General features: G+C 65.6%; 48 protein-coding genes (2 of these 48 only partly in view). 22 read left to right on the plus strand and 26 right to left on the minus strand.

Annotation, left to right across the window (positions count from 1 at the left end):
• From I6F21_RS18395 to I6F21_RS18420, 6 genes are all read left to right on the plus strand, one after another.
• A protein-coding gene (locus tag I6F21_RS18395) for a nitrous oxide reductase family maturation protein NosD (protein ID WP_225140880.1) crosses the window boundary here: on the plus strand, window positions 1-71 show its 3' end. It extends 1291 nt beyond the left edge of the window; 71 of the gene's 1362 nt are visible here — the last part of the coding sequence; its start codon lies off the left edge, out of view; the stop codon is at window positions 69-71.
• Window positions 68-985 (plus strand): ABC transporter ATP-binding protein, encoded by a 918-nt coding sequence (locus I6F21_RS18400; RefSeq protein WP_225140878.1) that lies wholly within the window; start codon window positions 68-70, stop codon window positions 983-985. Before I6F21_RS18395 ends, I6F21_RS18400 begins: the two co-directional genes overlap by 4 nt.
• Window positions 982-1809, plus strand: a complete 828-nt coding sequence (locus I6F21_RS18405; protein WP_225140876.1) for an ABC transporter permease subunit — start codon at window positions 982-984, stop codon at window positions 1807-1809. Before I6F21_RS18400 ends, I6F21_RS18405 begins: the two co-directional genes overlap by 4 nt.
• The gene (locus I6F21_RS18410) at window positions 1806-2375 is read left to right on the plus strand and encodes a nitrous oxide reductase accessory protein NosL (protein ID WP_225140874.1); all 570 of its coding nucleotides are present in this window, start codon (window positions 1806-1808) and stop codon (window positions 2373-2375) included. Before I6F21_RS18405 ends, I6F21_RS18410 begins: the two co-directional genes overlap by 4 nt.
• Entirely contained in the window at window positions 2372-3367 is a 996-nt protein-coding gene (locus tag I6F21_RS18415; RefSeq protein ID WP_225140873.1) for an FAD:protein FMN transferase, read from the plus strand. Before I6F21_RS18410 ends, I6F21_RS18415 begins: the two co-directional genes overlap by 4 nt.
• Window positions 3368-3658: 291 nt before the next feature.
• Window positions 3659-7477, plus strand: a complete 3819-nt coding sequence (locus I6F21_RS18420; RefSeq protein ID WP_225140871.1) for a Dyp-type peroxidase — start codon at window positions 3659-3661, stop codon at window positions 7475-7477.
• Between the two features lie 27 nt (window positions 7478-7504).
• On the opposite strand, the gene I6F21_RS18425 is transcribed toward I6F21_RS18420, so the two are convergent.
• The 4 genes from I6F21_RS18425 to I6F21_RS18440 all read right to left on the minus strand — a co-directional run bounded on the left by I6F21_RS18425 (window position 7505) and on the right by I6F21_RS18440 (window position 14191).
• Window positions 7505-10546, minus strand: coding sequence for an AAA family ATPase (locus tag I6F21_RS18425; RefSeq protein ID WP_346656821.1), 3042 nt, complete (start codon window positions 10544-10546; stop codon window positions 7505-7507).
• Between the two features lie 350 nt (window positions 10547-10896).
• The gene (locus I6F21_RS18430; protein ID WP_225140870.1) at window positions 10897-11724 is read right to left on the minus strand and encodes a hypothetical protein; all 828 of its coding nucleotides are present in this window, start codon (window positions 11722-11724) and stop codon (window positions 10897-10899) included.
• Window positions 11725-11810: 86 nt separating this feature from the next.
• Window positions 11811-13103 (minus strand): siderophore utilization protein FsrB, encoded by a 1293-nt coding sequence (fsrB, locus tag I6F21_RS18435; protein ID WP_225140869.1) that lies wholly within the window; start codon window positions 13101-13103, stop codon window positions 11811-11813.
• Between the two features lie 212 nt (window positions 13104-13315).
• A complete protein-coding gene (locus tag I6F21_RS18440) occupies window positions 13316-14191 on the minus strand; it encodes a helix-turn-helix domain-containing protein (protein ID WP_225140868.1) in 876 nt (291 codons plus the stop codon).
• A gap of 255 nt (window positions 14192-14446) precedes the next feature.
• Here I6F21_RS18440 and I6F21_RS18445 point away from each other — a divergent pair, with 255 nt between their 5' ends.
• The 5 genes from I6F21_RS18445 to I6F21_RS18465 are packed head-to-tail and all read left to right on the plus strand — an operon-like array spanning window position 14447 to window position 20481.
• Window positions 14447-15667 (plus strand): amino acid ABC transporter substrate-binding protein, encoded by a 1221-nt coding sequence (locus I6F21_RS18445; protein WP_225140867.1) that lies wholly within the window; start codon window positions 14447-14449, stop codon window positions 15665-15667.
• A gap of 60 nt (window positions 15668-15727) precedes the next feature.
• A complete protein-coding gene (locus I6F21_RS18450) occupies window positions 15728-16603 on the plus strand; it encodes a branched-chain amino acid ABC transporter permease (protein ID WP_225140866.1) in 876 nt (291 codons plus the stop codon).
• A complete protein-coding gene (locus tag I6F21_RS18455) occupies window positions 16600-18270 on the plus strand; it encodes a branched-chain amino acid ABC transporter ATP-binding protein/permease (RefSeq protein ID WP_225140865.1) in 1671 nt (556 codons plus the stop codon). Before I6F21_RS18450 ends, I6F21_RS18455 begins: the two co-directional genes overlap by 4 nt.
• Window positions 18263-18994: an ABC transporter ATP-binding protein gene (locus I6F21_RS18460; protein ID WP_225140864.1), complete on the plus strand. Its 732-nt coding sequence runs from the start codon at window positions 18263-18265 to the stop codon at window positions 18992-18994. The genes I6F21_RS18455 and I6F21_RS18460 overlap by 8 nt, the downstream gene beginning before the upstream one ends.
• A gap of 35 nt (window positions 18995-19029) precedes the next feature.
• Entirely contained in the window at window positions 19030-20481 is a 1452-nt protein-coding gene (locus tag I6F21_RS18465; RefSeq protein ID WP_225140863.1) for an aldehyde dehydrogenase, read from the plus strand.
• A 52-nt stretch (window positions 20482-20533) separates the two neighbouring features.
• Here the strand turns inward: I6F21_RS18465 and I6F21_RS18470 are convergent, their stop codons facing one another.
• The 3 genes from I6F21_RS18470 to I6F21_RS18480 form a co-directional block, all read right to left on the minus strand.
• Complete coding sequence (locus I6F21_RS18470) at window positions 20534-22774, minus strand: TonB-dependent siderophore receptor (RefSeq protein ID WP_225140862.1); 2241 nt, start codon at window positions 22772-22774, stop codon at window positions 20534-20536.
• Window positions 22775-23100: 326 nt separating this feature from the next.
• Complete coding sequence (locus tag I6F21_RS18475) at window positions 23101-25089, minus strand: primary-amine oxidase (RefSeq protein ID WP_225140861.1); 1989 nt, start codon at window positions 25087-25089, stop codon at window positions 23101-23103.
• Window positions 25090-25104: 15 nt separating this feature from the next.
• Window positions 25105-26295, minus strand: coding sequence for a serine hydrolase (locus I6F21_RS18480; RefSeq protein ID WP_225140860.1), 1191 nt, complete (start codon window positions 26293-26295; stop codon window positions 25105-25107).
• Window positions 26296-26478: 183 nt separating this feature from the next.
• Here I6F21_RS18480 and I6F21_RS18485 point away from each other — a divergent pair, with 183 nt between their 5' ends.
• Window positions 26479-27468, plus strand: a complete 990-nt coding sequence (locus I6F21_RS18485) for a helix-turn-helix domain-containing protein (protein WP_225140858.1) — start codon at window positions 26479-26481, stop codon at window positions 27466-27468.
• 6 nt (window positions 27469-27474) lie between these two features.
• Here the strand turns inward: I6F21_RS18485 and I6F21_RS18490 are convergent, their stop codons facing one another.
• The 3 genes from I6F21_RS18490 to I6F21_RS18500 form a co-directional block, all read right to left on the minus strand.
• The gene (locus I6F21_RS18490) at window positions 27475-28140 is read right to left on the minus strand and encodes a methionine ABC transporter permease (RefSeq protein WP_057029183.1); all 666 of its coding nucleotides are present in this window, start codon (window positions 28138-28140) and stop codon (window positions 27475-27477) included.
• On the minus strand, window positions 28130-29269 hold the full coding sequence (locus tag I6F21_RS18495; protein ID WP_225140856.1) for a methionine ABC transporter ATP-binding protein: 1140 nt from the start codon (window positions 29267-29269) through the stop codon (window positions 28130-28132). The genes I6F21_RS18490 and I6F21_RS18495 overlap by 11 nt, the downstream gene beginning before the upstream one ends.
• Window positions 29270-29495: 226 nt before the next feature.
• Window positions 29496-30302 carry an enoyl-CoA hydratase/isomerase family protein gene (locus I6F21_RS18500; protein WP_225140911.1) on the minus strand — a complete coding sequence of 269 codons (807 nt, stop codon included), beginning with the start codon at window positions 30300-30302 and terminating at the stop codon, window positions 29496-29498.
• 118 nt (window positions 30303-30420) lie between these two features.
• On the opposite strand from I6F21_RS18500, the gene nthA reads away from it, so the two are divergent.
• The 3 genes from nthA to I6F21_RS18515 are packed head-to-tail and all read left to right on the plus strand — an operon-like array spanning window position 30421 to window position 32086.
• On the plus strand, window positions 30421-31053 hold the full coding sequence (nthA, locus tag I6F21_RS18505; RefSeq protein ID WP_225140854.1) for a nitrile hydratase subunit alpha: 633 nt from the start codon (window positions 30421-30423) through the stop codon (window positions 31051-31053).
• Window positions 31050-31709 carry a nitrile hydratase subunit beta gene (gene nthB / locus I6F21_RS18510; RefSeq protein ID WP_057029182.1) on the plus strand — a complete coding sequence of 220 codons (660 nt, stop codon included), beginning with the start codon at window positions 31050-31052 and terminating at the stop codon, window positions 31707-31709. The genes nthA and nthB overlap by 4 nt, the downstream gene beginning before the upstream one ends.
• A complete protein-coding gene (locus tag I6F21_RS18515; RefSeq protein ID WP_036028031.1) occupies window positions 31709-32086 on the plus strand; it encodes a nitrile hydratase accessory protein in 378 nt (125 codons plus the stop codon). Before nthB ends, I6F21_RS18515 begins: the two co-directional genes overlap by 1 nt.
• 109 nt (window positions 32087-32195) lie before the next feature.
• Here I6F21_RS18515 and queC read toward each other — a convergent pair whose 3' ends face one another.
• A complete protein-coding gene (gene queC / locus I6F21_RS18520) occupies window positions 32196-32909 on the minus strand; it encodes a 7-cyano-7-deazaguanine synthase QueC (RefSeq protein WP_225140852.1) in 714 nt (237 codons plus the stop codon).
• Window positions 32910-33036: 127 nt separating this feature from the next.
• On the opposite strand from queC, the gene mazG reads away from it, so the two are divergent.
• Window positions 33037-33882: a nucleoside triphosphate pyrophosphohydrolase gene (mazG, locus tag I6F21_RS18525; protein ID WP_225125412.1), complete on the plus strand. Its 846-nt coding sequence runs from the start codon at window positions 33037-33039 to the stop codon at window positions 33880-33882.
• 18 nt (window positions 33883-33900) lie between these two features.
• Here mazG and hflX read toward each other — a convergent pair whose 3' ends face one another.
• The 4 genes from hflX to I6F21_RS18545 all read right to left on the minus strand — a co-directional run bounded on the left by hflX (window position 33901) and on the right by I6F21_RS18545 (window position 39589).
• Window positions 33901-35283, minus strand: a complete 1383-nt coding sequence (hflX, locus tag I6F21_RS18530; protein ID WP_225140850.1) for a GTPase HflX — start codon at window positions 35281-35283, stop codon at window positions 33901-33903.
• Window positions 35284-35294: 11 nt separating this feature from the next.
• A complete protein-coding gene (gene hfq / locus I6F21_RS18535; protein WP_007591126.1) occupies window positions 35295-35543 on the minus strand; it encodes an RNA chaperone Hfq in 249 nt (82 codons plus the stop codon).
• Between the two features lie 249 nt (window positions 35544-35792).
• Entirely contained in the window at window positions 35793-37163 is a 1371-nt protein-coding gene (locus tag I6F21_RS18540; protein ID WP_035999365.1) for a sigma-54 dependent transcriptional regulator, read from the minus strand.
• A gap of 17 nt (window positions 37164-37180) precedes the next feature.
• Complete coding sequence (locus tag I6F21_RS18545; protein ID WP_225140848.1) at window positions 37181-39589, minus strand: PAS domain-containing sensor histidine kinase; 2409 nt, start codon at window positions 39587-39589, stop codon at window positions 37181-37183.
• A 173-nt stretch (window positions 39590-39762) separates the two neighbouring features.
• Between I6F21_RS18545 and I6F21_RS18550 the strand changes: the two genes are divergently transcribed.
• A complete protein-coding gene (locus I6F21_RS18550) occupies window positions 39763-39909 on the plus strand; it encodes a hypothetical protein (RefSeq protein WP_167361662.1) in 147 nt (48 codons plus the stop codon).
• A 189-nt stretch (window positions 39910-40098) separates the two neighbouring features.
• Here I6F21_RS18550 and ntrC read toward each other — a convergent pair whose 3' ends face one another.
• The 3 genes from ntrC to dusB are packed head-to-tail and all read right to left on the minus strand — an operon-like array spanning window position 40099 to window position 43724.
• The gene (gene ntrC / locus I6F21_RS18555) at window positions 40099-41541 is read right to left on the minus strand and encodes a nitrogen regulation protein NR(I) (protein ID WP_035999368.1); all 1443 of its coding nucleotides are present in this window, start codon (window positions 41539-41541) and stop codon (window positions 40099-40101) included.
• A gap of 9 nt (window positions 41542-41550) precedes the next feature.
• A complete protein-coding gene (locus I6F21_RS18560; RefSeq protein ID WP_035999469.1) occupies window positions 41551-42726 on the minus strand; it encodes a nitrogen regulation protein NR(II) in 1176 nt (391 codons plus the stop codon).
• Complete coding sequence (gene dusB, locus I6F21_RS18565) at window positions 42723-43724, minus strand: tRNA dihydrouridine synthase DusB (protein ID WP_225140846.1); 1002 nt, start codon at window positions 43722-43724, stop codon at window positions 42723-42725. The genes I6F21_RS18560 and dusB overlap by 4 nt, the downstream gene beginning before the upstream one ends.
• Window positions 43725-44000: 276 nt before the next feature.
• Here dusB and I6F21_RS18570 point away from each other — a divergent pair, with 276 nt between their 5' ends.
• Both I6F21_RS18570 and I6F21_RS18575 read left to right on the plus strand, forming a co-directional pair.
• Window positions 44001-45182 (plus strand): bifunctional 2-C-methyl-D-erythritol 4-phosphate cytidylyltransferase/2-C-methyl-D-erythritol 2,4-cyclodiphosphate synthase, encoded by a 1182-nt coding sequence (locus I6F21_RS18570; RefSeq protein ID WP_225140844.1) that lies wholly within the window; start codon window positions 44001-44003, stop codon window positions 45180-45182.
• A 3-nt stretch (window positions 45183-45185) separates the two neighbouring features.
• Window positions 45186-45794: a CinA family protein gene (locus I6F21_RS18575; protein ID WP_035999375.1), complete on the plus strand. Its 609-nt coding sequence runs from the start codon at window positions 45186-45188 to the stop codon at window positions 45792-45794.
• A 6-nt stretch (window positions 45795-45800) separates the two neighbouring features.
• Here I6F21_RS18575 and I6F21_RS18580 read toward each other — a convergent pair whose 3' ends face one another.
• The 3 genes from I6F21_RS18580 to lipA form a co-directional block, all read right to left on the minus strand.
• Window positions 45801-46583 (minus strand): mechanosensitive ion channel domain-containing protein, encoded by a 783-nt coding sequence (locus I6F21_RS18580; RefSeq protein ID WP_050996038.1) that lies wholly within the window; start codon window positions 46581-46583, stop codon window positions 45801-45803.
• A gap of 222 nt (window positions 46584-46805) precedes the next feature.
• Complete coding sequence (locus I6F21_RS18585; protein ID WP_027542754.1) at window positions 46806-47276, minus strand: type II toxin-antitoxin system RatA family toxin; 471 nt, start codon at window positions 47274-47276, stop codon at window positions 46806-46808.
• Between the two features lie 6 nt (window positions 47277-47282).
• Window positions 47283-48239 carry a lipoyl synthase gene (lipA, locus tag I6F21_RS18590; protein ID WP_225140842.1) on the minus strand — a complete coding sequence of 319 codons (957 nt, stop codon included), beginning with the start codon at window positions 48237-48239 and terminating at the stop codon, window positions 47283-47285.
• 130 nt (window positions 48240-48369) lie between these two features.
• Here lipA and I6F21_RS18595 point away from each other — a divergent pair, with 130 nt between their 5' ends.
• Window positions 48370-48972: a DNA-3-methyladenine glycosylase gene (locus I6F21_RS18595; RefSeq protein ID WP_036028025.1), complete on the plus strand. Its 603-nt coding sequence runs from the start codon at window positions 48370-48372 to the stop codon at window positions 48970-48972.
• Between the two features lie 92 nt (window positions 48973-49064).
• On the opposite strand, the gene I6F21_RS18600 is transcribed toward I6F21_RS18595, so the two are convergent.
• The 5 genes from I6F21_RS18600 to I6F21_RS18620 all read right to left on the minus strand — a co-directional run bounded on the left by I6F21_RS18600 (window position 49065) and on the right by I6F21_RS18620 (window position 55728).
• Window positions 49065-51941 carry a valine--tRNA ligase gene (locus I6F21_RS18600; RefSeq protein WP_225140839.1) on the minus strand — a complete coding sequence of 959 codons (2877 nt, stop codon included), beginning with the start codon at window positions 51939-51941 and terminating at the stop codon, window positions 49065-49067.
• A gap of 151 nt (window positions 51942-52092) precedes the next feature.
• Window positions 52093-52851: a DUF2497 domain-containing protein gene (locus I6F21_RS18605; RefSeq protein WP_074447953.1), complete on the minus strand. Its 759-nt coding sequence runs from the start codon at window positions 52849-52851 to the stop codon at window positions 52093-52095.
• Window positions 52852-53154: 303 nt separating this feature from the next.
• The gene (locus I6F21_RS18610) at window positions 53155-54540 is read right to left on the minus strand and encodes a TolC family outer membrane protein (RefSeq protein ID WP_035999388.1); all 1386 of its coding nucleotides are present in this window, start codon (window positions 54538-54540) and stop codon (window positions 53155-53157) included.
• A 204-nt stretch (window positions 54541-54744) separates the two neighbouring features.
• A complete protein-coding gene (locus I6F21_RS18615; protein ID WP_036028010.1) occupies window positions 54745-55407 on the minus strand; it encodes a protein-L-isoaspartate O-methyltransferase in 663 nt (220 codons plus the stop codon).
• A 141-nt stretch (window positions 55408-55548) separates the two neighbouring features.
• Window positions 55549-55728, minus strand: a complete 180-nt coding sequence (locus I6F21_RS18620) for a hypothetical protein (RefSeq protein WP_035999393.1) — start codon at window positions 55726-55728, stop codon at window positions 55549-55551.
• Between the two features lie 458 nt (window positions 55729-56186).
• On the opposite strand from I6F21_RS18620, the gene I6F21_RS18625 reads away from it, so the two are divergent.
• Complete coding sequence (locus I6F21_RS18625) at window positions 56187-56834, plus strand: CoA transferase subunit A (protein WP_035999395.1); 648 nt, start codon at window positions 56187-56189, stop codon at window positions 56832-56834.
• 4 nt (window positions 56835-56838) lie between these two features.
• On the plus strand, window positions 56839-57169 hold the 5' portion of the coding sequence (locus I6F21_RS18630) for a 3-oxoacid CoA-transferase subunit B (RefSeq protein ID WP_036028009.1). Its footprint extends 320 nt past the window's final position; the window shows 331 of its 651 coding nt (coding positions 1-331); it begins with the start codon at window positions 56839-56841; the stop codon falls past the right edge of the window.

A 57169-nucleotide genomic window follows, 5' to 3' on the forward strand; every position in this document is an offset into this window, starting at 1 on the left:
GCGGCGTCGTCGACAGTCATCCCCTGATATCTCCGCCCGGGCGTCGCGTCGCCGAGGAGGCGCGACGATGAAGACGGTGCGGCTCTGCGACGTCACCAAAGACTACGGCAGCGTCAAAGCCGTCCGCGGCGCCTCATTCGAGCTCGGCGACGGCGAGCTCGTGGCGCTGATCGGCCACAACGGCGCCGGCAAGACCACGCTCATGAAGCTCATGCTCGGGCTGATCCGGCCGACCAGCGGCTCCATCGAGGTTCTCGGGGACAATCCCGCGGCTGGCGAGTTCGCCGGACGTCAGCAGCTCGGCTATCTGCCTGAAAATGTCTCCTTCGACGCCGCCCTCACCGGCCGCGAGATGCAGGCTTTCTACGCACGGCTGAAGCGGGCGCCGGTCGCAAGGGCTATGGAGCTGCTCGATGTCGTCGGCCTGGGCGCCGCCAGCTGCCGGCGGGTCGGCACCTATTCGAAGGGCATGCGCCAGCGGCTCGGGCTCGCGCAGGCGCTGCTGGGTCGACCGCGCGTGCTGCTGCTGGACGAGCCGACCACCGGCCTTGATCCGGAACTGCGCCAGACCTTCTACGATGTCATCGCGCGGCTCGCAGCCGAGGGCGCGACCGTGCTGCTGTCGTCACACGCGCTCACCGAGCTCGAGGAGCGCGCCGGGCGGGTCATCATCATGAACCGCGGTCTCAAGGTCGCGGACGGCACCATCGACGAGCTGCGCCGCCTCGCCCGGCTGCCGACCCGGATCCGTCTCAAGGTTTCCGGGCTGGCCCCGCACGAGATGCCGGCCTGGGCGCCGACCGACACGACCTGCCGCCGCTTGAACGGCCACCTCGTCGAGATCGACGCCGCACCGGAGCGGAAGATCGAGCTGCTGCATCGCGCCACCGCCTCCGGCAATTCGGTCGAGGACGTCGACGTGGTCCCGCCGAGCCTCGACGAGCTCTATGCTCACTTTCTCCGACGATCGGAGCAGGCCTCATGAATATCCTGATCATCGCAGCCAAGGAGATCCATCAGGCGATCCGCAATCGCTGGGTGCTTGCGGCAACGCTGCTGCTGGCCGGGCTTGCCCTGTCGCTGACGTTTCTCGGCAGCGCGCCGACCGGCAATGTCGGCGTGCGCACGCTCGACGTTGTCATCGTTAGCCTGTCGAGCCTGACCATCTTTCTCGTTCCGCTGATCGCGCTGCTGATGTCCCACGACGCCATCGTCGGCGAGATGGAGCGGGGGACGATGCTGTTGTTGCTCAGCTACCCGGTGGCGAGGTCGCAGGTGCTGTTCGGCAAGTTCCTGGGCCATCTCGCCGTTCTCGCCTTCGCGACCTGCCTTGGCTACGGACTTGCCGTGGCGGCGCTGGCGGCGACGGGCGGCCGTATCGATGGCGACAGTCTCGTGGCCTTCGTGGCCATGATCGGCTCCTCGGTGCTGCTCGGAGCTGCGTTTGTGGCGATCGGCTATCTGGTCAGCGCGCTCGTGCGTGATCGCGGAACGGCTGCCGGCATTTGCATCGGATTGTGGCTGCTGCTGGTGCTCATCTACGACATGGCGCTGCTGGGCGTACTTGCGCTCGACCAGGGTCGCAGCATCTCTGCGGCCGCGCTCAACGTCATGTTGCTGGCGAACCCGACCGACGCCTACCGGCTGATCAATCTGACCGGCTTCGCCAATGTCAGCACGTTCGCCGGCATGGCCGGCCTCGCCCAAACCACGTCGCTGACGGTGCCGGTCCTGCTGACCTCCCTGCTCGGCTGGACGCTGCTGCCGCTGGGCCTGGCCGCGCTCGCCTTCTCGCGGAGGGAGCTATGAGGCGCCGAACGCTGCTGCTCGCCCTGCTGCTGCCGCTCGCGCTCGCGGGCTGCAACGACAAGCAGGCTGCCAATATCCCGCCGCCGCATCGGATGACCGCGGAGGACATCGGCCACTACTGCGGCATGAACGTGCTCGAGCATCCCGGACCCAAGGGTCACATCTTCGCCGCGAGCTTGATCCAGCCCGTCTGGTTCTCGTCGGTGCGCGATGCGATCGCCTTCACCATGCTGCCGGACGAGCCCAAAGACATTTTGGCGATCTACGTGTCCGACATGGGCAAAGCGCGCGAGTGGGACAAGCCTAGCGCCGACAATTGGATCGAGGCGCGCAAGGCGCTGTTCGTGATCGAGAGCCGAGTCAAGAGCGGCATGGGCGGCGACGAGGCCGTGCCGTTCTCGGACCGGGCCGCCGCCGAGAGATTCGCAAGTGAGAACGGCGGCAGGATCGTCGGCTTCGACGAGGTGCCGCGGGACTACGTCCTCGCTTCCGCGAATGCCGGCGGCGCGGCGCCGGACGAAGCGTCCGAAGGGGCGCCGGGTGACGGAGCGAGGAGGACGCCATGACGCCAATGCTGTCCCGCCGACGCTTCATCCGGATCAGCGCCGCTGCCGCGGGGCTCGGCGCGCTGTCCGTCGGACGTCCCGTTTGTGCAGAGGCCGCGCCGGTCACCTGGCGCGGCACGATGCTGGGCGCGGTCGCAGCGCTAGAGATTCACGACGAAGACCGCCGCCGGGCCGAGCGGCTGATCGCGCTGGCCTGCGCCGAGGCGCGCCGGCTCGAACGGCTGTTCAGCCTCTATCTCGACGATTCCGCCCTGGTCGCGCTGAACCGGACGGGTGTCCTGGTTGATCCGGCCGCCGAAATGGTCGATCTGCTTTCAACCTCGCAGCGCTACGCCACGCTGACGGGCGGTTTGTTCGACGTCACGGTGCAGCCGCTGTGGGAGCTCTATGCCCGCCATTTCGCGCGAGCTGACGCCGATCCGGCCGGCCCTCGCCTAGCCGAGATCGAGGCTGCGCTGGCGCGCGTCGACAGCAGCCGGCTGTCGGTCAGCCGCGACCGGATCGTGATGCCCAAGGGCATGGCCGTCACCCTGAACGGGATCGCGCAGGGCTACGTTACGGACAAGGTGGTCGACCTGCTGCGGGCGCACGGCATCTCGCACAGCCTGGTCGACATGGGCGAGGCCCGGGCGATCGGCTCGCGTCCGGACGGACGCCCCTTTGACGTCGGTATCGCCGATCCGGACAGCGCGGGCCACACCAAAACGGTGCTGCCGATCGTCGACCGCGCCGTCTCCACCTCAGGCGGTTACGGTTGCCAGTTCGATTCCGGGGCGCGCTTCAACCATTTGTTCGATCCCCGATCGGGCGGCTGCGCCCACCGCTATCGCAGCGTGACCACTGTTTCCCGCAGCGCGACTGCAGCGGACGCCTTATCGACGGCGTTCAGCCTGATGCCGGACGACCAGATTCGATCGCTGTTGCGGCGTGTCGATATCGACCGCGTGCACTTGATCGACGCGGCCGGCAAGTTGGTCGAATTATTGGCATAATACCCAACGACGACGCTCGTTTCCTTCCGGCGACTTCCCGGTTTGCGACCGCGAAGAAAGTTCGGAATTGTGGGCCAGTTCATAAAAGCTGGAGAGCCGCAGCCGCAGAGTTGATCCGCTCTGGCTCGAGCTGCCGCAACGACCAACTTCGCGACCGAAAGGCCTGCATTAAGTCCATGAGCGCATTGGAAACATTGCGAGCCAGATTGCACGTTTGAGGAAGTGAAGCCGTAATTTTCACATTTTGGGAGCGCGCAGCGAAGAGACGCTCGCAGCAGGGGAGCCAAAAACATGCGTCGTGATTTGACCATCAAGACCGGCAGCATGGCCGGCACGTCCGATTTCAGGGTGATGGCTCCGATCAAGAAGGGATTCGTGCCGTCCCTGGATGCGACCACGTACAAGACCCGCGTCAAATACGTGCTGCGGGCGCTGAATGGCGGACGCGCCAACGCGTATGAATACGAGCTCGCCCGCGTGCTGACCGATTCCGTTGACCGCGTCGGGCGGATCCACTCGGTGGGCATCGCCGTGCTCGAACCCGAGGACGAATCCGTGGACGGCGTGGACTATGTGCTGCTGACCGCCACGTTCGACGGCTCCTGGGAAGCCTATGTCCGCGTCATCTGGCAGAAGGCCGCCCGGCTGCTCGACCTCATCTTCTGCAATACCGATGGTTATGTGCTCGGATACGAGAACACGTACGAAAACTGGGGTATCTGGCTCAAGAGCAAGCAGACCGAAGCCTATTTCCTCTATGCCACCCCCGACCTGACCGTGGATGACACGCGCTTCCTGCGGATGGAGGAGCGGGTCTATCGGCGCGCCTCTGGCGCCGGCGCCGACAAGATCGTCACGCGGATCAGGATTCCCTCGCCGGAAGACATCGCGCGACACTCGATATTCGAGGTCGACGGCCAGGTCGGCGTCGATCCGACCAATGCCGGCTTCAGCAAACCGCTCAGCATCGAAGCTGCCGCCCGGCCTCCGTTTCGCCACGGCATCCGCGCACTGGCGGGACTCTACCGTCTGGCCGACTTCTATCCGCCGGGGACGCATGACGGGGTGCTTCTGCATCGGGCCGGCCACGAGCTGCTGCCGGAATTCGTCACCATGATCAACGACCCCACCTACGCGGAAGGCGTCAAGCGCGCCCGCCGGCGCTATGATGAGGCCCTGCGCTGGTTGATGGCCCCGCCCGATGTGGCGCCGGTACGGCGCAACCTGCCCCTCGCCCCGCCGGCCGAACTGCCGTTGCAGGATCGCGGTAACGTGCAAGGCGGAATTCTGACCGCCTACAATTCAGATCACGGCTGCCTGCTGCTGCTGCAGTTCGCCAATCCGGCCGCACTGGCCGCGTTTCTCGACGTCCTCGAGGTGACTTCCGAAGCCGACGTTCTGACGCCGGGGCAGATCGTCACCAACATCGCATTCACGGTCGAGGGACTGCGTCAGGCCGGCCTGTCGGACGAAGAGGTGCGCACTCTGCCGGAAGAGTTCGTGCAGGGCATGGAAAGACGCGCCGGCCTGCTCGGCGACGTGCGCTGGAATCATCCGCAGCGATGGCGCCTTCCCGCCAGCAATTGGGCGCTCGGGATCGACGCGCCCGACCTGCCCGAAGGCGACCCGGCGCCGCGCATCAGCATGAGCTCGGTCCATGCCGTCCTTCAACTCCGCCTGTTGCTACCCAAGGACGCGCAGACGACGGCGGATGCGAGACATGCGTTGATGGCCGAAATGAAGCGCCTGGTCGAGGTCGATGCGGGTATCAGGCCCCTTTCGATCCAATGGATGCAGCGGCAGCGCGACAAGAGATCCCGCGACATGCAGGACCATTTCGGGTTCGCCGACGGCAGTTCGAACCCGGTGCTGCGTGAGTGCGAGGCCGGCACGTACTATTCCAATCGGGTGCATCTCGGCGAAATCTTGTGCGGCTATCCGAACATCGCCGACGAGGCGGCGCCGTTCGGCAACGCGACCAATCGTGCTCACGCGATGCTCCGCGACGGCAGCTTCATGGCGCTGCGCAAGCTGCGACAGGACGTCGAGCAGCTCGAGGATGTGCTCGCCCGCGCGACGCGACAGGCAGCCGAGATGGCCGGACCGGACGCACCTGCCCTGACACGCGAGACGCTAATGGCTAAGATGATGGGACGCTGGCCGACCGGCCATCCCCAGGCCGGGCAACCCCTGACCCCTACTCCGCCCCCTGACAAAGGCCACAACGACTTCAACTACGACGCCGACCCGCAGGCCCAATCGTGTCCGTTTCACGCGCACATACGGCGCGCCAATCCGCGCGTGTCGATCACCAAGGCGGATGCCGGCGCGCGGCCCCCACGTATCGTCAGGCGCGGCATGTCCTACGGGCCGCCCGTCGACCCGCAAGCCGCCAAATCCGGCCAGCAAGCAGAGCGGGGCCTGGTTTTCATGGCCTACAATGCCAGCCTCGGCGAGCAATTCGAGGTGGTGCAGAGCTGGCTCTCTGGCGGCAACAGCGCGGGTTCGTCCTCGGGGGTAAGCGATCCTTTCCTCGGCCTCGCCGAGCCTGGCCGGCTCCGGCATTTCCGTTTCGAGCATGAAGGCCAAACCATTCGCGTCGCGCTCGACGGCTCGGACCGGCTCCACGACGAACCTCGTCCGTTCGTTCGTCTGGAATGGGGAGCATATTTCTTTGCGCCATCGAAGAAGGCGCTTGCCGATCTAAAGCAATGGGCGGCGAGCCAGGGGTACAAACCGGCCGTGACGTGGTCCGCGGATCAGGGGGAAAAAGAGATCGCGCGTCTGCGCCTGATCGAGCGCCAGCAGGGCGAAGCCGCGGCGATGGCCGCGTGGAAGACAGCGCTCGAAGATCCGGATTCAGCCTCGCATTTCGTCAACGCCTCGATCTGGGCTGCGATCCGCGAGCGCCACGGCGGCGCACTTCGCACGCCCTTCGGGGTCTTGGTGGCCGACCGCGACATGGTCTACAAGGTGTTCGCCGATTCCGACACCAAGCTGACCATCACCGGCTATCTTCCCCGCATGCTGCGGTCGTTCGGCATCCTCTATCTTGGCCGCGACGCCGGGCAGCCAGACCAAGTCTACGAGCAGGAATCCGCGGCCTGCAACGCCGCGATCATGGCCCTCGACCAACCCGCCGCATTCGAGCTGGCGCGCGCGGTCACACAGAAGGTGCTGGGCTTCATGGTCAAGCAGACGATCGACTATGCCGCCAGCGACGGCGAAGCGAGCTGGGAGCTGACCGTCGACGTGCACGAATTGGTGGATCCGCTGCTCGCCGCCTTCTGCGAAGCGTGGTTCGGGTTGAGCGAGGACGGGGGTCATTTCCGCCGCGTCGGCTATCGCTGGGATTGGACGCCGGGCGAGCCGCCTGGCTATCCCGGCCTTTTCCTGTCGCCTTCGCGCTACATCTTCCAGCCGCACCCGAACGCGACAGTGGAGGCGATCGGCGCGGCACATGGCGACGCTGCGCGCCGTGCGATGGAAGGTTTCCTGACGCAGTTCGGGCCGACAAACGGGCCAGTGACCAAGGCGGTCTATAACTCGCCACGGGGCAACGGCGACATTCCGTTCGTGGCCCGCACGGTCGCCGGCGCCATGATGGGATTCATTCCGACCGTCGACGGCAACCTGCGGCGGATACTGAACGAATGGCTGCGCGAAGGAACGCTATGGGCGTTGCGCGCTCGCTATGCCGGCACGAAGGCAAAGAACTACATGGACGCCCTCAACCGGCTAAGAGACGACTTCATCCCCGCGATGCAACTTCGCGCGGTGCCCGAATTGATCTGGCGGACAGCCGTCGTTTCGCAAAGCATCGGAGGGGTCGAGGTGAGGCCTGGCGACGTCATCGTCGCCGGCGCAGTCTCCGCCACCCAGCAAAGTCTCGCCGAAGGTCGCCAGGACATCTACCACGCCTTCGGCGGCAACCGCAGGGTCCCGGGGCATCCCACGCATTCATGTCCCGGAGCAGACCCGGCACTGGCGGTGATGCTGGGTTTCTTCAGCGCACTGGTGGAGACGGAGCTACCCTTGCGGACCGGCCCCATTCCAATGAGCCTGACGATGGACGGAAGAGTTCCCGCACCGAGCCCACCTCCACCCTAGAGCCGTGTAAGGAAAGGTGCGCAGGGGTTAGACGGCACAATGCCGAGCGAGCTGATCGTTGGCGTAGCCGACGGGTATGCCAATGACGAGCCTGATCGTCTCCTCCGCATGCCAGTGCATGCCGAGCGCGCGCAGCTTCTCGGCGGCTTCCATCATGGTCTGGCGGGCCGCCTCGCCCCGGCCCTGCCCTGCGAGAAGCTCGCCGCGCAGGGAGAGGTTCAGCGCCGCATCGCGCAGCGAACCACGCCAGCCTGCGGAAGTTTCAGCCCGTCCCAACCAGCGCTCGCTAAGGCCGAGATCCTGGCGCAGGGCTGCGAGCTTCGCCAGCGAGCGACATGCCGCCGCCTCGCCCAGTCGCTCGCCTTCGCGTGCGCGGCGCAGGACATGGGCGGCATACCGCCGCGCCGTCTCGACATCGCCTTCGGCGGTCGCCGCCTCGACGAGCCAGCTATATTGAACCGACGTGTAGAATTGAAAATTGCGCCGCTCCATCCATTCGGCGGCGTTCCGCAACTGCAGCAGGCCATCGGCGTCGCCGGTCGCCGACCAGCGGGCAAATCCCGAGGCTGCCCGGCAATCCGCCAGAAGCAGCAGGCTGCGCGTGTTCTCGGCGATGCGCGCCCCTTCCACGGCGAGTTGCTCCGCCTCCTGCCAGCGGCCCTGCCAGATCAGCGCGACCGCAATCCAGTTGCGGACGGAATTGACGACCGGGTGAGTCGAGCCTTCGACCAGAGCCATGCCTTCACTGAAACAGGCGTGGGCGCCCTCGAAATCGCCGCGATCCGCCAAGACACCGCCCTTGCACGACAGCGCATAGGCCGCCCCGAAGGATATCGCACCATGACGCCGGCTGCGTTGCTGCTTGGTCGAAATGGCAGCGTCGATCAAGGCGATGGCTTCGTCGTACTGACAGCTTGCAGCCAGAATCTGCCCGAGCGTCGCTTCGATCTGCGCGATCAGGCGGCGGTCTTCGAGCTTGCGCGCCAATTCCAGCGCCGTCCGCGTGTGGGTCACGGCCTCCCGGAAGCGGCCGAACCCGTAGCACATCCAGCCGAGCCATTCATAGGCGCTGGCCATCGCGGCGGTGTCGCCGAGGGAGGACGCGACCGCAACCGCGCGTTCGAACACGGAGGTGTCGTCGGTCAGCGACAGCGGGTCGAAGATATTGGCCATCGCCAGCTTGTTGGCCAGCAGGCACCAGCGCAGCGATTGCTCGCGCGAGCGATCGGGCACGCGATCCAGCGCCTGCATCGCGACCTGGTACTGCGCACTGGCACGATCGAGCGCAAATGCAGCCATGGCCTTGTCGCCGGCACGTTCAGCATAATGGGCTGCGCTTTCCCAATGACCTGCGCCTTGCGAATGGTAGGCCAGAGCTTCCATCGCATCCTCGCGATCAGCCTGCTCGGACCGCGCCAGCAGGGTGGCTTCGATCCGCTTGTGCAATGCCTGACGCTCGTGCAGGCCAATGGTGTCGTAGACCGCATCGCGCGTGATGCCGTGCTTGAAGCGAAGGACGCCGCCCGCTGGATCCGCAAAGAGAAAGTCCGCATCCGCCAATGCCCGCACGATGGCCGGGTCGGGTTCGCTGCCGCAGGCCGAAACCAGCAACCCGTGCGGCACGGTGTTGCCGATAACGGCCGCGGCGCGCACCACCTTCGCCTCATCGGGCGGCAGGCGTGCCAGGCGCGAAGCGACCAGGGTTGCGATCCAGCCCTGTTTGCTGCGCGCTTCGAACGAGGCAGGATCGTTGGCGGCGATGGAATGGCAGAGCTCTTCGATGAACAACGGCACCCCGCCCGCATAGGCATGGATGCGGGCTACGAGGAAGGGATCGGCCTGCGGGACCCAGCGTCGTACGGCAAAGTCGGTTTCCGGCCCCTGAAACGGTTCGAGAAATAGGTGCGGTGCGCCGGAAATCCATTCGCTGCCGTCCTCGCGCGGCCGGCTGGCGAGGATGACGCGAGGTCCGTTGGGCAATTCCAGCAAAGCCTGCAGCAATTGGCGGCTCGCGTCATCAGACCATTGCCAGTCGTCGATCACCAGCACCAGCGGGCCATGTGCCGACAGTCCGGTGAAGAACCCGAGCAGATCGCCGACGACGCCGTCGACGGTGATGCGGCCGCCACGCGCATCGGCGCCGGCCGACGCCAGTGCCAGGATCGATTCTGCATTCGGACCGAGCTGGGCCGCCCATGGCTCCAGAGCCGCGCGCGCCGTCTCCTTTGCCTCGACGAGGGAGGCGTCCGCTCGAATTCCCAGCGCAGCGCGCAGCATTTGCAGGAATGGTTGCAGAACCTCGGCACCGACGTAACTCTCGCAACTGCCTCGCAGCAGCCTGATGCGCTCGGTGCCGACGTGCCCCAGCACCTCTTCCAGAAGGCGCGTCTTGCCGAGTCCGGGCCCGCCGACGACCACCGCGCAGCGTTGCGCCTGCGCAGGTGCTCCGCTCAGAAAGCGTGTCAGGAAGCCGAATATCTCGTTGCGGCCGATGAAGGGTGTCAGGCCGCGGCGCGAGGTTGCTTCGAAGCGTCGGGTCGCCGTGCTTCGACCCAACACCAGCCTCGCCTGCGGCATTCCCGAAGCCGCCGGGAGGTGGGCGGCGAGCTCGAAGAAGTTGGCATGCGGCCCAAGGGCATCGAGGCTGGCCAGGATCTGATCCGGACCGGCGTGGCGCGACAGGTGCGCTGCCGTGTTCACGACATCGCCGATCAGGTCATACCGGCCGGACTCGATGTCGCCTTGGGTCAGGAGGACGGTGCCGGCATGGATACCCGAATGCATTCGAAGCGGCATCAGCGCCGGCGATACGCCATCGTGGCGCAGCTCTCCGACCCATTCGTGAATATCGAGTGCTGCTTCCGCAGCACGACGACCGTCATCTTCGCCGGATTGGGGATAGCCGAAAATGGCGAGCGCACCGTCTCCCTGCGTTCGGATGATGCGACCACCGTGCTTCGCCACCGCGCGATGCCAGATCTGCCGCAACTGGCTGAGGAGTTCGGAAAGGTGCTCGGACTCGACATCCCGGCCCAGGGCGGTTGATCCGACAAGGTCGGAGAACAGCACCGTCAATCGATGACGTTCACCTTTTGGGTCGCGGGTCTGCGTAATCATCGTCAATCGCAGCCAACTCGTTGACGAACCGCAAGAACGGTCTGCAGCGGGTGCCAGACCGGATGCAGCAAGTATCGCAAAAGGCCATAGTAACTCGCCCAACCCGCAAGTGGAAGCTCGCGGGGATTGCATCCGGCGAATATGACGATCAGGACGACCGCATTGGCCTAACCTATTCAAAAACCTCATGTCTTCCGTTTGCCGACGGCGCGGCGCCGCCTCGCCTGCGCAGGCCAAGGCGTGGTTCAAAGCCGGTGGTTCACAGCCGGAGGATCACGGCGGAGAATATCGAGCTGGCATTCCTAGGGAAGCGGCAGCCGGTCCAGCTGGCTCTGCGCCTTCTTGACGGCGGCCGCATACCAGCTCTGGCTCGGGGCTTCCTTGGCGAAGCACGCCGTGAAGGCGGTCATTGCCTTGTCCTCGCGGGCCATCTCGCCGCGCGGGTCTTTCTTGTCGACGGGCTTTGCCATCATCTGCTTCCAGACCTCCTCGCAGGTCGGGATCGGGGCGGTCTTCACGGCCTCCCTTGCCGCGAGGAAATAGACCTTGTCGCCCTGGATCGCGACGACGTCGATTTCGTCCGGCGGGCCCTTGAGGCCGCCATTGCCGCGCACGCCGAGCACAGCGACTGCGACGCTCGCCCTTGCCGGCTTGTTGATCGGCAGCTCCGCGTAGATCGCGAAGGCGGCGTCCTGGATGGCGTAATAATAGAAGCGGTCGGATTTCAACGCGGCGCCACTGTCCTGAGGCATGCCGTCGGCGCGATGCTCGCCAAGCCAGTGCTTGAGCAGCCCGGTCGTGGTCACCACAGCCTGCATCTTGTCGCCTTCGGATGCGAAGCTCAGCCCGTCGAGATGGCCGAAGCCGATGTCGTCCTTGAACAGCGTATCGACGTTCGACTTGCCCTCGGCCGGGAGTCCCTTGATCGCGACCGGACCGATCAGACCGCGCAGCACGCCGGCCAGCTCCTTCAGGGCCGCATCGTGCTGCTTGTAGATCTCGTCGCTCTCCTTGGCATTCGAGAATTTTGCGATGTAGCGGTCACGCAGGTCGAGATAATGCTGCTCGGGCGCGGCCGCCCCGGCGGGCGCGGCCAGGACGAGCGCGCAGAGCAAGGCAAGCAATCTCATTGCAATTCCGGAAGACTGGAAAGCGATCTCCATCTTTGTGCCGAGGCCGCGTGCCAAGGTTCATCCCTTGGCGGAACGCGGGTGCCCTACTCTGCCGGCGTCAGTTGCTCCCGGTTCAGCCGCACGGCCGCCGTCTCCCGCACGCGAACGCGGGCGCGGCGCTTGCGCCACCAGATCACGACGCCGGTGACAGAGAGCGCGGCGACCACGAGGCCCATCACCGAGATCAGGATACGCCCGAACAGTCCGACGATGCGCCCCGAATGCAGCGGAAACTGCGCCTGCACGAAGATGTTGGCGGCGGTGCCGACCCAGGGCAGCCGCTCGCCAATGGGGCGGCCGTCCTCGCTGTCGTAATAGAGCTGCGCCGGGCCGACGCCGCCGGCGCCGTGATCGTCGCCGGGATGGAAGAACGCGGCGGCGTAGACGCCATGGGCCGGGCCGTAGCTGAGCGCGCCGACCGGGGTGGTCCAGCCTCGCGCCTTGCCGTCGGCGGCCGCGCGGGCAGCAATCTCGGCAAACGTCATCTTGGGCTCGATCGGATTATCGAGATCGCGATAGGGCCGCTGCTCATAGGGTGTCGGGGTGTAATTCGACACCATCTTCATCAGCGGCGAGAACACCTCGAAATAGAGGTTCAGCGAAAACGCGGTGAAGGCGATGATGAACAGCACGCCCCAGGTCCACAGGCTGAAGGCACGGTGGATGTCGAAATTGATCCGGTAGGCGCTGCCCGAGGTCTTGATGGTCCAGGCCGGCGCCCAGCGCGCCCAGAAGCCGCGCTCGAGCTGGCGCGCGACCTCAGGCGCCCGCGCGGCCTTGGCGCGCCGGCGCGAGGGCAGCGTCAGATAGAACCCGACGAAGCAATCGATGGTCCAGATGATGGCGATGATGCCGAGCACGCGCATGCCCCAGCGGTCGCTGCCCCAGAATTCCGGGATGTGCATCGTGTAGTGCAGCTTGTAGAGAAACGAGACGAAGTTTTCCCGCGTGACGGGCCAGACCGCGCCCCAATAACGCCGGCCAAGCTCCGCGCCGGTGTTGGGATCGAGGAAGACCTGATTGTAGTCGAGCGGGTAACGCTTGCCGGTCGCGGGATCGATCCGCGGCATGACGAAGAACCACAGCGAGTGCCCCTGCTCCGGCGTCATGAAGAGGTAGACGACGCGCGCGCGGGGATCGCGCTGCTCGATCATCTTGGCAAGCTCGAGCGAGGGAATGGCCGGGCCCTTCGTCGAGACATCGAACAGATGGCTGTTCAGGACGTCGTCGAGCTCGTGATCCCAGGAGATGATCGCGCCGGTGATGCCGGAAAAGAACAGGAAGGCGGCCGTCAGCAGTCCCGCCCAGCGATGCAGTTTGCCGAATATCGCTCTCATCGCTCAGATCTCATTCCCACTGGGCCCGGCCCCTCATTTGCCGGACCGCTTTTCGATTGGACTCGCCGCCGGCAGTTCAGCCGGTGGGCCTTCGGCCTAACGCAGGGACAGTTGCAGTGCGAGAGGTCCGACATTAGAATTTATCGAGACTGGCCAATAAGCTGCGCGACAAAGCGTCCATGCGTGATCGGGTGTCGACGCAGCCGCGTGCGTTACGGCCAATCGGCAAAATTCAGCGTCGGTCTCGATCGCCCCGCTCTCGCGCGTGCCGCAACGCGCCGACGCCATACGCCCGGTGCCTCGCCGGTGTGCTTGCGGAAAAAGCGGCTGAAATAGGCGGTGTCCGTGAAGCCCAGCGCAAATGCGATCTGCTTGACGGCGATGGTTCCAGCCTCCAGCCGCGTCGCCGCTTCCCTGACGAGGCGCTGCTGAATCAGCTCGCTCGGCGAGCGCTTCAGCTCGCGGCTGCACAGCGCGTGCAGGCGATCCGGCGTGGTGCCGAGTAGCCTGGCGTAATCGCTGACGCGCAAGTGCTGTTGATAGCGCTCCTCGAGCAGCCTGCGGAACCGGCTCAGGATCTCGGTGCTGCTGCTCTCCTCGTTGCGGTTCCCGTCGCCAGCGAACAGGCGCCAGAATCGCAGCACGCACAGCGTCAGCTCCGCCGACATGATCGACGCTGCACCGCTGCGTGCGGGCGAGGCGATCTCGGCGGCGATCGCCGCGATCGAACGCGCGATCGTGGCCGCGAGATCGGCCTCGACCTGCAACGCCAGGATGCCGCCCGCCCCCTCGAGCGCGAGATAGGCCGCCTCCGCCGACGGCGGGAGATAGCGATGCCAGATACCGGCGCGCAATTGCAGCAGCTGCGCCGTCGTGCCTGCCGACACCTCCAGATAGTCGGCGGATCCCGCCGGGAGCCAGACCAGCGCGGATCCGACCGTCCGCATGGTCCTGCCGGCCTGACCGATCTCAGCGGTCCCGCCGCCGGGAAGGCAGAGCAGATGAATGAACGGACGGGCCGCTTTCGAGGTCAGCGTCCATCGCCGCGCGACGTAGTGCGCCGCGATCAGCTCGGCGCCCACAGGCACAGCCCCACTCGGGGCGGTTGCCGGTGCCGGATCTGGGCCCGCGACGCCTCGACGCACTTGGCCATCGAGGCCAGAACCGTCCAATCTTTCACCGGATTTGTCCATTGTGCGAGCAAAGCTTGGGATGCTTGCTAGGTCAAGTCCCGGTGGCGGCCGGCTCAATGATGCCGCCCTAGAGAAAGTCGGGACCAAGGGGAAACGACCACTCACTGCGATGCCGACCATCGCTTGAGTGCAACAGGAGGGAGACACGATATGTTTTCAGCGAATCGTCGAACGTTGCTGCGCGTCGCTGGCCTTGCGGCTCTGGCCGGAACGCTCTGGACCTTTCCGTCCACGGCCGATGCGCAGGAGAAGATCCGGATCGGCTACGCCATTTCCAAGACCGGTCCCTATGCCGGCGGCGCCGGCATCACCACCCTGCCCAATTATGAGCTGTGGGTGAAGGACGTGAATGCCGCCGGCGGCATCAAGCTCGGCGACAAGAAGCTGCCGATCGAGGTGGTCGAATATGACGACCGCAGCAGCTCGGAAGAAGCCGTCAAGGCGATCGAGCGCCTCGCCAACCAGGACAAGGTCGATTTCATTCTTTCGCCGTGGGGCACGGGCCTCAACCTCGCGGTCGGCCCGACTCTGAACCGTCTGGGCTACCCTCACCTCGCGGTCACGTCGGTGACCGACAAGGCGCCGGAGCTTGCCAAGCGCTGGTCGAACGCGACGTTCTGGCTCGGGACGTCAGCGCAGATATCCGAGGGGCTCGCCGATCTGCTCGGCAAGCTGAAGAGCGAAGGCAAGATCGGGGCGAACATCGCGATGGTCAGCATCGCCGACCAGTTCGGCATCGAGCTGTCCGCCGCGGGCCGCGAGGCCTTCAAGAAGCACGGCTTCAAGCTCGGCTATGACAAGACCTATCCGATGGGCACGCAGGATCTCCAGCCTCTGTTGAAGGATGCGATCGCCTCGAACCCGGATGCGTTCGTCGCCTTCAGCTATCCGCCGGACACGATCGCGCTGACCGAACAGGCGCAGCTGTTGAAGTTCAACCCGAAGGTTTTCTATGTCGGCGTCGGCACCGCGTTCCCGCTCTACAAGGGCAAGTTTGCTGCCAACAGCGACGGCGTGATGGGCATCGGCGGCTGGAATGCCGAGTCTCCGCAACTGAAGGAGTATCTCGCGCGCCACAAGGCCGCCACCGGCAAGGAACCGGATCGCTGGGCGAGCTCGATCACCTATGCGAGCCTGCAGGTGCTCCAGCAGGCGATCGAAAAGGTCGGCAAGCTCGATCGCACCGCTGTCGCGGCGGAAATCCGCGCGGGCACGTTCGAGACCATCATCGGCAAGGTCAAGCTGAAGGACGGGCTGCTCCAGGAGGTCTGGAGCGTCGGACAGTGGCAGAACGGCGAGTTCTACGCCCTCGCGCCAACCTCGCTGACGGGCGCGCGCGCCGCGGTCGTGCCCAAGCCGCAGTGGCAGTAAGGCTGGTTGGCAGGCCTTGCGTCCGCGAGGCCTGCCTGCCGTTCAAGGGGACGCCGTTTCATGCTGCTTGTCGACATCATCCTGCCGGGCCTCGTGCTCGGCGGCATGTACGCGCTGATCGCGCTCGGGCTGACGCTGCAATATGGCGTGGCGCGGATCATGAACCTCTCCTATGGAGAGTCGCTGGTCGCGGCCGCCTTCGGCGCGTTCTCGCTCTACGGCGGCCTTGGGCTGAGCCCGCTCGCGGCGCTGCTGCTGGCGGTCCCGATCGCGATGGTGCTGAACTGGCTGCTATATCGCTTCCTGCTGGAACGGCTGATGCGGCGCGGCAAGGACCGGGGCGCACAGGAGATCGACAGCATCCTCGTCACCTTCGGCGTTCTGTTCGTGATCCAGGGCGCCATGCTGGTCGCCTTTGGCGGCCAGTACTACAGCTATAGCTATCTCTCCATTCCGCTGACGATCATGGGCTCGACGCTTGCCGTCAATCGGCTCGTCGCGCTGCTGTTCGCGGCGCTGGTCGGCGGCGCCGTCTATCTCGCCCTCACCCGCACCCGGATCGGCACTGCGGTACGCGCCATCGCAGTCGATGCCAACGCCGCGCGTCTCGTCGGCATGGACGTCGCGGCCCTGTCGGGGCTGGCGTTTGCCTTCGGCGGCGGCCTCGTCGCCGTCGGCGGTGTGCTGATCAGCATGTTCCTCACCTTCAATGCCGCGATGGGGGTGGTCTTCACCATGAAGGCGCTGGTCGTCGTCATCATGGGCGGTGTCGGCAACGTCATCGGTGCGCTGGTCGCCGGTCTGCTGCTTGGTGTGGTCGAGACGGCGGTGGCGCGGCTGGTCGATCCCGGTCTGACGCTGGCTGCGACCTACGCGCTGTTTCTCGGCGTGCTCGTGATCAAGCCGACCGGCCTGTTCGGCAGGGCGGCGTCATGACGGGGCCCGTCCGCATTCTGCTGTGGTGCGCCGGCCTCGCCCTCGCCGCATGCCTCGTCACCTATCCGCTCTATGCCAACGGCTATTATCTCGCGCTCGGCATCAGCGTGCTCTATTTCACGATCCTGGCGACCGCGTGGGCGATGTTCTCGGGCCCGACGCGCTACATCTCGCTTGCAACGGTCGCGTTCTTCGGGCTCGGCGCTTACACGGCTGCGGTGCTCGGCGAGACCATGCCCTGGCCGGTCGTGCTGCTGGCCGCAGCCGGCGTGGGCGCACTCACCGCCGCAATCACCGGGCTTTCGACGCTGCGGCTGTCCGGAATCTATTTCGTGATCTTCTCCTTCGGCCTGGCCGAGCTGATCCGGCAGCTCGTAATCTGGTACGAGGTCAACATCCACAAGTCGGTCGGCCGCTATCTCTTCAGTGCGGTGACGCAGGACGTTCTCTACTGGCAGCTGCTGGGCTTGACCGCGGTCGTCTTCCTGGTGGGCTGGATGCTCGGGCGCTCGCGCTATGGGCTGGCCCTGCGCGCCATCGGCGCCGACGAGACCGCGGCGAGCCATTCCGGCATCGATGCCACGCGGATCAAGCTCGGCGTCTTCATTCTGAGCGCGACCTTCATGGCGGTGACCGGCGCGGTCATGGCGCCACGCTGGACCTATATCGATCCGGCCATTGCGTTCAATCCGACCATCTCGTTCCAGGTCGTGATCATGGCCCTGCTGGGCGGCGCGGGCTCGCTGTTCGGGCCCGTGCTGGGCGTCATTCCCCTGGTCCTGCTGTTCGAGGTGCTGACGGCGACGCTGCCCAACCATTTCAGCATCGTGCTCGGCGTCATCTTCGTGTTCATCGTGATGGTGCTGCCGAACGGCGTAATCGGCCTGTTCGGGGCGGGCCGCTGGCGTGTTCCGGCCGGCGGTCCCGCCGCCGCGCCCGCCCGCGCGGGCGATGCACCGCTGCTCGCGGTCGACGGTGTCAGCAAATCGTTCAGCGGACTACGCGCCGTCGAGGGTGTCAGCTTCACAGTCACGCCGGGCGAGATCATCGGCATCATCGGCCCGAACGGATCCGGCAAGACGACGCTGCTGAATACGCTGTCCGGGGCGCTGCGGCCCTCCTCGGGCACGATCCGGCTGGGCGGCATCGTCCTCAACGGTATGCGCGCGCACCAGATCGCGCGCCTTGGCCTTGCGCGCACGTTCCAGCTGGTGCGCGTGATGCCGGACCTGACGGTGGCCGAAAACGTTGCGGCGGCGCGGCTGTTCTCGACGACGAACGGCTCGGGCGCAACCGCAAGCGAGCTGCTGGATCTCGTCGGGCTCGGCAAGCTGCAGGAAGCGCCCGCGAGCGAGCTGACCTATATCGACCAGAAGCGGCTCGAGCTTGCCCGCGCGCTGGCGCTGCAGCCGCGCCTCGTGCTGCTCGACGAATGGCTGGCGGGCCTCAACCCGAGCGAGCTCGAGACCGGCATCGCGCTGATCGCGAAATTGCGCGATCGCGGCCTCACCATCATCATGGTCGAGCATGTCATGGATGCGATCCGAGCACTGTGCAGCCATTGCATCGTCATGAATGCCGGCAGCGTGATCGCGCGCGGCGCGCCGGAGGCCGTGTTGTCCGATCCAAAAGTCGTTGCAGCCTATCTCGGAGGCGACGATGCTTGAGGTCGCCGCCCTCTCCCACTTCTATGGCAAGCACCAGGCTCTCGCCGACATTGCGCTCGCTATTGGGCAAGGCGAGATCGTCGCGATCCTCGGCGCCAACGGTGCCGGCAAGTCCACCCTGCTCAAGAGCATCGCCGGTCTGGTCAAGCCTGCCCCCGGCGCCACGATCCGGTTCGAGGGACATCACATTGGCGAACTGCCCGCCCATCTGATCGTGGAGCGCGGCATCGCCCTGGTGCCCGAAGGCCGCGGCGTGTTCGGCGATCTGACGGTTGCCGAGAATCTGCAGCTCGGCGCCTATCCCGCCCGCGCCCGCGCAGGCGAGCCAGACCGGCTCGCGAGGATCCTGCGACTGTTCCCGCGCCTTGCCGAGCGTATGGCCCAGGCCGTTCGCACCATGAGCGGCGGCGAGCAGCAGATGGTGGCGATCGGCCGGGCGCTGATGTCGAACCCGCTGCTGCTCCTGCTCGATGAGCCTTCGCTCGGCCTGTCGCCCCTGCTCAGCCGCGAAGTGTTCCGTGCACTGGCGGAGATCCGTAGCAGCGGCCTCAGCGTGTTGCTGGTCGAGCAGAATGCGCGGGCGAGCCTCGACATCGCCGACCGTGTCTACCTGATCGAGTCCGGCCGCAACGCCGGCAGCGGGCCGGCCAGTGCGATGAAGAACGATCCGGAGGTCCAGCGCGCCTATCTCGGCAAGGCCCGCGCGGCCCCGTCCCCACCATAATCGCTCAATCCCGCCTGCAACCTTTGGAGTGCATCATGAACGCGATCGACCTTCTCATCGGCGGCAAGGACCAGTCGGCCAGCAATCAGCGTACCTTCCAGCGCCACAACCCGATCTCCGGCGACGTCGCGACGATCGTGGCGGCGGCCTCGATCGACGACGCGATGCGGGCCGCGGACGCCGCGGCCGCCGCGTTCCCGGCCTGGTCACAGCTCGGCCCGTCCGAGCGCCGCAAGCGGCTCAATGCGGCCGCCGACATCCTCGCGCGCCGTGCCGCGGAGTTCACCGCGCTGATGGTCGCCGAAACCGGCGCCACCGCGGGCTGGGCCGGATTCAACGTGCACCTGGCCGAAGGCATGCTGCGCGAGGCCGCGGCCATGACGACGCAGATATCCGGCGAAGTCATTCCGACCGACAAGCCCGATAATCTCTCCATGGCATTTCGCCAGCCGGTCGGCGTCGTGCTCGGCATCGCGCCCTGGAACGCTCCCGTGATCCTCGGCGTGCGATCGGTCGCGATGCCGCTCGCCTGCGGCAATACCGTGGTGCTGAAGGCGTCCGAGATGAGCCCGGGCGTGCATCGTCTGATCGGAAGCTGCCTGGCGGAGGCCGGCCTCGGTGACGGCGTCGTCAATGTCGTGACCAACGCGCCCGAGGATGCGCAAGCGGTGGTCGAGGCGCTGATCGCCCACCCTGCGATCCGCCGCGTCAACTTCACCGGCTCGACGCGCGTCGGCCGCCTCATCGCGCTGGCATGCGCAAAGCACCTGAAGCGCGCACTGCTGGAGCTCGGCGGCAAGGCCCCGCTCGTGATCCTCGACGATGCCGACCTCGACGCCGCCGTGAATGCGGCGGCGTTCGGCGCCTTCATGAACCAGGGGCAGATCTGCATGTCGACCGAGCGGATCGTCGTTGACGACAAGGTGGCGGACGCCTTCATCGCCAAGTTCGCCGCCAAGGCCAAGAGCCTTCCCTTCGGCGATCCCCGCAAGGGCAATGTCGTGCTCGGCTCGCTGGTCAGTGACGCCGCCTGCGAGCGCGTCCGGAGCCTGATCGACGATGCCGTCGCCAAGGGCGCCGTGCTCGCTGCCGGCGGTCACGGCAGCGGCACCATCATGCCCGCCACCATCGTCGATCATGTCACGCCGGCGATGCGGATTTATGGTGAGGAGAGCTTTGGTCCCGTCGTGACCGTGGTGCGCGTGAGCGGGATCGACGAGGCCGTGCGCGTGGCCAACGACACCGAATACGGCCTCTCTTCCGCCGTGTTCGGCCGCGACATCGCCCGTGCGCTCGGCGTTGCCAGGCGAATCGAGGCGGGCATCTGCCACGTCAACGCCCCGACCGTGCATGACGAGCCTCAGATGCCGTTCGGCGGCACCAAGGCGTCTGGCTACGGCCGCTTCGGCGGCAAGGCCGCAATCGACGAGTTCACCGAACTGCGCTGGATCACCGTTCAGACGGGGCCGCGGCACTATCCGTTCTGATCGGCGGGAGGAACAGGTCCGGCCTCCAAGGCCGGACGTCCTCGGATGGTGCTCACCAGCGGTAGGTCAGCCTGGCGATGGCTTTCCGCCCTTCCGCGTAGAAGCAGCCCGCCAGGCTGTAGCACGAAGCGACGTAGCGGGTGTCGGCGAGATTGGTGACGTTCAGTGCCAGGCGCCAATTGTCCCTGTTGTAGGCCAGCAGCGCGTCGAGAACAGTCGACGATCCCACCTTGAACGTGTTGGCCTCGTCGCCCCAGGTCGCGCCGACATAGCGGATGCCACCGCCAAATTGAAGCCCCGCGAGCGGCCCGTTCTGGAGCGTGTAGTCGCTCCACAGCGAAGCGCGGTTGAGCGGCACCGTCGTCGGCGCCTTGCCGACATTCACCGGATCCTGCGTGACCATGGCGTCGACATAGGCATAGGCCGCGCGCAGGTTCCAGCCGTCGGCGAGCGACATCGTGCCTTCGAGCTCGAGGCCGCGCGACTTCACCTGCCCGATTTGCTCGTAAAAGAATGCTGCAGGCACGTACACAGCGACGTTGTCGCGCGTCAGGTCGAACGCGGCGAAGGTGAACAGCGCGTTCCAGCCGATCGGCTGGTACTTGACGCCGACTTCGTACTGGACGCCGGTCTCAGGATTGAGCATCTGTCCGCCGAAGCCGGTCGCGAGCAACGGCAGGAACGATTCCGAATAGCTGAAATAGGGCGCGATGCCGTTGTCGAAATTGTACATCACGGCGGCGCGGCCGGTGAAGGCCGAAGCGTCCTTCGCTATCGTCGTATTGGCGATACCGTTATCGACCTGCGTGGTCACGAAATCCTGACGGCCGCCGAGCTGGAACGAGAGCCGGCCGAGCTTGATCTGATCCTGCGCATAGACGCCGACCTGGGACTGCTTGACGCCGGTGTTGTCGTACATGGCGCCGATGGCGTAGTCGTAGCTGTAGTTCGGGTTGAAGACGTTGATCTCGGGGGACGAGGTCGTGACGCCGAAGGCGGTGTCGCGGAAGGAGGTGTTGCGATAGTCGACGCCAACCAGCGTGGTGTGGCTGAGAATGCCGGTGGTGAACTTGCCCTGGAGCTGGTTGTCCACGGCGAATGAGTTGATGTAGGAGTTGCTGTAGCTGCCATAGCGCGCGAGCTGCCCTGCGGCTTCGTTGGTATAGCCGCCGCCGTAAAACACCTTCTCCTCGTTGTGCTGATAGGCGTAGCGCAGATTTTGCCGGAACGTGACGTTGTCGGTGAAATTGTGCGCGAGCTGGTAGCCGACGGTTGCGATCTCGGTGTTGAATGCGTCGAAGCCCGGCACGCCCGCGAAGAACGAGACCGGGATGGTGCGGCCGTTGTTCGGCCAAACCGTGCCCGAGGCCGGCAGGAACTGAAGGCCCCACCCTGCCCGGTCCCGCTGATAGTTGGCGAGCAGGGTGATGGTGGTGTCCTCGTTCGGCTTGAAGGTGACGGCGGGCGCGATGAAGACGCGATTGTCCTTGCTGAAATCGACCTGGGTCTCGCCGTCGCGCACGACGCCGGTCAGGCGCCACAGCACCGTGCGTTCCTTGTTGGCGGCGCCGCCCATGTCGAACTGGCCCTGATAGCGGTTGAAGCTGCCACCCGAGATCGAGACCTCGCCGAACTGCTGCGCCGTCGGCAGCTTGGTCACGTAGTTGAGAACGCCGCCTGTGCCGCTGCCGCCATACATCGCGGAGGACGGACCCTTGAGCACCTCGATACGCTCGGCCCCATAGGGCTCGAGGCCATTGAAGTGCACGTAGTTGCTGGAGGGAATCCGCAAGCCGTCGACGAAGAGGCCCGGCATCGTCATGTCGAAGCCGCGGATCTGGAGGCCGCCGAAGCGGGTGTCCGAGCCGCCATTGACGTCGCCGCTGACGCCGGCGGTGTAGCGCAAGGCCTCGCCGATCGAGACCGCGCCCTGGTTTCTGATCTGGTCGGTGGTGATGACCGACACCGACTGCGGCGTTTCGATCAAGGGCGTATCGGTCTTAGTGGCGGTGCCGCTGCGCGTCGCGACGAAACCGCGTACCGGTCCGTTGGCGCGTTCGCTCGTGGCACCGTTCGATGCTGCCGACTGAGTGGGCGCGGCCTGCTGCGCCGGGCCCCGACGATTGGCGCGTGCGGTTCGCGCCGCCGCAGCCCGTCGCGACGACGCAATCGCCGCTGGACGGGTGCGCTGCGTCGGCGCTTCGACGGTGACAGAGGGAATCTGCGTCTGGGCTTGGGCAGAGCCGAAGGGCACGGCGAGAGCGAGTGTGCTGGCCGCACCGAGGAAGAGCATCTGGATTTGTCGGCGGCGCGTGTTCTTACGCGAAGAAGGTTGGAAATCGGTCACGTCTGTTGAGCCCCACGCACTGCCGGCTTTGCCGGTATCGATCTTGATGGCCCGCCCTAACTCAGGCGGTTTCGGAGTGCGATAGGAACGGCGTTAGAATTTCTCCAGACGTGTGCACAGCACGTGCGACGGATGCGCTCATGCGCGCTGCTTCTTTGGGATTGGAATGCTTCTAGAATGTTTCTGTCAGTGTGTCAGGACCCGACCGCGTGCCACGGCCGCGTCGCGCAATCAGTGTTGCGACCAAAGCCAAGGGTGCGAGCGGATGAAGGTCACGTCCAGTCCGCGTGACAACAGGTCGTGCTCTTCTCGCCAGCCAGCACGCTGCGGCTGTTGCGGTCCGGCGGAAGGTCGCCAGCCGCATTCGCCGCAAAGAATCCGGTTGGCTTCAACACGAAGCCGGCATATTCCACCGGCATGATCGGAAAGTCTTCGGGCTTGCAGACATGGGTGTGGCCGAAGGAGTGCCACACCACGATGTCGGCATTCTCGATATTGCGATTCTGCGCGGCATAGCGCGGCAGGCCGTCACCGCCGGCGTGAACGTTGGGATAGTCGCCGCTGGCGTATTTCTCGGCCGGATCGAATGCAGTCACCCAGACATGCTTGGTGGCGAAGCCGCCGCGCTTGCGCACGTAACTACCCTCCTGGGCCAGCATCAGCGGGCTGGGATTGACGACGAGCTTGTAGGCCGGTGCACCGCCGACCGAGTTGATCTCGTTCGGATTACTGATCTTCCAGAATCGGCCGGTCTCGCCATTGGCGACCGCTGCGGCGTCGCGCTCGCGCGACAGCACGCGCGTGGTGGTGTCGAACACGTTGCCGTGCGGATTGTCGTCGCCCCAGGGCCGCGGCACGAACTCGTGCTCCGTCACCGTGTTACCGCCGCCGTCGAGATCCATATGCAGGCGGACGTTGAAGAAGTGCTGGTGCGTGGGGCCGCCGAGATTATCGTCGACCATGCCGCCCCATCGGTACTTTTCGCCCGGCCGCACCGCGGCGGTCTGGATGATGCCGGTGAGTTTCGTCTCCAGCTGAATCGTGCCGTCCTGATAGAGATACCAGTAGAAGCCGTAATCGTAATTGCCGACGGTGGCGAAGAACGAGATCACGAGCCGTCGGGATCTCCGCACCTCGAAAAGGCCGTTGCGAAACTCGTAGTGCTTCCAGGCAATCCCGTAATCCTCCTCATGCATGCAGATCGCGTTCTGCATGACGAAGGGCTCGCCCTTGTTGTCGGCGGCAGGCACGTCGAAATAGTGGATGTTGCCGAGGCAGTCGCAGCCCAGCTCCAGCGCGTTGGCGAGCATGCCGAGCCCGTATTCGCCGGCATCGAAAGCCGACTTCCAGAAGTGGCTAGCGGTCGGATCGGCATAAGGCACCACCATCTCGGTGACGCTGGCGCGGTGGATCAGCGACCGCTTACGCGCGCCGTCCTGGTAGGCGAGCTGATGCAGCACGAGACCCTCGCGCGGCGTGAATCCGACGCGGAAGCTCCATTTCTGCCAGTCGACTTTCCAGCCGTCGACCTTGAAGCTCGGCCCTTCCGGCTGCTCGATATGCAGCGGCTTGATGTCGGTGCGCGGGTTTGGCACCTCATGCGCGCCGTAGTTCCGTTTCTTGCGCGGAATCGGCACGATCGGATCTTCATCCGTGAGCTCGATGACCTTGCCCCCGATGAGGTCGACCACAGCGACCACGCCCTCCATCGGATGGGCGTAGCCGTTGTCCTGGAGATGCTCGCGAAAATAGCTGACGGCCCGGACAATGCGGGCGCCGCGCTCGAACGCCTTGTCGAAGAATCCGGAGGAGAACGGGTCGACCTGGACCAGCTCGATGTCCTTGTCGGTCAGCCCGCGCCGAACCATCGCCGCCCGCCAAGCGGGATCGGCCTTCACCACGGCATCGCACTTGAACAACTCTTCCAGCATCACCGGCGGCTGCCCATAGGGCGCCTCGCGGTTCGGCACGACCTTGCGGCCGACGATCTCGCCGCGGCCGAGGTCGACGATATGCTCGATCGCCTCGCCCGTGGCGACGTCGAGCGTCAACGCGAAGGCGCGGCGTCCCACCTCGCCTGAAGCCAGCTCCTGCTTGGTCGGCTCCTCCAGCCGCACCGTCGGGAAACGGCAGTTCGCCGCTGAAGTGGCCGCGGCCCGCACCAAAGCGCAAGCCGCGCTGATCTCGTCGGCCGTCAGCGGATCGAGCGGATGCGGTGTCGCGGTCTGCGCTTGCGGTTGGGCTTTGGCGGTTTCAAGCATGAGGACGTCCAAATATCAGGCGAGATGTGCGGTGATGGCGCGGAAGGCAGCAAACCAGCGCTGGTCGATCGACACGTCCATCGCCTTGGGCTGTGTTGCGAGCTTGACGATGACGGTGTCGGAGTCGAGGTCGACATAGAGGTGCTGGCCGTGAATGCCGATCGCGGTGAGCGCGTTGCGCGAAGGATCGATGGTGAACCATTTGCTGCGGTAGCGCGCGCCCGGGAAGAACTCGGCGAGGTCGCCATCGGCCCACGCCTTGGGATCACCGTTCTCGCGGATATCGTCGATCCACCAGCCCGGCACCACCTGCCGGCCCTCGACGACGCCGCGGCAGCGGATCATCTCGCCGAAGCGGACGAGATCGCGCGCGGTGACCGAGATGCCGCCGGCAATGCGGCCCATGCCGTGGCTATCGAGTGTGAGAGAGCCGTCCTCCTCCGCGCCCAGGGGCTGCCAGAGAAACTCGGAGAGAATAAGATGGTAGGGCATCCCGCAGGCGCGTTCATACACCCAGCCGAGCACCTCGGTATTGGGCGAGACGTAGTGGAACACCTTGCCGTGCGGTTTGCCGCTGCCGCGCAGCGTCGTCAGATAAGCGCGCTGATGGCTGGGCTCGACGTCCGGCGGCGGCACGTCCCAACCCGAGGAGAACCGATAGCGCGCGAGGTCGCCGGCGGGGTCCTCGTAATCCTCCTCGAACTTGATGGCGACGGCCATGTCGAGCAGGTTGCGGACGGTGCAGCCGGCGTAGACCGATGTCTCTAGCTCCGGCACGTAGCGCAGCACCCTCGCCTCCGGATCGACCAGGCCGCGCGCGGCCAGCACGCCGCCGAGCGTGCCAGCGATCGCCTTGCTGATCGAGCAGATCAGATGCGGCGTGGTCGCGCTCATGCCGTCGCCGTACCATTCATGGATCAGCGTGCCCTGATGCATCACGAGGAGCGTGTCGGCAAAGGTTTCGCGCAGCGCGCATTCGATCGTGGTCGCTTTGCCATCAGGCCCGGTGAAGCCGAGCTTTGCCAGTTCGCGCGGGGCGCTTCTCATTGGCGTCGGCCGGGCGGAGCGGCGAATCTCTGCGGTCGGCAGCACTTCGCGGGTGTGGGTAAAACCCCAGCGGATCGCGGGAAAGCTGCGCCAATTGGCGCGCGTCACCTGAGCCTCGGGTACGGGCGGGCTGCCGCGCATGACATCGGTCGGTCGCATCTCGATCCCTCCGCGAAGCGCCGTCCCGGCAGCGATGTCGGAACGGCAGGACGGAAGCCTGCACCGCGGCGCTGTCAGGCGTTATCGAGATCCAGCAATATTTTGCTGGACAGCGTCTCTGGTCGTGCCAGTCTGGCGTGGTTCCTGCTCGCTGCTCGGCTCAAGGATTTTCGACGTACTGCCATGGCCTTAACGGCAAATCTTCCGATTCAGGACTCGGCTGCGGGCCTGCTCCAGGCGAACAGCACGGATGTCGATGAGCATTGCGCAAGCCTCGGCCGCTGGCGGCTGAGCTACGATCAGATCAGCGCCGGCGCGTTCCGGGGCAGTTTCACGCAACTCTCCTTGCCGCGGCTGGAGGTGTTCTGCGAGATCACCAGCCAGCAGGTCCGCCAATATGGCCAGCTTGGCGCCGACAGTTTTGGCATCGGCCTGCCCTGGCACGGCGATGGCGAGCTCAGCTTCAACGGGACCGGTGTCAACGGCGCCCGCGTCCTCGCCAGCATCGACGCCGAGATCGACATGTGTACCCCGAAGGCCTTCGAGCTGCGCGGCGTCGTTGCCAGCACGGTGTTGGTCGCAGAGCTCGCCGCCCGGCTCGAGATCGAGCTGCCGCGCACCGCCCGGCACCGGCTGCAGGTGATCGAAATGGCGGAAGCGCCGGTCGCGCGGCTGCGGGCGCATCTGGCCGCCATTCAAGCGACGATCACGACCGCTCCGGCAACGTTCAACGATCCGGCGGCGCGGCAGGCCCTGGAAGACGCCCTCCTCGTCGAGATCATGGACATGCTGCCGACCGCACGTCCGAGCGATCCCGGCCGCAGCGCGGCGGGTCGGAAGCGAACCGTGGATCGTGCCCGCGAGCTGATGCATGGCAGGGGCGATCGCTCGCTCTCGCTGCTGGAGGTCTGCAAGGCCGTCGGGGCCAGCCCGCGCAAGCTCGGCTATTGCTTCCAGGAGGTTTTGGGCACGAGCCCGATGCATTATTGGCGCGCGATGCGGCTGAACCGCGTGCGGCGCGATCTCAAGGGCGCCGGCGGCAACGAGACCTCGGTATACGACGTCGCGGTGCAGCACGGCTTCTGGCACTTCAGCCAGTTCTCGCTCGACTACAAGCGCCACTTCGGCGAGCTGCCCTCGCAGACGCTGCGTCGCGCGAGGTGTGCCGCCTGATCGGACTCAGCGATGCCGCAGCCGGCGATTGACCCGGCGCGCCAGATAATCGCCGGCGCTCTGGACGATCTGCACAAGGGCGATCAGCACGACCACGACGGCCAGCATCATCTCGGGCATGAAGCGCTGGTAGCCGTAGCGGATGCCGAGATCGCCGAGGCCGCCGCCGCCGACTGCGCCGACCATCGCGGAATAGCCGAGCAGGCTGACCACGGCGAGCGTCAGCGCCAGCAAAAGACCCGGCAGCGCCTCCGGGATCAGGACCTTGAGCACGATCTGGAGCGGCGAGGCGCCGAACGAGGACGCGGTCTCAATCAGGCCACCGTCGACCTCGCGGATCGCAGCCTCGACGAGGCGCGCGATGAACGGCGTCGAGGCGATGGTCAGCGGCACGATCGCGGCGGTCGAGCCGATCGAGGTGCCGGCAACGAGGCGCGTGAACGGGATGATGGCGACGACGAGGATGATGAAGGGCGTCGAGCGCGTCGCATTGACGACGATGCCGAGCACGCGATTGACGATGGGCGCTGCGAACAGCTCGCCTTTGCGGCTGGTGGCCAGGAACACGCCGAGCGGCAGGCCGAAGGCGGTGCCGAGCAGCGCCGCGATGCCGACCATGTACAGGCTTTCGAAGGTAGCCTGGACGATCAGGTTGATGAGTTCAGGCGACATAGCCGAGACGCTCCGCCGGGAATTGATGTTGAGAGAGCCAGGCGAGCGTCCGCGTCACTGCGTCCTCGCCGCCGGGAATGCCGAGCGTCAGCGAGCCCACATGCTGGCCGCCGATCTCGTCGATGCGCGCCGACAGCAGCGCGACATCGAGCCTGAGCTCGCGCGCCAGCCGTGCCACCACGGTGTCGCCGGCCCCTGCCCCGCGCACCTGGATGCGGATCACGGTCTGCCCGCCGGCAGGCGACTCTGAGACGATCCGGCTTGCCAGCGAGACCGGCAGGCTGTCGCCGATCACCTCGGCCAGGAAGGACTGCGTGATCGGATGTTTTGGATGCGTGAAGATGTCGGCGACGTGACCACTCTCGACGACGCGGCCGGCGTCTAACACCACCACGTCCTTGGCGAGCTGGCGCACCACGGACATCTCATGCGTGATCAGCACGATGGTCACGCCGAGCTCGCGGTTGATGTTCGCGAGCAGATCGAGGATCGCGCGCGTGGTCTGCGGATCGAGTGCCGAGGTCGCCTCGTCCGACAGCAGCACGCTCGGCCGCGTCGCCAGCGCGCGGGCGATGCCGACGCGCTGCTTCTGGCCGCCGGACAGTTCGGAAGGATAGCGGTCGTGCTTGTCGGCGATGCCGACCAGCGCGAGCAGCTCGGCGACGCGGGCCTTGATGTCGGTCTTGGTCCAACCGGCGATCTCCAGCGGCAGCGCGATGTTGTCGGCCGCGGTGCGCGAGGACAGCAGGTTGAAATGCTGGAAGATCATGCCGATCGAGCGCTGCGCCAGCCGCAGCTCGCGGCCGGCCAAGGCCGAGATATCGCGGCCGTCGACGATCACACGGCCCGTGGTCGGCTTCTCCAGGCCGTTGATCAGCCGGACCAGGCTCGACTTGCCGGCGCCGGAGCGGCCGATCACGCCGGTGATGGAGCCGCGCGGAATGGCGAAGTCGATGTCTTGCAGCGCGTTGACGCCGGGCTTGCCGCGATAGGCCGGATAGGTCTTGGAGATGCCGGCGAAACGGACCATCGCGTCCGGCACGGCGGGCGCGGGTGAAATCGCTTCGAGCGTTTCGATCGGTCGTCCGATCGCGAGCGATTGGTGGGCATTCATGGAGATGGCCTTCATGCACGATAGCTCGGTCACCCGCATGCCCAGGGCACATGGGAACCGGTCGCGTCTGCGACGGGGTGAAAATGGCGATGGGGGCTCAATCGAGCGCGCTGCACCGCAGCACGCACCTTCGCTGTTTCTGGTCTTCCTTGCAATCTCAGATATTTGGAAGGACTTGGACGAAATTTTCCCGCTCGTCTCCTGGCGAGGAAGATTTATCCGCCGAATATCGGCGCTGTGATCACCGACCCCGGAACCGCGGCTTGCGGCGCGTCAGGAACGCCTCCACGCCCTCCTTGTGGTCCTCGCTGAGGCTGGCGAGCGCGAACTGGTCGACATCCATATGGCTCGCAAGGTCGTCCAGCGCATGCGCGAGCCGGTTGACGGTCAGCTTGGTCATGGCGACGGACAGCGGCGGCTGCGCGGCAACCTTGCGGGCAAGCTCCATGGCGGCATCGAGCGCATGGCCGGGATCCGCCACCTGCTCGACGAGCCCCCATTCATAGGCCTCGTCCGCGCTGATACGCTGGTCGGCCAGGATCACCGCCTGCTTGGTGCGGGCCGGCCCGATCAGATGCAGCATGCGCGGGATGCTCTGCCAACTCATGTTCATGCCGAGCCCGATCTCGGGCACGCGCAGATGCGCATCGCGCCCCATCACACGGAAATCGAGCGCCACCGCGAGGGCAACGCCGCCGCCGACGCAAAAGCCTTCGATCGCGGCGATGGTGATCTGCTCCATCTCTTGCCAGGCGTGCGTCAGACGCGGCCCGAGCTTGAGGTGCCGCCGCAGCGCGCCGAGGTCCATCTCCTTGCGCGAGCGTCCCTCGGCGTCCTTGAGATCGAAGCCGGCGCTGAAGGCGCCCGAGCTGCCGGTCAGCACGACGACCGAGGTCGCTGCATCGTCCTCGAAGCTGCGCGCGGCCGCCGTGAGTTGGCGCAGCGCCTCCGGCGAGAGCGCGTTGATGCCGTCGCCGCGGTCGAAGCGCACGACCGCGATCCGCCCCTCCGGCCCGAGACCCTTCTCGATCTTCACGTAATCGGTCACCATCATCTCCACGCTGTTTGCGGGATGCTAGCGTACAAATGCCCTCACGCATACGTGCCAGGACTGCGCTGCAACGAGCCCTCGACAGCCCCTAGCCATTGCGCCTATCTTCCGCGGCATGAGCCAAGATCACGACCATCATCACCACGATCACGATCATTTCGAGCTGTCCGAGACCGAGCTGCGCGTGCGCGCGCTCGAGACGATCCTGACCGAAAAAGGCTATGTCGAGCCGGCTGCGCTCGACGCTATCATCCAGGCCTATGAGACCAAGATCGGCCCGCACAATGGCGCGCGCGTGGTCGCCAAAGCCTGGACCGATCCGGCGTTCAAGACGGCGCTGCTGCAGGACGGCTCCAAGGCGATCGGCACGCTCGGCCATGTCAGCCGCGTCGGCGATCATCTCGTCGTGGTCGAGAACACGCCCGAGCGGCACAACATGGTCGTGTGCACACTGTGCTCCTGCTACCCCTGGGAAATGCTCGGGCTGCCGCCGGTCTGGTACAAGGCCGCGCCCTACCGCTCGCGCGCGGTGAAGGACCCGCGCGGCGTGCTCGCCGATTTCGGCGTCGCGCTGCCGAAGGACACCGAGATCCGGGTGTGGGATTCCACCGCCGAGACGCGCTTCCTGGTGCTGCCGATGCGCCCCGCGGGCACGGAAGGCTGGAGCGAGGAGCAGCTCGCCGAGCTCGTGACGCGCGACTCCATGATCGGCACCGGTTTCCCCAAGACGCCGGGCGCACCGTCGTGAACGGCGTGCACGACATGGGCGGCATGGACGGGTTCGGCAAGGTCGAGCCTGAGCCGAACGAGCCGATGTTTCACGAGGAATGGGAGTCGCGCGTGCTGGCCATGGTGCGCGCGATGGGCGCGGCCGGCGCCTTCAACATCGACACCTCGCGCTTCTATCGCGAGACCTTGCCGCCGCACGTCTATCTCTCGAGCTCTTATTACAAGAAATGGTTTCTCGGGCTCGAGGAGATGCTGATCGACAAGGGCTATCTCACCCGCGAGGAGGTCGCTGCCGGCCATGCGATGCAGCCTGCAAAGGCGCTCAAGCACGGCAAGTTCGACCGCGCCAATGTCGAGCGCGTGATGGTGCGCGGCAAGTTCGGCCGCCCTGCCCCGGCTCCGGCGAAATTCAACATCGGCGATCGCGTCCGCGCCAGGAATATTCATCCAGCCACGCACACGCGGCTGCCGCGCTATGTCCGTGGCCATGTCGGCGTGGTCGAGCTGAACCATGGCTGTCACGTGTTTCCTGACACGGCGGCGATGGAGCGCGGGGAGAACCCGCAATGGCTCTACACCGTGGTGTTCGAGGGCCGCGATCTCTGGGGCGAGGACGGCGATCCCACGCTGAAGGTCTCGATCGACGCGTTCGAGCCCTATCTGGATCCGGCGTGATGAGCAGCGCGCTTGCGGCCGCCGCGACGGCGGCGATCCCGAGCATTCCGTGCGACGACGACGGCCCGGTGTTCCGAGCGCCCTGGGAGGCGCATGCCTTCGCGATGGCCTTGAGCCTGCACGAGCGCGGCGTATTCACCTGGCCGGAATGGGCCGCAGCACTCGCAGACGAGATCAAGCGCGCCCAGGCCGCCGGCGACCCTGATACCGGCGAGACCTACTATCTGCACTGGCTCGCCACGCTGGAGGGCCTCGTCGCCCGCAAGGGCGTCGCGTCGATGGAGACGCTGCACCGCTATCGGAATGCGTGGGACCACGCCGCCGATCGCACGCCGCACGGCAAGCCGATCGAGCTCAGGCCGGAGGATTTTGGTTAGCTGTTGCCTCTCGTTATTGCGAGCGCAGCGAAGCAATCCAGAATCCCTCCGCAGTGGCAGTCTCGATTGCTTCGTCGCAAGGGCTCCTGGCAATGACGACAGAGCGAGCTTACCGTCCCGCCACGTACTCGTTCCACCCCTTCGCCCGCAAACTGCAGGCCGGGCACTCGCCGCAGCCGTAGCCCCAATCGTGCCGTGCGCCGCGTTCGCCGAGATAACAGGTGTGGGAGTGCTCGCGGATGAGATCGACGAGGCCGTCGCCGCCGAGGTCATGCGCGAGCCGCCAGGTCGCGGCCTTGTCGATCCACATCAGTGGCGTGTGCAGCTCGAACTGCTTGGCCATGCCGAGCGAGAGCGCGGCCTGCATGGCGCGGACGGTCTCGTCACGGCAATCGGGATAGCCGGAATAATCGGTCTCGCACATGCCGCCGACGATGTGGCTGATGCCGCGCCGGTAGGCCAGCGCCGCCGCAAAGGTCAGGAACACGAGGTTGCGGCCCGGCACGAAGGTGTTCGGCAGGCCGTCCGCGCCCATCGCGATCGCGACGTCGCGGGTCAGCGCCGTCTCGGAGACGGCCGCCAGCGTCGGGATCGACAGCGTGTGGCTCTCGCCGAGCCTTGCGGCCCAATCGGCGCGCAGGCCCTTGATGCCGTCGAGCAGGCGGTCGCGGCAGGCAAGCTCGATGGCGTGGCGCTGGCCGTACTCGAACCCCAGCGTCTCCACGCGGGCGAAGCGGCTCAGCGCCCAGGCGAGGCAGGTGGTGGAATCCTGGCCGCCGGAGAACAGCACCAGCGCGGTTTGTGAGGAAAATGCATCACTCATGGCCCGCGCTTTAGCATCGCACGACTTGCCCGCCAATCGGTGGAAATCGGCCAGTTCCGCCGCCTTGCGCTGGGATCGGGGGCCCGCTTTTGGCATAAGGCTCTGTATCCCAGGAGACTGCCCGGCAATGACCCCTTCCCGCGACATTTCCCGCCTGATCGAGATCATGGCGGCGCTGCGCACGCCGGTGACCGGCTGCCCCTGGGACCTCGAGCAGGATTTTTCGACGATCGCGCCCTACACGATCGAGGAAGCCTATGAGGTGGTCGACGCCATCACCCGCGGCGATCTCGACGATCTCAGAGAGGAGCTTGGCGATCTCCTGCTCCAGGTGGTGTTCCACGCCCAGATGGCTTCTGAGCAGAACGCGTTCAATTTTGGTGACGTGGTCCTGGCCATCACCCGCAAGATGATCCGCCGCCATCCCCACGTCTTCGCCGACAAGGACGGCAATCTCGCCTCCTCCCATGTCAAGGAAGTCTGGGACCGCATCAAAGCGGAGGAGAAAGCCGAACGCGCCGCGCGCCGGCCGCCGGAGGAGGCGCCGACGCACAAGTCGCTGCTCTCGGGCGTGAAGGCCGGCCAGCCCGCTTTGACCCGCGCGATGGAGCTGCAGCGCAAGGCCTCCACCGTCGGCTTCGACTGGAACGACCCGCGCGCGGTGCTGCACAAGATCCGCGAGGAGGTCGACGAGATCGAGGCGGCATTGGACCGCAACGACAAGCAGGAGATTGCGGAAGAGACCGGCGACCTCATGTTCGCCCTCGTCAACCTCGCCCGCCATGTCGATGCCGATCCGGAGGCTGCGCTCCGCGCGACGAATGCAAAATTCGAGCGGCGCTTTGCCTATATCGAGCGGGCACTGGAGGCGCAGGGCCGGACGCTCGAGCAGGCCTCGCTGGCGGAGATGGACGCGCTGTGGAATGCAGCGAAAGTGGAGACGAAGGTGACTTCGGAGACGCGAACCGCGTAGTCCAGATGCGCGCCGGCCTCACGCCGGCAGATGTGGCACGGCGTCGAACCTGTTCACCACGATGTCCCGCTTGGTCTCGTCCACCCGCACGGTCATGTCGAAGCGGCCGTCGTGGAGCTCCTTCGACAGCACCTCGGCGTTGCGATGCAGCCAGCTGATGCCGGCGCCGTCGGCGGCGTCGATGGAGAGATCGAGCGTGGTCCGTTTCGCCGCGAGCCGCTGCTCGATCGCGGCGAGCAGAGCATCGACGCCCTCGCCCGACACGGCTGAGACCAGCATCGCCGGATGATCCTCCGGCCTGCGCGCGGCGATGTTGAGCAGCTCTTCGCGTTGCTCGGGGTCGAAACGATCGATCTTGTTCCAGACCTCGATGATGCGGCCGGAATCATCAGGGTTGATGCCGAGCTGGCGCAGCACCGCATCGACGTCGCTCTGCTGCGCTTCGGCGTCTTCATGCGAGATGTCGCGGACATGCAGGATGACATCGGCTTCCAGCACCTCCTCCAGCGTGGCGCGGAAGGCGGCGACGAGCTGCGTCGGCAGGTTGGAGATGAAGCCGACGGTATCCGAGAGCATCGCCTTGCCGCCATGCGGCAGGTTGAGCGCCCGCAAGGTGGGATCGAGCGTCGCAAACAGCATGTCGGCCGCCTGCACGTCGGCGCGGGTCAGGCGATTGAACAGCGTCGACTTGCCAGCATTGGTGTAGCCGACCAGCGCGACGACACGATACGGCACGCGTTGACGGCCGGCGCGATGCAGACGCCGCGTCGCCTGCACCTTTTTCAGCTCGCTCTCCAGCTTGGAGATGCGCTCCTGGATCAGGCGGCGGTCGGCCTCGATCTGCGTCTCGCCGGGGCCGCCCATGAAGCCGAAACCGCCGCGCTGGCGTTCGAGATGGGTCCAGGAGCGCACCAGGCGCGAACGCTGGTAGTTGAGATGCGCAAGCTCGACCTGCAGCGAGCCTTCCCGGGTCTTGGCGCGGCGGCCGAAGATTTCGAGAATGAGCCCGGTGCGGTCGAGGACCTTGGCGTGCCATTCCTTTTCGAGATTGCGCTGCTGGATCGGCGACAATGCGCAATCCATCACCACGAGCTCGACCTCGAGGGTCTTGATCAGCCCGGCGATCTCCTCGACCTTGCCCTTGCCGATATAGGTCGCGGGGCGGATCTGGCTGACCGGCGCGATGATGGCATCGGCAATGACGAGATCAATCGCCCGCGCGAGGCCCGCGGCTTCATCGAGCCGGGCCTCGGTATCGCGCAAGGCATGAGTCACCGATTGCACGTCGGCGCTGCCCGCGCGCACGCGCAAGTAGGGGCCGATGACAAGCACCCGCCCCGTCTGCGTAGCCCCTGCCGACCGCGGACGGTCGGCATCCCCGTCGAAATTCCGGGGTTCCAATCAGGTCACTCTCAAGCCGGCTGGTCCTCGCCGCCTTCGAACAACTGAATCGGAGCGCCCGGCATGATGGTCGAGATCGCATGCTTGTAGACGAGCTGCGAATGACCGTCGCGCCGAAGCAGCAAACAGAAATTGTCGAACCAGGTCACGATGCCCTGGAGCTTCACTCCGTTGACCAGAAAGATCGTCAGTGGCGTCTTGGTTTTGCGAACGTGATTAAGGAAGGTGTCCTGTAGGTTTTGTGCGCGGTCTGCCGCCATTGTTTTTTTCTCGCTTTGAGTTTCTTTTTATTGCGCCGGATGCGGCCCTCTTTGTGGAGTTCGGGGCTTCCTCCGGTTGCCGTCCTTCATGAGATCCCCCTCGGAAGGAACAGCGGTTCGATTAGAGGACAGGTCGGGATATTAGGCAAGCCGCTTGAAGCGGCAGGCGTGGCCCTATTGCCCCGAAAAATTACGGAAATCGATGATTTTCTTTGCCTATTCCCGAGATGCCGCCGCAGCGTCGCAGCATTAGCCGACGCCGAGCGCTTTCAACTTCCGGTGCAAGGCCGAACGTTCCATACCAACGAACTCGGCCGTTCGAGAAATATTTCCTGAGAAACGGCTGATCTGTGCAATCAAATAGTCGCGCTCGAACACCTCGCGTGCTTCGCGCAGCGGCAGGCCCATGATGTGCTCGCCATTGTTGCTGGTCGGCATCGCCGGCACCATCGAGCCGACGTCCTGCGGCAGCATGTCGGCGGTGATGATGACTTCCGGCCCGCCGGCGGCCAGAATCATGACTCTTTCAACGTTGTTGCGGAGCTGGCGCACATTGCCGGGCCAGACATGCGATTGCAGCACCGCCATCGCGTCCTGACCGATCTGGCGCTTGGGCAGGCCGCTGCCGGCCGAGATCTGCTCCATGAAATAGTCGATCAGCTCCGGAATGTCCTCGCGCCGCTCCGACAGTGCGGGCACGCGGATCGGCACCACCGAGAGCCGGTGGTAGAGGTCCTCGCGGAAACGGCCGGCTGCGATCTCCTCCTCGAGATTGCGGGCGGTCGATGAGATGATGCGCACGTCGACCTGCACCTTGGCGGTGCCGCCGACGCGCTGGAACGACTGCTCCACCAGCACGCGCAGGATCTTGTTCTGGGTCTCGCGCGGCATGTCCGCGATCTCGTCGATGAACAGCGTGCCGCCATGCGCCTCTTCGAGCGCGCCGGGCTTGCGCGGCTGCTCGCCATTGGACTGCTCGACGCCAAACAGCTCATGCTCCATTCGCTCGGGCGTGATCGCGGCGGCGTTGATGACGACGAACGGACCGTCGGCGCGGCCCGAAGCGATATGCAGCGTGCGCGCGGTCAGCTCCTTGCCGGCGCCGGCGGGGCCGACGATCAGGATGCGGCTGTTGGCCTTGGCCGCCCGCTCGATGGTTTGGCGCAGCTGGTTCATGCTGGGCGAGCGGCCGACGAGCTGGCTGGCGCTCGGGGCGAGCTGCTTCAGCTCCTTGACCTCGCGCTTCAGCCGCGAGTTCTCCAGCGCTCTGGTCGCGACCAGGATGAGGCGGTCGGCCTTGAACGGCTTCTCGATGAAGTCGTAGGCGCCGCGCTTGATCGCGGCGACCGCGGTCTCGATGTTGCCGTGGCCGGAGATCATCACGACGGGCAGGTCGGCATTGTCCTTCTTGACCTGCTCCAAGAGCTGCAGGCCGTCGAGCTTGGAGCCTTGCAGCCAGATGTCGAGAAACACCAGATGCGGCCGACGATTGGCAATCTCGGCGAGCGCCGTGTCGCTGTCACGCGCGGTCCTGGTGACGAACCCCTCGTCTTCGAGAATGCCTGCAACGAGATCGCGAATATCGGCTTCGTCATCGACAATCAGAATTTCACTTGCCATGGATCGCGCCTGTCTTGTCAGCTGCCTGTTGAGGCTTCGATTTTGGTTGAATCATTGGTCTTTTCAGCCGGCTCTTTGGTTCCGGCGGCCGGCTCTTTTGTTGCCTGGGTCGCGACGGATTCCGTCGCCGTTTGCGTGATGTCGGGCTTGGAGGTTATCCCATTCGCACCGTTGACCGCCGGCCCTTGCTCCGTTGTCGCGGATTTCGCGGGTTGTCCTGACACGGCAAAGCGCATGCGCATCCAGGCACCGCGCTGGCCTGGACGGAAGTCGGAGGCGTCCTTCAGCTCGATCCGCCCGCCATGGTCTTCCAGCACGCGGCCGACGATGGCAAGGCCCAGCCCGGTGCCCTTGGCGCGCGTGGTGACGTAGGGCTCGAGCAGGCGCGAGCGCGCGACCTTGGGCAGGCCGATGCCGTTGTCGATGACGTCGATCAGCACGTCGTCGCCCTCGCGCGACACCACGACGTCGATACGCCCCTTGCCGAGCTCCTCGGGCGGGACCTGCTCGATCGCCTCGGTGGCGTTCTTGACGATGTTGGTGACCGCCTGCGAGATCAGGCGCCGATCGAACTGGGCGCGCAGCGGATCCTGCCTGAACTCGGCCTCGATGTCGATTTCGGGATGGGCGACCTTCATCAGGAACACGGCCTGGCGCACCGTGTCGGCGACGTCCTCGCCTTCCATCACGGGCTTCGGCATCCGCGCAAAGCGCGAGAACTCGTCGACCATGCGCCTGATGTCGTCGACCTGGCGGACGATGGTATCGGTGCACTGGTCGAAGATCTGCTTGTCCTTGGTCTCGGTGATGTCCTTGCCGAACTTGCGGCGGATGCGCTCGGCCGAGAGCTGGATCGGCGTCAGCGGGTTCTTGATCTCATGCGCGATGCGGCGCGCCACGTCGCCCCAGGCCGAGGTACGCTGCGCCGAGACCAGCTCGGTGATGTCGTCGAGCGTGATGATATAGCTGTCGTGCGGCTGGTTCTTCTCGGCGCTGACGCGGACCGACAGGTTGCGCTCGGTGCCGTCACGGGTGATCGTGATCTGGCCCTGCACCAGGCGCTGGGTCCCTTCCCGCGCCGTCTTCATCATCTCGTCGAGCTCGGGCAGCACGTCGGAGAGCGGATGGCCGAGCGTCTCGGCTTCGGAGTGCCCGATCAGTTTCTCTGCGGAGCGGTTGAGGATGCCGACGCTGCCGGACGCGTCGACGCCGATGATGCCGGCGCTCGCGGATGACAGCACCGCCTCGATGAAGCGGCGGCGGCTGTCGATGAGGTCGCTGGCATTGACCAGCTCGTCGCGCTGGCTGCGCAATTCCTGCGTCATCTTGTTGAAGGTCTCGCCCAGCTGGGCGAGGTCGCCCTCCGACTGGTGCACCGGCACCTGGACGTGCAGGTCGCCGGTCGAAACTGTATGTGCCGCGTTCATCAGCCGCCGGATCGGCGAGACCAGCGAGTTGGCGAAGTTGAGACCGATCAGCACCGAAGCCATGAGGATGGTCAGCGCGATCACCGCGAACATCAGCGCGAAGGCGACCTGGATACCGAGCCGGCGCGATTCGATCTGGGCGTATTCGGCGACGCTGACCTCGGTCTGCTTGAGCTGATTGACGACATTCGGATCAAGCGGCCTGGCGACATAGAGGAAGGTGTCGTTGAAGGCGCGCAGGCGGATCACCGCGGCAACGAAGCTCGCATCGGGAAGGACCGCGATCTCGGGCTCGTTCTCGTTGACGTTGCTGAGAAAGTCCGGCGCGGGCGGCGAATAAGCGAGCCGCATGCCGGTGTCGGCGGATTCCAGGATGTTGGTGTTCTTGTCGATGATCATCGCGCCCGGCAGGTTGCGCGACGCGGCGCTCGCCGTCAGCATCTCGCGGAACGAGCGGCGGTCCTGGTCGTAGAGCGGCCGGGCATGGGCGATGTCGTTGGCCATGCCGAGAATGTCGCCGCGGATCAGCTGGGCATGGTCCTGCATGTAGGCCCGCGCGATCGTCAGCGAGTTCTGGATCACCTCCTTGGTCGGCCCGGAGAACAGCCGGTCGAGGCCACGCTCGATGGTGACGTTGGCGACGACGGCGACCAGCACCGCCGGCAGCACCGCCACGATCGAGAACAGGCTGACGATCTGGACGTGGAGACGCGCCGCCGCCCTGCCCCGCCGCCGCGCCAGGATCAGCTGCCAGAGTTCCCGGATAATGATCCCGACCAGCAGCAGGATCGTGGCGGCATTGATCAGATAGAATGTGCGGACCACCCCGGGCGTCGGCTCGATCGTGCTCAGACCCGTCAGGACCAGGAAGGTCAGGAAGGCCGACAACAGCGCCAGCGCTACGGCAAAGGGTGCCAGCCAGCGTCGCACCGACCAGCGCCGGGGCTCTTCCGCTGGGGCCGTGTCAAAGTGTGCGGCCGAGGTATCTGCGCTGGTCATTCCGGCAATGATGCTGAAAACGGGTCCGCGGACGCGCGGATACTGATGTATTCGTACCACATTGTTGCCGAATTGCGACAATTCCGCGGCGTGTTCGCCCTGGCGGACCCGCGCAATCCACAGGCACATGCCGCCTGGGCGGAACGGATTCCCGCCGTCCCGGCTTAATCCGCATGGATAGGATCTTTCTCGCGACGATGGTTTCGGCCGTTCTGCTGCTGATCGTGGCCGCCGACCTCCTGGTCAACGGCCTCGGCCTTCAGCAGCCGCCGCTGAATGTCGCGAGCGTGGTGCCAGCCTCCGGCGGACTGGTCAGATAGGCGCAATGGCCGCGCTGCGGCCGACGACCAATTTGAATGTGCGGGCGGAACATTAGAGTCCCGTCAGGACTTGTGCTCACCGCGTCAGCCACAACGGCCAGCGCGATCCGGACAGGCTCAGCTCTGCCTTGGTAGGGGGAGCTGAGCCACCGGTCCGCGCTAGCGCGTTTGGCGTTCGTCGCAAGAAAGTCAGCCCCCGCTCCGATACACCTGGATGTCGAGATCCCGGATCTTCTTCCGCAGCGTGTTGCGGTTGAGGCCGAGCAGGTCCGCGGCGCGGATCTGGTTGCCACGGGTGGCGGCGAGCGCGGCCGTGAGCAGCGGCACCTCGATCTCCTTGAGGATGCGGTGATAGAGGCCTGGCGGCGGCACGCCGTTCGGGAAGCCCTGGAAGTGCGAGGACAGATACGCCTCCACGGCGCCGCCGAGATTGTCGACCCCCTGCTGGACCGCAGCCCCCGGGCTGACCGAGGGCGGCGCGAGTTCGCCGTCGATGACGGAGGACGTGATCACGTCCTGCGGATAGAGCGCGGCGAGCCGCCGGGCGAGGTTTTCCAACTCGCGCACGTTGCCGGGCCAGCGGTGCTGCTTCAGCCGCTCCAGCGCCAGCGTGTCGAGCTTCTTCGGCGGCAGACCGTCCTTCTCGGCCAGCGTGAAGAAGTGCCGCACGAGATCCGGCAGGTCCTCGATGCGCTCGCGCAAGGGCGGCAGCCGCAGCGGGACGACGTTGAGGCGGAAGAACAGGTCTTCGCGGAACAGGCCCTGCTGGATCAGCACGCGCAGGTCCTTGTTGGACGCCGCGACGATGCGCACGTCGGTCTTGATCGGGGTACGGCCGCCGACGGTGGTGTATTCGCCCTGCTGCAGCACGCGCAGCAGGCGGGTCTGCGCCTCCATCGGCATGTCGCCGATCTCGTCGAGGAACAGCGTGCCGCCCTCGGCCTGCTCGAACCGGCCGGAGGCGCGGGTGTTGGCGCCGGTAAAGGCACCGCGCTCGTGGCCGAACAATTCGGACTCGATGAGATCGCGCGGGATCGCCGCCATGTTGACCGCGACAAAGGGGCCGTTGCGGCGCTTGCCGTAATCGTGCAGCGCTCGCGCCACCAGTTCCTTGCCGGTTCCGGACTCACCCGTGATCATCACGGTGAGATCGGTCTGCATCAGGCGCGCCAGCACGCGGTAGATTTCCTGCATCGCCGGCGAGCGGCCGACCAGCGGGATCGCCTCCATCTCGGCGTCCTCGTCCGGCGACGAGGTCCGCTCCTTCGGCTCGGCGAGCGCGCGGCCGACGATGGCGATCAGTTCCTTCAGGTCGAAGGGCTTTGGCAGATATTCGTAAGCCCCGCGCTCGGAGGCGCGGATCGCCGTCATGAAGGTGTTCTGCGCGCTCATGACGATGACGGGCAGGTTCGGCCGCATCTTCTTGATCCGCGGCAACAGGTCGAAGGCGTTTTCGTCCGGCATCACCACATCGGTGATGACGAGATCGCCCTCGCCCTGGCTGACCCAGCGCCACAGCGTTGCGGCATTGCCGGTCAGCCGCACTTCGTAACCGGCGCGGGACAGTGCCTGATTGAGAACGGTGCGGATGGCGGTATCGTCATCGGCTACGAGAATGCTACCTGCGGGCATCGTTGATCCTCATTTTGCCCCCTGTGACGCAGGCGACGACTTCCCGGCAGAGCCGTCGCGACTGCTTTGATCGGCGTGTTTGACCGATGTGGAATACATCGGCATCAGCACGCGGAAGGTGGTCTTGCGCGGCTGAGATTCGCATTCGATGATGCCCCCGTGATCGCCGACGATCTTGGCGACCAGCGCAAGGCCGAGACCCGAGCCGGTCTGCTTGGTGGTCACGAAGGGATCGAACAGGTTGGGCAGAAGATCGTCGGGCACGCCGGGTCCGTTGTCCTTCACACAGAATTCGAGCGGAAGGGATACCCGCGATTTTTGACCGGGGACTGACAGGCGCACACCGGGTCGGAACGCGGTGGTGAGCTGGATCTCGGCATCGGGCACGTCGATCAGCGCTTCGGCGGCGTTCTTCACGAGATTGAGGAACACCTGGATTAGCTGGTCCTGGTTCGCCAGCACCGGCGGCAGCGAGGGATCGTAATCCTCGACGAAGCGGATGTTGCGGGCAAAGCCCGACTGGGCCAGCCGCTTGACGTGATCGAGCACCGAATGGATGTTGACGGGGCCGCGCACCACGGGGCGCTCGTCGCCGAACACCTCCATGCGGTCGACCAGCGTCACGATGCGGTCGGCCTCGTCGCAGATCAGCCGCGTCAGCATGCGGTCCTCGGACGAGGCCTGCTGCTCGAGCAGCTGCGCTGCGCCGCGAATGCCCGAAAGCGGATTCTTGATTTCATGCGCGAGCATTGCTGCTAGCGCTATCACCGAGCGCGCTGCGCTGCGATGGGTGAGCTGCCGATCCATCTTGTCGGCGATGGTGCGCTCCTGCAGCATCACGACGATATGGCCGGGCCGCTCGGTGAGTGGAGCCACGTGCAGGTCGACCTGGCGGTCGCCGCCCATGCGCGGCGTGCCGAGATCGACCTTGTATTCGTTGACCGGCGCGTTCGAGGAGCGCACTTGGTCGATCAGCGCCAGCAACGGGCTGCCGAACGGCACCAGCTCCTTTAGCGACTGCCGCTTCAGGAATTGCGTGGAGATCTCGAAGAAGGCCTCGGTGGCGATGTTGGCGGCGACGATCTTGCCGTCGGGCCCGATCATGAGCACGGGGTTGGGCAAAGCATCCAGGATCGCGTCGCTGTCGGACTGAAGCGGCCGACGATGTTCAGCGGCTGAACTCATGCAGCAGCGCTCCATGCGAAGTCGTCGAAGGCGTCTTGCAGTGCATCGTGAACGAGGCGCGGATCCTCCGAGACCAGGATCTTCTGCCGCCAGGATTTCAGCTTCTCGGCCGGCGCACGGCTCGCCTGCGCTGCGACGTCGAGCGCCCAGCCCAGATGCTTGCGGGCGTGCCTCAGTCCGATGCGCAGGCCATAGAGCGCACAAACGCCGTCATAGAGCGTGCGGACATAATGCAGCTGCGTCTGGAGCGAGGGCACGGCTTCCTCGGCCCCGCCGTTCAGACGCCGGCCGATCTGGCCCGGCAGCCAGGGCTGGCCCTGCGCGCCGCGGCCGATCATCACGGCGTCGGCGCCCGAGGCGTCCAATGCCGCCAGCGCCTTCTCGTAGGAGGTGATGTCGCCGTTGACGACGAGCGGAAGGGAGGTGGCCTCGCGCACGGCGCGGATCGCATCCCAATCGGCCTCGCCCTTGTAGAACTGACAGCGGGTGCGGCCGTGCACGGTGACAAGCTTGATTCCGGCGGCCTCCGCGCGCCGCGCCAGCTCCGGCGCGTTGCGGCTGCGATCGTCCCAGCCGAGGCGCATCTTCAGCGTCACCGGCACCTTCACCGCCGCGATCGTCGCTTCGATCAGGCTGACGGCATGGTCGAGGTCGCGCATCAAGGCCGAGCCGGACTGGCCGCCGGTGACGTGTCGGGCGGGACAGCCCATGTTGATGTCGATGATATCGGCGCCTTCCGCTTCGGCGATCCGGGCGCCTTCGGCCATCCAATGCGTCTCGCAGCCGGCGAGCTGGACCACATGCGGGCCGATGCCGGTGGCTTCGCAGCGCAACCGGGACATCCGGTGGCCATTGGCGAGCTCATCGCTCGCGGTCATTTCGGACACGACGAGACCAGCCCCAAGCCCGGCGGCCAGCCGGCGGACGGGCGAGTCAGTCACACCCGACATCGGCGCCAGGAAGACCGGGGTGGCGACTTCAATATCGCCTATTTTCAACGGCTTAGAGCCTGATACTGCCGAGCCGGTCACAGGGGTCCCGTTGACTGGGCAGGGCCTCATCGCGCCTGCCATGATCTATCTTGCGCACAATTCTTGTGCAGTCAAGCGTCATGCCTACAGTTTAGACAGTTCTGTAGATCTTTCAAGTGCAGTGCAGCAAAATGCTGTTTCCCACAATCCGGGGAAACCCCCTTTTTTTGCGGGCCTGCCGTGCTAGAGGCATGCCGGCAAATCACCCCTGCTCTTTCATTAGCAATTGAGTATTTGAGTCCTATGGCGAAATCACAGCGCACCGCGGTCGTCCTCGTCGCAGCCGGGCGTGGACTGCGCGCCGGCGCCGGCGGGCCGAAGCAATATCGCGAGATCGGCGGCGTGCCCGTGATCCGCCGCGCCATGGAAGCCTTCAGCGGTCACACTGAGGTGTTCGCGGTGCAGCCGGTGGTGAACCCCGACGACAGCGCCATGTTCACCGCAGCGGTCGCAGGGCTCAGGCACGAGCCACCGACCAATGGCGGCGCGACGCGGCAGGCTTCGGTGCTCGCCGGCCTCGAAGCGCTGGCCAAGCACAATCCGGACATCGTGCTGATCCACGACGCCGCGCGCCCCTTCGTCTCGGAAGGCGTGATCTCGCGCGCGATCGAGGCGGCGAGCCGCACCGGCGCTGCGATCCCCACCGTTGCCGTCACCGACACCATCAAGGTCACCGGCGAAAGCGGCAACGTCGAGGCCACGCCGGAGCGCGCTTCCTTGCGGATCGCACAGACGCCGCAATCCTTTCGTTTCGACGTCATCCTCGAGGCGCATCGTCGTGCGGCAAGGGATGGACGCTCGGATTTCACCGACGATGCCGCGATTGCCGAATGGGCGGGATTGACGGTTGCAACCTTTGAAGGCGATGTTGCCAACATGAAGCTCACAACTCCCGAGGATTTCGTGCGCGAGGAAGCGCGCCTGGCCGCCCAGCTCGGCGACATCAGGATCGGCACCGGCTACGACGTGCACGCCTTCGGCGAAGGCGACCATGTCATGATCTGCGGCGTGCGCGTGCCGCACACCAAGGGTTTCCTGGCTCATTCCGACGGCGATGTCGGCCTGCATGCGCTGGTCGACGCCATTCTCGGCGCTCTCGCCGACGGCGACATCGGCTCGCACTTCCCGCCGAGCGATGCGAAGTGGAAGGGCGCCTCCTCCGACCAGTTCCTGAAATATGCCATCGAGCGCGTCGCAGCGCGCGGCGGCCGCGTCGCCAACCTCGAGGTGACGCTGATCTGCGAGCGGCCGAAGATCGGCCCGTTGCGCGACACCATGCGGGCGCGCATCGCCGAGATCTCCGGCGTCGACATCTCGCGCATCGCAGTGAAGGCGACCACCAGCGAGCGGCTCGGCTTCACCGGTCGCGAGGAAGGCATCGCGGCGACCGCGAGCGCCACCATCCGCCTTCCCTGGGGCGTCTAGGCCATGGGCGGCAGCGACGCACGCGCCCTCTCCCGCTCGCTGCTCGATCTGTGCCGGATGCGCAAGCTGACGATCGCAACGGCCGAATCCTGCACCGGCGGTCTCGTCGCGGGCGCACTGACTGACATCCCGGGCTCGTCCGATGTCATCGACCGCGGCTTCGTCACCTATTCCAACGAGGCCAAGCGCGCGATGCTTGGCGTCGAGGCGAGCACGTTGGCCAATTTCGGCGCCGTAAGCAAGGAGACCGCGACCGCAATGGCAATCGGTGCGCTTGAGCGCGCCGATGTCGATCTCGCGGTCGCCATCACCGGCATCGCCGGCCCGGGCGGCGCCACGCCCGGCAAGCCGGTCGGTCTCGTGCACTTCGCCGCCGCCGCCCGCGACGGCCGCATCATCCACCGCGAGCACCGCTTCGGCGCCATCGGCCGCAGCGCGGTGCGCGCCCGCTCCGTGGTCGAGGCGCTGCGCATGCTGATGGATCTGGCCCGCGGCCCGCAAGTCGCGGCCAAGCCGCAGCGCACCGCCGCCAGCCGCCTGCGCCCGCGTGTGACGCGCTCACCGCGCCGGCATGTGGTGAAACGCAGGCCGCCACGTCCGCCGCGGGGATAGAACGCCTCAGGCGGCCGTGGCAAGCAGCGCGCTCGCATGATCGAGCACGCACTGCTTGACCGCGCCAGCTTCAGACGGTTTCGCCTTGGCGCTAACCGTCAATTCCAGGATCGGCGCGGCGGGATTGGCGACATCGAGGACCTTGCTGACGGAGACGGCAGGTTGCGCCTGATCGTCGATGCGGGAATCCTTGCGAAGCTCCTTCAGGATGCGATCGGCCAGCGCCGGAACGGCGCCGGCGGGGACCGGAAACGTCACCTTGATCTCGCCCGTGCCAGGATAGGCGCTGTGGTTGATGATGGCCGCGCCCCAGACCTGTCCGTTCGGCAACAGGATCTGCGTGTTGTCGGGCGCGACCAGCTCGGTCATGAACAGCGACAGCGACCTCACCTTGCCCGCCTTGCCGGCGACCTCGACATCGTCGCCGATGTGAAATGGCCGGAACAAGAGCAGCATCACGCCGGCGGCGAGATTGGACAGCGTGCCCTGCAAGGCAAGACCAATGGCGAGCGAGGTCGCGCCCAGCACGGCAACGAGGCTCGCCGTCTGGATGCCGAACAGCTGCAGCACGGCGATGCCGACGACCGCGAGCACGCCATAGCGCGCAAGGCTGCCTACGAACAGCGTCACCAGCGGGTCGACGCGGTGCGTCACGCTGAGGACGCGCGTGACGAAGCGTTGCATCGCGCCGGACAGATACCAGCCGACCGCGAGCAGCAGGACCGCGTAGATCGCGTTCAGGCCATACAGGACAAGCGAAGCTTTCAGCGTGTCGAAATTGATGGTCATGACGGCTCCAACCCGGTCAGTCGGTTGAGAACGCGCCGCGATGCGAAATGATCCCGGTGGATGCTGATGGGGAACACGGAGCGATGTTGGATTGGGAGGGCACGCCCGCCGCTCCATTGTCATTGCGAGCGCAGCGAAGCAATCTAGAATCCCTCCGCGGAGACACCCTGGATTGCTTCGCTGCGCTCGCAATGACGGTGGAGAGAGCAGTGCTGATCGCGACTACGTCGACGCCAGCTTCGGCCGGCCGTAGATCGCGTCCGCCCGTTTCTCGAACGCCGTCGAGAACCGCGCGAAGGCGGCATCGAACATCGAGCCCATCAGCATCGCCAGCATGCGGCTCTTGAATTCGTAGGCGAGGAAGAAGCCGACGTCGCAGACGCCCTCGCCCTTGGGCTCGAACGTCCAACGGTTTTCCAGATTCCTGAACGGACCTTGCAGATATTCGACCAGGATCTTCAGATTGGCGCGGTCGAGCGTCACGCGGCTGGTGAAGGATTCCTTGACCAGCTTGAACGACACCGTCATGTCGGCGACCAGCACCTCGGTGCCGTCGGGTTTCGCCATGCGCTGGCGCACCTTCAGCGCGCTGCACAGCGGCACGAATTCCGGGTAGCGCTCGACATCGGCGACCAGATCAAACATCTCGGACGCGCTGTGGTTGACACGGTGCTTGCTCGAAACTCGATGCATGGTACGTCAGCGGGCGTGAGCTGCCCGCGCAGCCTTCAGTCTCGCGAAATCCTCGCCGGCATGATGCGACGAGCGGGTGAGCGGGCTTGCCGACACCATCAGGAAGCCCTTGGTGTAGGCGATCTTTTCGAAGGACGAGAACTCGTCCGGCGGCACGTAGCGCATCACCGCGTGATGCTTGCGGGTCGGTTGCAGATATTGTCCGATGGTCAGGAAGTCGACGTCGGCCGAGCGTAGATCGTCCATCACCTGCTGCACCTCGTGGCGCTCTTCGCCGAGGCCGACCATGATGCCGGACTTGGTGAAGATGGTGGGATCGAGCTCCTTGACCCGCTGCAGCAGCCGGATCGAATGGAAGTAGCGCGCGCCGGGCCGGACCGTGAGATAACGCGACGGCACCGTCTCGAGATTGTGGTTGAAGACATCGGGCTTCGCCGCCACGACGATGTCGAGCGCCCCCTCCTTGCGCAGGAAGTCCGGCGTCAGGATCTCGATCGTGGTCGAGGGACACGCGGCCCTGATCGCGCGGATAGTCCGAGCGAAATGCTCGGCACCGCCGTCAGTGAGGTCGTCGCGGTCGACCGAGGTGATGACGACGTGGGCCAGGCCGAGCTTGGCCACGGCCTCGGCAACGTGCTGCGGCTCGGCCGCGTCCAGTGCATTGGGCAGGCCGGTCTTGACGTTGCAGAAGGCGCAGGCCCGGGTGCAGGTGTCACCCATGATCATAAAGGTCGCGTGCTTCTTGTCCCAGCACTCGCCGATGTTCGGGCAGCCCGCTTCCTCGCACACCGTATGCAGGCCGTTGGCGCGCACGATGTTGCGGGTATCGGCATAGCCGCGGGTGTTCGGCGCGCGCACGCGGATCCAGTCCGGCTTCGGCGGCGAAGCGGAATCGGGCCGATTCACCTTTTCGGGGTGGCGCGGGCGCAGCGGGTTCGAGATGGTATCGACAATAACGACCATGGGGTGTCCGGTCTGTTCAGGTCCTACCTAGTCGGTCTGGCCTGGCATCGCAACCCGGCTCGCCCCGCTTCAGGGAACATGGCAGATATGGGCAATATCTTGCTCTGTTCTCAGGCGATTCTCACCTCGAATGGCTCCAATCTCGAACGCTTCACCACCGCGGCTCGGCAAGCCCCTGAAGCGCGCCTTCTTCGGACGCAGCGTCCATGAGGTCGCGCCCGACCTGATCGGCGCCACCATGCTCGTCGACGGCGTCGGCGGGATCATCGTCGAGGTCGAGGCCTATCACCATACCGACCCGGCGGCGCACTCCTATCGCGGGCCGACGCAGCGGAACCAGGTCATGTTTGGCCCACCTGGCTTTGCCTATGTCTACCGCTCCTACGGCATTCATTGGTGCGTCAACTTCGTCTGCGAGGAGGAAGGCTCGGCCAGCGCCGTGTTGATCCGTGCGCTGGAGCCGACGCATGGCCTGGCTGCGATGCGCCGACGCCGGCATCTGCAGGAGGTGCGTGCGCTGTGCTCGGGCCCTGGCAAGCTGACCGAGGCGCTCGGCATCACCATCGCGCACAACGCCCTGCCGCTGGACCGGCCTCCCATCGCGCTGCATGCGCGAACCGAGGATGTCGAGGTCGCAACCGGCATCCGCATCGGCATCACCAAGGCGGTCGAGCTGCCCTGGCGCTACGGCGTCAGGGGCTCGAAGTTTTTGAGCAAGCCGTTTCCGAAATAAGCCTAAAGCGCGATGAATCATCATCGCGCTTTAGGTTATTGTTTGAGCATGATCTTTCCGGAAAACCGCTGCACACTTTTCCGGATCATGCTCTAAGACGCCTGCTTCAGCCGCTCCATCGCCTCGAGCAGCTTGGCCTTGCGCGCCAGCGCCGCCTCGCGCTTTTCGCGCTCCTCCTCGACGACCTCCTCGGCCGCGTTGGCGACGAACTTCTCGTTCGCCAGCTTCGACTCGGCGCGCTTGATGTCGGCCTCGGCCTTGGCGATCTCCTTGTCGAGACGCGTGCGCTCTGCGGCAACGTCGATCACGCCCTTGAGCGGCAGCGCGGCGACCTCGCCGCGCACCAGCAGTTGGACAGCGCCGTCAGGCGCGCGGTCGGCGAACGAGATGTCCGACAGCCGCGCCATACGCTTGATGACATCGGTCCAGCGCGGCGCGCGCTCCTTGGTTTCGGCCGAAGCGCCTGCGAGCACCAGCGCCGTCAGCGTTGCCGGCGCGATATTCATCTCGGCTCGCACCGAGCGGATCTGCGTGACGAGGTCGATGACCCAGCCGATCTCGGCTTCGGCAGCCGGATCGGTGAAGTCGGCATGATCGAAGATCGGCAGCACCCAGGCCGGCGAGACGAGCGCATCGGTCGGTCCCGTGGTCGCCGCAAGCATCGCGAGCTGCTCCGGCGTCGGCTCGACCGGCTTCAGCGGCCACGGCGCCAATGCGAGCAGGCCGTCGCGTTTTGCCGTCACCTCCCACAGCTCTTCGGTGATGAAGGGCATGAAGGGATGCAGCAGCTTCAGGATCTCGTCGCGCGCCCAGGCGACCATGGCGCGGGTCTCGTCCTTGGCGGGGCCGTCCGGACCGAGCAGCACGGGCTTGGCGAGCTCGACATACCAGTCGCAGTAGACGTTCCAGACGAAGCGATAGATGCTGCCGGCTGCATCGTTGAAGCGATAAGCTTCGATCGCCTCGGTCACCTCGCGCGTGGTGTGGGCGGTCTCATGCGCGATCCACCGGTTCAGCGTCTCCTTTGCCTTCGCCGGCTCGAAACCATCAGGCACGGCGCAGTGGTTCATCTCCGCGAACCGGCACGCGTTCCAGAGCTTGGTCGCGAAATTGCGGTAGCCTTCGACGCGGCTGGTGGCGAGCTTGATGTCGCGCCCCTGCGCCGCCATCGCGGCCAGGGTGAAGCGCAGCGCGTCGGCGCCGTATTCGTCGATCAGGTGGAGGGGATCGATGACGTTGCCCTTCGACTTCGACATCTTGGCGCCCTTCTCGTCGCGGACGAGGGCGTGGATGTAGATGGTCGAGAACGGTACTTCCTTCATGAAGTGCAGGCCCATCATCATCATGCGGGCGACCCAGAAGAAGATGATGTCGAAGCCGGTCACCAGCGCATTGGTCGGATAATAGCGCTGCACCTCGGGCGTCTCGTCGGGCCAGCCGAGCGTCGAGAACGGCCACAGCGCCGAGGAGAACCAGGTGTCGAGCACGTCCTCATCGCGCGTGATGAAGCCTTCCCGCTTGTTGCGGTCGAGCGCCATCTCGCGGCCCTGCTCGGGCGTAATGACCTCCTGCTCGACGTAATAGCCGAGCGCGTGGCTGATGGCCTCCTCCTCGGTCTCGGCGACGAACACCTTGCCGTCAGGGCCGTACCAGGCCGGGATCTGATGGCCCCACCAGAGCTGACGCGAGATGCACCAGGGCTGGATGTTCTCCATCCACTCGTAATAGGTCTTTTCCCAGTTCTTCGGCACGAACGTCGTTTCGCCCGAACGCACCGCCGCGATCGCAGGTCTCGCCAGCGTCTTGGCGTCGACGTACCACTGGTCGGTCAGGTAGGGCTCGATCACGCTGTTGGAACGATCGCCGTGCGGCACCATGTGGGTGTGCGGCTCGATCCGTTCGACGAAGCCGAACGATTCCAGCCGCTCGACGATGCGCTTGCGCGCAGCGAAGCGGTCGACCTTGTGGAATTCCTCGGCGAATTGCGCAGCGCCTTCGGGCAGGTCGCGCAGATAATCCTCGTTGTCGAGGAGATCGAGACAGCCTTCCCTGTCGAGCACGCTGATCCGGCGCAGCCCGTGGCGATTGCCGACCTCGAAATCGTTGAAGTCGTGCGCCGGCGTCACCTTCACAGCGCCCGATCCCTTCTCGGGATCGGAATACTCGTCGGCGACGATTTTGATCTTGCGGCCGACCAGCGGCAGGACGACATTCTTGCCGATCAGCTTCTGGTAGCGATCGTCCTCCGGATGGACGGCCACGCCGGTATCGCCGAGCATGGTCTCGGGGCGCGTGGTGGCGACCACGATGAAGCTCGAGGGATCCTCGGGGTTGAACGTCTTGCCCTCGATCGGATAGCGCAGATACCAGAGGTGGCCCTTCACTTCCGTCTGCTGCACTTCGAGATCGGAGATCGCGGTGAGCAGCTTGGTGTCCCAGTTCACCAGCCGCTTGTCCTTGTAGATCAGGCCCTCACGGTGCAGCTCGACGAAGACCTTGACGACGGCCTTCGATAGGCCCTCGTCCATGGTGAAGCGCTCGCGCGACCAGTCGCAGGACGCACCGAGGCGCTTGAGCTGGTTGATGATGGTGTCGCCACTCTCGGCCTTCCACTGCCAGACCCGCTCCAGAAACTTCTCGCGGCCCATCTCGCGGCGACCGGGCTGCTGGCGCTCCATCAGCTGCCGCTCGACCACCATCTGGGTGGCGATGCCGGCATGGTCGGTGCCGGGCTGCCACAGCACGTCGCGGCCCCGCATGCGCTCGAACCGGCAAAGGATGTCCTGCAGCGTGTTGTTGAGGGCGTGACCCATGTGCAGCGAGCCCGTCACGTTCGGCGGCGGGATCACGATGGTGAAGGGCACGGCATCACGGCGGTCGGGCCGGCCAGCCTTGAACGCAAGGCTGTCCTCCCACACCACGGACATGCGGGTTTCGATATCGGCGGGCTGGTAATTTTTCTCGATCATGGGGCTGCTAGAAAGCCGCGCGAGGGGGCCAAGTCAACGAAAAGTCAACGAAAACGTCAGGGAAAACGAGGCGGCAACAGCGCTTTCCAGCCCGGTCCGAGGCCCGAATATGACGCCCAAGCCGGGCTTTATGAGGGCCCTTCGGCCGCCCTCAGCGGCCGCCGCGCGAGACCCGCTCGATTTCGGCCTTCACGATGCGTTCAACGAGGCCGGGCAGGTTGTCGTCGAGCCAGGACTTCAGCATCGGCCGCAGCATCTCCTTGACCAGGTCCTCCAGCGTCCGCGCATTGCTGCTGAGCACCGTATGGGCCAGGGAGTTGAAGGCGGATTCGACCGCGGAGACCGTCGATTGCGCGAGGATCGGCTGCTGCGGGGGCAGCGGCGGCGCGTCGAAGTCCACCGGCGCGTAGGACGGCGGCGGGGCGGGACGCGGCGGCTCGGCGAATTCGAGATCGTCGCGTGGCTCGACCTTGCGGAAGGTCGGCGGCGGCGGAGGCGGCGTCGGGTCCATCGCCATGTCGTCGGTCAGTTCGAGCACGTCGGGCTCGGGCTCTGGCTCGGGCGCGCGGACCTCCGGCGTAGGTGTGGCCGCATCGAGACCCGCCAGCAACGCGTCGATATCGTCCTGGCTGTTGGATGCGTCCGCCGCGGGCGCCGGCGCAGGTGGCGGCGCCGGCTTTGCAGCCGGCGGCGGTGCCGGCTTCTCGGCGGCGGGTTTAGGCGGAGCGACCTTGGATGGCGGAATGTCGTTCATCGCCTGCGGCTTCGGCGGCGCAGCGGGCGCAGCAGCCTTCTCGGGCTTGGCGGCCTCAGCCGGCGGGGGCTTTGCCTCGTCGTCGGCAATGATGCGCCGGATCGAGGCCAGAATCTCCTCCATCGAGGGTTCTGTGACCTTTGCAGGCTGCGTCATCTCCGACTCCACATCATCAACGCCCTCGCATGCGTTGTTTTACACCAAGCACGGCAGGATTGGCCGGTTCCGCGACGATGGGTCCGCCATTTTCGTCGCCGCAGCCCGACTTGTCCCCAGATCACGGCTCCACGCGCAGCGGTGCGCCCCTGCCCCCGGCGTCGAAGCGTTACGCACACGACATCAACGCGGGCGAATCGACCCGCATCATCTTGGCAAGGCTATGTCAGGGATTTTGACGATTGCAAGCAAAGCACCGGTCGACCTCGGCTATTGGCGAGATCGACCGGATGATTACGGGAATCAGCGGCCGTCAGGCGTGCGCACACCCGCCCAGCTGTCCCGCACCTGATGATAGTGAACGCTGGGGTCGTAGGTCGTAGTCGCAAGGCCGAGGACCTGCGGCGATAGACGCCCGACCGCCGCGAGGACATTATACGATGCGACCACGCGATCGTGCTGCGCGGTCACCAACGCAACGCGCGCGTTCACCAGCGCCTGCTGCGCATTGAGCACGTCCAGCGTGGTGCGCTGGCCGGCCTTGGCCTCCTCGCGGACGCCGTTCAGGGCGATCTCGGACGCCGTCACCTGCGCCTGAGCCGACTGCACCTGCGCCTTGGTGGCCTGCAGCGAGCCCCACCATTGCACAATGGTCGCGCGGGTCTGGTCGCGAGTCGTTTCGAGGTTGAGCCGCTGCTGCGCCAGGTTCTCCTTGGACTGGCGGATCAGCGAATATTCACCACCGCCATTATAGATCGGCACGGTGAGCTGCGCGATCGCCGATGCGGTGTACGAACGCATCTGAATCAAGGATTGTTCGTCGGCCCGCTGGGCCGTTGCCTGAACCGAAAGTGTCGGCAGCAACGCTCCTTCATTGATCTTGACCTGCAGATAATTGACGTCGATGCCGTACATGGCGGCCGTCACGTTGGGGTGCTCGATCAGGCCGAGCTCGATGGCGGAAGCCAGCGTCTGAGGCAGAAACCGATCGACAGGCGAGCCGGGCGCAAGATTCGTGGGCTCGTTGCCGATGATGCGACGGTAGTTCGCGCGGGTCGTCGTCAGATTCGCTTCAGCGGTGAGCGCCTGGGTCCTCCCGGCCGCCAGTTGCGCTTCCGATTGGGCGACGTCGGTCCGGGTCACTTCGCCGACATTGAAGCGGTCGCGGGTCTGCTTCAGTGTCTGCTCGAGGACGCGCACGTTGCTGCGCTGGACTTCGAGCGTGGCGGCATCCCGCAGATAGTCCATGTAGGTCGTCGCGGCGCTCAGCAGTACGCTCTGATCCATACCGCGCAGCGCTTCACGCGTACCGGACACCTGGCTCTCCGCCGCGCGGGTCCGGTTGGCGGTCTGGTTGCCATTGTAGAGCGTCTGTGTCGCCGTCACGCCAATGCTGCGAGGCACCCTCGTTCCGTAGACTGAGTTGGTCCCCGGGGCACTCTGCAAATCTTGATATGAATAGCCACCGGTCGCTGTCAGATTGACCCTCGGGCGATAGCCCGACAAGGCCTGAGGCACGCCCTCGTCAGTCGAGCGCACCTGGGCACGCTGTGCGTTGAGCTGCGGGTTGTTCTGATAGGCGCGCACCAGCGCGCCCTCGATCGTATCCGCCAAGGCAGGTGTCGGCCCGGCAAGCGCCAGCAGCAGGACCGAAACCGCAGCTCCGGTGAAGAGCTTCACCCCATGCATCCGTGAAATTCCGTTCGTTCTAGCGCCCTGCTCGTGCCCGCGAGCCGGGGTACCGTACCAATGGAGTCGTTGCCCCGCCGCAACATAGGACGCGGTCAAGCGCGACGGAACTACCTGGGGGTGGTTCTCAGTGGAAACTCTTCGCGTGCAGCATCCCGGCCACACTTCTGATTCAGAACGGGATTTGGGGCGGCTTTGGGGCCGTCAGAAGACAAAGGCAGCCGCCCGTTCCAGCCCGGGAAGCACCGGGGCGGCGGCGTCGAACAGGGTCCGATGACCGAATTCGCCGTGGGTACGGGTCACGATCGTGGCGCGCGGCGGCCTCGATTCGGCCGACACCCCCACCAGGCGCCCACCCTCCTTCAGCTGCCCGAGCAGCGCTTCCGGCATCACCTCGGCCGCGCCGTTGAGGAGAATCACATCATAGGGGGCAGCAGCAGGGTCCCCCTCGGTGCAGGCCGCCGCCTTGCAGGCGACATTGGCAAGCCCCTGGGCGGCGAAGGCGTCGCTGGCCTTGGCCGCCAAAGCCGAATCGCACTCGGTCGCCGTGACCTGACGCGCGAGCTTGGCGGCCAGTGCGGCGAGATAGCCGGTGGCGCAGCCCACGACCAGCACGTTGTCATCCGCGCCGATCTCGGCGGCCTGGAGCAGCTTGCCGGTCAGCGCCGGCTTGATCAGGAACCGCTTGGCGGCGCCCTCGCTGACGTCGAGGTCGAGATCGAGGTAAGCCAGCGCCTGCCGGCCGGCCGGCACGAAGGCCTCGCGCGGCACCGTGAGCATGGCATCGAGAACACGACGGTCGGTGACGTCATTGGTGCGCACCTGGCCATCGACCATTTTTTGGCGCGCGGTCGAAAAACCGGACATTTGCGGACCCTGCAATGCGGACGATGCCGCGGAGAAAAATCGCGGCATCTTTTGGAGCATGCTCGGTCAAAACGCAACATAGCGGTTGGCGATGCGCGTTTCGCGCTCCGCAACCTCTCCTGATGGAGGGCCGGGCCGGCCCTATTCGATGGCGACTGCCAGGCGGCCAATGAGGCCAGCGACCTCGTCCAGCCGCGCCGAATCCGGCGCCTCGACTGCGCGCGCGAGACAAGCGAGGCATTCATCGTCGCTGAGCTCGGGGATGCCGGCCGGCAGAATCGAGGGGGCCAAATCAGAACGGTCGACCTTGTTGTCTGGCATGGGAATCAGCTCCGCGAGTGTCCGGCAGATCCACGCTCGACGTAAATTGAGTCGTTTTGGCGCCGTCCGAATGGCGGGACCTCGCCGACGCACAGGTGTTCGAGCGCGATTCCGTGCTGCACCCCGGTGCTTCGCTCTAGATTTCAGGCAAAGCACATAGCACGCAGCATTAGGATGCAAGGGCAAGCTTTTGAATTTAGTAAGATTCGGCTCTCCGGACTGGATCCGGTTTTGTTACGGAAGCGTCGGTTTCTCTTGAGCCTTTTAGCGCGCCTCAGCGTCGAGGTTCCCAAATCATTCCCAAGGCCTACCAAGCGTTCACGTTGGAGAGGGACGCGCTGACGGCGCGCAATGATCCAGAGGCCCTTGACCCATATCAAGGGAGCCCGTCGCCCGCCCGCCAACATCCACACATTACCGCCCTTCAGCCCATCGTCGGGCGACCGGGAGTTTCGATCATGAAGGCTGTTTCCGTCGAAGAAGCCGTTGCGATGATCCCGGCGGGCGCCAGCGTCATGGTTGGCGGCTTCATGGGAGTTGGAACGCCGGAGCGGCTGCTCGACGAAGTCGTGCGTCAGAGGAAGACGGGTCTGACCTTGATCTCGAATGACGCGGCCACGCCCGGCAAGGGCGTCGGCAAGCTGTTCGATCAGGCACTGGTGTCGAAGCTGACGGCAACGCATATCGGTCTCAATCCGAAGGCGCAGCAGCAGATGCTGGCGAACCAGATCGCGGTCGACCTCGTGCCGCAAGGCACCTTCGTCGAACGCATCCGCGCCGGCGGGTGCGGTCTCGGCGGGGTGCTGACGCCGACCGGGGTCGGAACGCTGGTGGCCGAAGGCAAGCGCCAGATCGAAGTCGACGGCAAGCCGTTCCTGCTGGAAACGGCGCTGCGGGCGCAATTCGCATTGGTGCACGCCTTCCTCGCCGACTACCTCGGCAACCTCGCCTACGCCCTCACTTCGCGCAACTTCAACCCGGTCATGGCGATGGCAGCCGACACCGTCATCGTGACGGCGGAGCATATCGTCCCGGTCGGCGTGATCGCGCCCGATCACGTCGTCACCCCCGCGCCGCTCGTCGACTATCTCATCACCAACGGGTGACATCATGGATCCCCAGATCATCATCGCCCGGCGTGTCGCCAAGGAGCTGAGGAGCGGTAATCTCGTCAATCTCGGCATCGGCATTCCGACCCTGGTCGCCAATTACGTGCCGTCGGACCTGAAGGTCTTCTTCCAGTCCGAGAACGGATTGATCGGCACCGGGCCGATTCCCGAGCAGGGCATGGCGCATCCGACGCTCACCGATGCCGGCGGACGCCCGATCAGCGCGCTGCCGGGCGCATCCACCTTCGACAGCGCGATGTCGTTCGGCTTGATCCGCGGCGGCCACGTCGATGTCACCGTGCTCGGCGGCCTCCAGGTCGATGCGCATGGCC

Source organism: Bradyrhizobium sp. NBAIM03 (assembly GCF_020194055.1).
Taxonomy (GTDB): Bacteria; Pseudomonadota; Alphaproteobacteria; order Rhizobiales; family Xanthobacteraceae; genus Bradyrhizobium; species Bradyrhizobium yuanmingense.

Coding starts and splice junctions, on each gene's coding strand:
- I6F21_RS18400 (WP_225140878.1), top strand. CDS start 68: ATGAAGACGGTGCGGCTCTGCGACGTCACCAAAGACTACGGCAGCGTC.
- I6F21_RS18405 (WP_225140876.1), top strand. CDS start 982: ATGAATATCCTGATCATCGCAGCCAAGGAGATCCATCAGGCGATCCGC.
- I6F21_RS18410 (WP_225140874.1), top strand. CDS start 1,806: ATGAGGCGCCGAACGCTGCTGCTCGCCCTGCTGCTGCCGCTCGCGCTC.
- I6F21_RS18415 (WP_225140873.1), top strand. CDS start 2,372: ATGACGCCAATGCTGTCCCGCCGACGCTTCATCCGGATCAGCGCCGCT.
- I6F21_RS18420 (WP_225140871.1), top strand. CDS start 3,659: ATGCGTCGTGATTTGACCATCAAGACCGGCAGCATGGCCGGCACGTCC.
- I6F21_RS18430 (WP_225140870.1), bottom strand. CDS start 11,724: ATGAGATTGCTTGCCTTGCTCTGCGCGCTCGTCCTGGCCGCGCCCGCC.
- fsrB (WP_225140869.1), bottom strand. CDS start 13,103: ATGAGAGCGATATTCGGCAAACTGCATCGCTGGGCGGGACTGCTGACG.
- I6F21_RS18445 (WP_225140867.1), top strand. CDS start 14,447: ATGTTTTCAGCGAATCGTCGAACGTTGCTGCGCGTCGCTGGCCTTGCG.
- I6F21_RS18450 (WP_225140866.1), top strand. CDS start 15,728: ATGCTGCTTGTCGACATCATCCTGCCGGGCCTCGTGCTCGGCGGCATG.
- I6F21_RS18455 (WP_225140865.1), top strand. CDS start 16,600: ATGACGGGGCCCGTCCGCATTCTGCTGTGGTGCGCCGGCCTCGCCCTC.
- I6F21_RS18460 (WP_225140864.1), top strand. CDS start 18,263: ATGCTTGAGGTCGCCGCCCTCTCCCACTTCTATGGCAAGCACCAGGCT.
- I6F21_RS18465 (WP_225140863.1), top strand. CDS start 19,030: ATGAACGCGATCGACCTTCTCATCGGCGGCAAGGACCAGTCGGCCAGC.
- I6F21_RS18470 (WP_225140862.1), bottom strand. CDS start 22,774: ATGCTCTTCCTCGGTGCGGCCAGCACACTCGCTCTCGCCGTGCCCTTC.
- I6F21_RS18475 (WP_225140861.1), bottom strand. CDS start 25,089: ATGCTTGAAACCGCCAAAGCCCAACCGCAAGCGCAGACCGCGACACCG.
- I6F21_RS18480 (WP_225140860.1), bottom strand. CDS start 26,295: ATGCGACCGACCGATGTCATGCGCGGCAGCCCGCCCGTACCCGAGGCT.
- I6F21_RS18485 (WP_225140858.1), top strand. CDS start 26,479: ATGGCCTTAACGGCAAATCTTCCGATTCAGGACTCGGCTGCGGGCCTG.
- I6F21_RS18490 (WP_057029183.1), bottom strand. CDS start 28,140: ATGTCGCCTGAACTCATCAACCTGATCGTCCAGGCTACCTTCGAAAGC.
- I6F21_RS18495 (WP_225140856.1), bottom strand. CDS start 29,269: ATGAAGGCCATCTCCATGAATGCCCACCAATCGCTCGCGATCGGACGA.
- nthA (WP_225140854.1), top strand. CDS start 30,421: ATGAGCCAAGATCACGACCATCATCACCACGATCACGATCATTTCGAG.
- I6F21_RS18515 (WP_036028031.1), top strand. CDS start 31,709: ATGAGCAGCGCGCTTGCGGCCGCCGCGACGGCGGCGATCCCGAGCATT.
- queC (WP_225140852.1), bottom strand. CDS start 32,909: ATGAGTGATGCATTTTCCTCACAAACCGCGCTGGTGCTGTTCTCCGGC.
- mazG (WP_225125412.1), top strand. CDS start 33,037: ATGACCCCTTCCCGCGACATTTCCCGCCTGATCGAGATCATGGCGGCG.
- hfq (WP_007591126.1), bottom strand. CDS start 35,543: ATGGCGGCAGACCGCGCACAAAACCTACAGGACACCTTCCTTAATCAC.
- I6F21_RS18540 (WP_035999365.1), bottom strand. CDS start 37,163: ATGGCAAGTGAAATTCTGATTGTCGATGACGAAGCCGATATTCGCGAT.
- I6F21_RS18545 (WP_225140848.1), bottom strand. CDS start 39,589: ATGACCAGCGCAGATACCTCGGCCGCACACTTTGACACGGCCCCAGCG.
- I6F21_RS18550 (WP_167361662.1), top strand. CDS start 39,763: ATGGATAGGATCTTTCTCGCGACGATGGTTTCGGCCGTTCTGCTGCTG.
- ntrC (WP_035999368.1), bottom strand. CDS start 41,541: ATGCCCGCAGGTAGCATTCTCGTAGCCGATGACGATACCGCCATCCGC.
- I6F21_RS18560 (WP_035999469.1), bottom strand. CDS start 42,726: ATGAGTTCAGCCGCTGAACATCGTCGGCCGCTTCAGTCCGACAGCGAC.
- I6F21_RS18570 (WP_225140844.1), top strand. CDS start 44,001: ATGGCGAAATCACAGCGCACCGCGGTCGTCCTCGTCGCAGCCGGGCGT.
- I6F21_RS18575 (WP_035999375.1), top strand. CDS start 45,186: ATGGGCGGCAGCGACGCACGCGCCCTCTCCCGCTCGCTGCTCGATCTG.
- I6F21_RS18580 (WP_050996038.1), bottom strand. CDS start 46,583: ATGACCATCAATTTCGACACGCTGAAAGCTTCGCTTGTCCTGTATGGC.
- I6F21_RS18585 (WP_027542754.1), bottom strand. CDS start 47,276: ATGCATCGAGTTTCGAGCAAGCACCGTGTCAACCACAGCGCGTCCGAG.
- lipA (WP_225140842.1), bottom strand. CDS start 48,239: ATGGTCGTTATTGTCGATACCATCTCGAACCCGCTGCGCCCGCGCCAC.
- I6F21_RS18595 (WP_036028025.1), top strand. CDS start 48,370: ATGGCTCCAATCTCGAACGCTTCACCACCGCGGCTCGGCAAGCCCCTG.
- I6F21_RS18600 (WP_225140839.1), bottom strand. CDS start 51,941: ATGATCGAGAAAAATTACCAGCCCGCCGATATCGAAACCCGCATGTCC.
- I6F21_RS18605 (WP_074447953.1), bottom strand. CDS start 52,851: ATGACGCAGCCTGCAAAGGTCACAGAACCCTCGATGGAGGAGATTCTG.
- I6F21_RS18610 (WP_035999388.1), bottom strand. CDS start 54,540: ATGCATGGGGTGAAGCTCTTCACCGGAGCTGCGGTTTCGGTCCTGCTG.
- I6F21_RS18615 (WP_036028010.1), bottom strand. CDS start 55,407: ATGTCCGGTTTTTCGACCGCGCGCCAAAAAATGGTCGATGGCCAGGTG.
- I6F21_RS18620 (WP_035999393.1), bottom strand. CDS start 55,728: ATGCCAGACAACAAGGTCGACCGTTCTGATTTGGCCCCCTCGATTCTG.
- I6F21_RS18625 (WP_035999395.1), top strand. CDS start 56,187: ATGAAGGCTGTTTCCGTCGAAGAAGCCGTTGCGATGATCCCGGCGGGC.